The sequence below is a fragment of the Derxia lacustris genome (genome assembly GCF_002105195.1).
Classification (GTDB): domain Bacteria; phylum Pseudomonadota; class Gammaproteobacteria; order Burkholderiales; family Burkholderiaceae_E; genus Derxia; species Derxia lacustris.
Genome location: NZ_MUHU01000025.1, coordinates 55086 through 112212 on the forward strand (window position 1 = coordinate 55086; position 57127 = coordinate 112212).

The window sequence follows — 57127 nt, forward strand, 5'->3', positions numbered from 1 at the left end:
AGCGCGCTGCCGAGCGCGGGCGGCTCGCCGCCGAGGCATTGCGCCTCCTCGCGGTTGAGCAGCATGCCGATCTTGTCGGCCAGCTCGGCCGGCGCGACCCAGGCCGCCTGCACCCGCGCCGCCAGCCAGGGATGAAGCGGCGCCGGGCACCAGCCGGCATCGCCCGGGTCGTGCGCCACCACCTTGCGGCGCCACCAGTCGGCCACGGTTTCGCGCACCGCGCCCGAGATGTCGTCGAGCAGTTCGAGCTGGAAGCGCTGCCGGCCCGAGAAGGCGCGCTCGGCCAGCGCGCGCTGGCAGAAGCCGTGGATCGTGAACACGGCGGCTTCGTCATAGGCGCGCAGCGCGGCGACGAGCTGGCGCCGGGCCTGCGCGGGATCGGCGAGCGCGGCGGTGTAGCGGGCGCAGAAGCCGTCGTCGGTGGGGGCGGGCTGGGCCGTGGTGTCGGCGTCGCCGGCATCAAGGTTGTCGGCGTCGAAGTCGGCGGCGCCGCCCTCCTGCGCCAGCCGCCACTCGACCCAGCGCAGCAGCAGCGCGAGCCGGTCGCGGATGCGCGCGCGCAGTTCGGCGGTGGCGGCCTTGGTGAAGGTGACGACGAGGATGCTGCCGATCTCCAGCCCGCGCTCGACCACCAGCCGCGCGACCAGCCCGGCCAGGGTCCAGGTCTTGCCGGTGCCGGCGCTGGCCTCGATGTAGCGCAGGCCGAGCAGCGGCGCGTCGAAGGCCGGAATGGCAGCGGGGGCGGACAGTTCCGGGCTTTCCGGAAATGTCCCGGCGGCAGGCGCGCGGGTCATTGCAGTTCCTCATGCCAGGCCGCGAGGGTTTCGCGGATGGCCTTCTGGTCGGCGACGATGGCCGCCGCCGCCGCGCCGTAGAGCCGGCGCGCCAGCGTGGGGAAGTCGTCGGGCCAGGGCGTGGCGACGCTGGCCTGGTAGTCGGCCGCGTCGGGGATGTGGTCGGGCGTGCCGCCGAAGATCACGCGCCAGGCGCCGTCCTCGCGCTCGGGGCTGCGCTCGCCGGCCCAGAACTGGGCTTCGGCGGCGGCGCGCGGCGGCGGGCCGTCGGCATCGCGCTGCCAGCGGCCGAGCAGGCCCCAGGCGGTGCGCGCCGGGCACCAGGGCGGCGCGGTCAGGCCGAGCCGGGCGTCGGCCAGCAAGTCGGCCAGCGGCGCCTGCCAGTTCGCGTCGGGCAGCCAGGCCATCAGCGCATCGCCGTCGGCGCAGAGGTGGACGGTCGGGCCGATTTGCCGGCCGGCATGGGCGCAGGCCAGCAGATGCGTGACCCACAGCTCGGCCCGCATGCGCGCCGCGCCGCCGCGCTCGACCAGATTCCAGCCGCCATGCGCATGCAGATGCGGCAGCCGGCCGGCGAGGCGGGCGCCGCCGGCCAGCGTCAGCAGCACATTGCGCGGCGCGGTGCTGGCGGCCAGCAGCGGCGCCACGCGGCGTTGCAGCGCCAGCGCAGTCTCGACCAGCCGCTCGCCGAACAGCGCGCCCGGCACGCCGGACGGAATGCGCGCATCGGCTTCGGCGCGGCCGCGCAGCAGTGCCGGATCGGCGCCGGCGAGCAGGCGGCGCGCAAAGTCGTCGGCCAGGCCGGCGCTGCCGAGCCGGTCGAGCGCGAACGGCTCCTCGGGCTCGGGCGCGGCCTCGTGCCAGGCGGTGTTGAGGCCGAGCCGGCGGCGCAGAAAGAAGCGCGCCGGATGGGCGAAGAAGTCGCGCAGAAATGCCGCATCCACCTCGGCGCCATCGTCGGGCGGCGCCGGCAGCGGCCGTGCCAGGAAGGGCCGGATCGCCAGCGGACTGGCCGGCCGCGCGCTGGCCGGCGTGGCGATGGCGCGCGCCGCCGGCAGCAGCTCGGCGCGAAACGACGGCGCCAGCGCCGGGCCCTGCGCGCCGGCCGCCGGCGGGGCGCCGAAGGCGCGCGGGCTGAAGGCATGCAGCGGATGGTCGGTGACCAGCCGCTGGCGCAGCGGCAGCGGCCGGGCGCCGGGCGCCGCCGCGTCCGCGCTGCCGTCGTGGCGCTCGATCCAGTCGAGCAGCTCGGCCACCACGATGGCCGGCGGCAGCGCCTCGCCGGTCTGCGCATCGAAGCCGCGCCACGACAGATGCACCGCATCGCGCGCCGTCAGCAGCGCGGCGAGAAAGGCGGCGCGGTCGTCATCGCGGCGCGCGCGGTCGCTGGCCTGGGCATGGCCTTGCAGCAGGTCGAATTCCACCCGCTGCGGGCTGCGCGGAATGGCCGCGTCGTCGAGCCCGAGCAGCGCGATCACGCGATAGGGGTGGTGGCGCAGCGCGCCGTAGGTGGTGAAGGTGATCTGGCCCTGCGGCACGGCGCCGGGGGCGCTGGCGTCGAGTTCGCAGGCGAGCCGGTCGCGCAGCAGGGCGAAGTCGACCGCGCCGTCATGGCCGCCGGCGGCCGCGTCGCGCGCGATGCGGCCGAGCGCCTGATTGAGCCGCGCGAGTGCGTCGGGCGCGTCGTCGGGCGGCGCGAGCGTGCGGGCAAACAGCGCGCCGAGCCAGTCGGTCCAGTCGCGCACCGGGCGCGGTTGGTCGAGGCCGGCGCGCAGGTCGGCGATGGCGCGCGCCCAGTCGAGCAGGCCGCCGAGCGCATCGAAGGCCGAATCGTCGAGGCCGGCATGCGGCAGCGTGCCGGCGAACACGTCGTCGCCGGCGCCGCGCTCGCCGAAGGCGATGCCGAGCAGCAGCCGCTCCAGGCCCCAGGCCCAGGTGTGGCGCGGATCGGCCGGCGCGTGATGGCTGGCGCGGTCGGGCGCGTCGAGCGCCCAGCGCACGCCGGCGCCGGCCAGCCAGTCGGGCAGCAGCGCGAGCGCGCTGTCGTCGAGGCCGAAGCGGCGCGCGACCGGCGGCAGCCGCAGCAGGTCGAGCGCCGCATCCACGCCGAGACGCGACGCGGCGAAATCGAGCAGCGCCAGCGCCGCCTGCCCGAGCCCGCCATCGCCCGGCGTGGCCAGCCCCGACACCGCATAGGGAATGCGGCGCTCGCGCGGCTGGGTGCCAAACACCGCGTGGATGGCCGGCGCGGCCACGTCCAGCTCGGGCAGCCAGACCAGGATGTCGCCGGGCTTGATGCGACCGGCCGCGAAGCGCGCCAGCAGCGCGTCATGCAGCGCCTCCAGCTCGCGCACCAGGCCGTGGCAGCGGTGGAAGGCGAGCGAGCTGTCGGCGCCGCGGTCGGGGCGCAGGCGCACCGCGTCGTCGAGGTCGAACACCGAGCGCTGAATCTGCGCGAGCAGGCTGGCGCCGGCCGGCGGCGGCTCGTGCAGATCGATCGGCGCGGCGATCAGCGGCACGTCGCCGTCCGGATCGAGCACGCGGTCCAGGTCGCGCGCCGCGTCGATGGCCTGCCGCCCGAAGGCGGCGAGCAGGCCGTGGCCCACCTCGTAGACGGCGGCCGCGTCGGGCCGATCACGCTCCTGGCGCGCCTTGAACTTTTCGCCCACCAGGTCGGCGATGTAGTGCGGCGACGGCGTCTGCGCATAGACGATCACCGTGGTGTGCCGCGCCAGCGCCGCAAAAGCGCGCCAGTAGATCGGCGCCATCGCCGGCAGCGCAAACAGGTGCAGACGCGGCGGCAGACCGCGCGCGGCCTCGTCGTCGGTCAGGCGGCCGGCGCGCTTCTCGGCATCGCGCCGCTCCATCTCGCGGATCAGCCATTCGAGCGGATGCGCATGGCCTTCGAGGCCGATGGCCGCCACCACGCGGCGCCACAGCGCGGCCTGCCAGGCCTGCGTCCCGGGCCGCGCCGCATCGGGCGCGAGCCGGCCGGCGGCCCAGGTCGCAAGCCATTCCGGCCGGAACGCCAGATAGCGGTCGAACACGCTGGCGAGCCGCTCGGCGAATTGCAGCCGCGCGAGCGGATCGGCGGCGTGCAGATAGGCGTGCAGCGGGGCGAGATCGGGGTTGGCGTCGGGGGCAGCAGCGGCGTTGGCGGTTGCGGCGTTCGCGGCAGCAGCGGCGCCGCGCGCGAAGCCAGCCGCCTCGGCCGGCGCCACGCCCAGTTCCGCCGCGATGGCATCCAGCTCGCGCAGCAGCCGCCACACCAGCACGCCGGGCGCGAACGGCGGATCGGGATCGGTACCGGGCACGCAGTCGACCGCGATCTTCCACAGCTGCTGGCCGGCGTAGTCGATGCCAAGCCGCACGCCGATGCCGCGCTCGTCGGCCATGCGCTGCAACAGCCAGCGCCCGCTGCCCAGGCTGCCGACCACCACGCGTTCGGGCGCGAGCAGCGCCGCCGGACTCTCGGGCGGCTGGCTGTCGAGGATGGCGAGGAAGGCCGCGGCGAGCGGTTCGAGCGACTGGCTGCGAAGGATCTGGAGCATGGCGCGGGAGTATGCCGGGCGGGGGTCGGCGCCCCTCGGGCGGCGCTGACCGTCGGCAATCACCCGGACAGGTCAGCGAGCGTGAACTTGTGCCGGCAGGACAAAACGGCGGCGCCAGCGCAATGGCGCCGCCGTCGGCTTGCGACGGCGCCAATTCATCCGGAGATCCGCCATGCAAAGCTTCGCCCAGTTCACCCGCGCCGCCGCCCTCGCGCTCGGTCTTGCCGCCGTCGCGCCGGTCGCCCTCGCCGCCGATGCGCCCGCCGCCGATACCGGCGCCGCCAAGCCCAGGCCCACCAGCAAGCTCGGCGAATGCAGCCATGCGGCGAAGGAAAAGGGCCTCAAGGGCGAGGAGCGCAAGGCGTCGATCAAGGAATGCCTGGCCGCCGCCAAGGCCAGCAAGACCAGCGCGGCCAAGCCGGCCGCCTGAGCGGCGCGCTCGCGCAAATGGCGGTTACACCTGCAAAGAAGTTGGCGCGGCCAGCTTCGGCTTGGCGCAAGGGAGCGGGTGCTCGAATGCCTGCACGCCGGCCAGTCAGCCGACGCACCGCATCAACAAACAGGAGAACCGCCATGTCCAAGTTCCAGCGCGCCGCGCGCAGCACCGTCGTCGTCCTCGGCCTGTCGTTGGCCGCCATCAGCGCCGCGCATGCGGCCGACGCCGACGACGTCAAGCCGGCCAAGGAGCATTCGCGCCTCTACGAATGCAGCCGCAACGCCGACAAGAAGGGCCTGAAGGACGACGCCCGCAAGACCTACATCAAGGACTGCGTGGCCACCAAGGCCGAGCAGCAGGAGAAGAGCAAGGCGAAGGCGCAGTAAGGCGCCGTCGTCATTCCTGTTCCGGCGCCTGCGGAAACTGGCGCCGGAACTCGTCGCAGAGCTTGCGGAAGGAGCGGCTGCGCCGCTCGGCCAGCTCGATGTCGATGGCGGCAGTGAAGGCCGGCTGATCGGCGACCTCGCCGTAGCCGACGCCGGGCGGCAAGCGGTCGGCGATCCATTTCTTGGCGTTGCGCGGGCCGTCGTCGGCCGGGGCGTCGTGATCGCCGGGCTTCAGGCTCAGGCCGCGCACGCCGGCCAGCGCGGCGGCCGAGGCGATGAACCAGGATTCGAATTCGCGCCTTGCCAGCACCACCGAGATGCGGGCGCCGGGCACGACCACTTCGGCGCGTTGCTTCAACTCGGCGCCGAGCGTGACCGGGCAGTCGTCGTCGGCATCCAGCAGCACGAGGATCCAGCCGTCGGCGCCGGCCTTGGCCGCTGCCAGCAGCAACTGCTTGCGGAAGTCGTCGTCGCTGCGGATGAAGCGGTCGCGATGCACGCGCGCGGGGCGCGGCACTTCCACATAGCCGTCGGGCAGCAGCCGCTTGGCCAGATTTCGCAGCAGCACCGGCAGCGCCGCCTCCTCGCCCTGCCCTTCGACGATTGCGGCGATGCGGCTCATGCGTCGTCGAACAGCCGCACCGCCGGCGCCGGCGCGATCTCGCTGCCTTCAGGGTCGAGCTGGTTGAGCCGCAGCAATTCCCCGACGGTGAACAGCCGATCCTTCAGCACCGAGCGCGCAGCGGCCGACACCGGGCCGATGCGCGTGTCGCTGCCGTCGTTTGTCACCGAAAACACGCTCGCGGCATCGATGCCGTCGTCGTCGAGCAGGTCGGCGCTGTGGCTGGTGACTATGACCTGCACCCGCTCCGAGGCGCGCGCGATGGCTTCGCGCAGCACGGCGGCGGCGCCCGGGTGCAGCGAGGTCTCGGGCTCCTCGATGCCAATGCAGTGCGCCGCGTTGGGCCCAAAAAAATCGAGCGGCGCCAGAAACAATGCCGCGAGGACAGCTGTGGCACGCAAGGTTCCATCGGACATGCCAAGGGCGAGGAATTCGCTCGGTGCCGTTTGGCCTCCAGAGGGACGCTGCGTGAAATTGAGCGTCCAGTAAGACGGACCGAACTTGATTGGCTCTACCTTTTCGACACTTGGGACGATGAGATGCAGATAGCGCTGGAAATGCACGACTGCTTCATCGTCGTTGCCAAGACAGTTTTCGAACAACACGGTGGGTGAGTAGAGCCATTCCGCCAGATTGCCGCCATCCCCCGCCAGCCGCGCCGCGCCGCCGCTCGGCTGCGCCTGCCGCAGCGCCTTCGGATCGAAGTTGAAGCAGCCGATCGCCGCAACCGCGTCATGAACCGCGCGAAAGCCGGCCATGCCGCCCACCGCATGCAGCCCGAGCCGGCCCAATGAAGTCGCCGGCAAGGGAAAGTCGGTCTGCGACTGAACCACGCCGGCCCGCGCGGTAAAGCGGTGTTCCTCGCCCTCCAGGCCAACCGCGCATTCCTCGCGCAATGTGGGCAGCACGCCCATGTGGCGCAGGCCGCCGCCCATCTCATGCTCGAAGGCCAGCGCGTAATGCCCGCGCGCGCCGCCCGGCAACGCAAACTCGATGCGGATGCCGACCGACTCGTCGCCGGCCGCGCCGCGATGCTCGATCACTTCCAGGCCGCCGCGCCGGCGCAGCGCGCCATCCACCGAATCCACCAGCGCATCGCGCACAAAGTGCAGCGCATCGAGAAAATTGCTCTTCCCCGCGCCATTGGCGCCAACCAGCCAGGTCAGCGGCCCGAGCCGCACATCGCAGCTCGCAATGCTCTTGAAGTTGCGGATCGCGACCCGCGTGATGCAGGGCGACGGCCAGCCGGGCCGGGCGGCTTCGCTCATGGCTGCCCTCACCGCACCAACTGATTGATCTCGATGATCGGCAGCAGCACCGCCAGCACGATCACCAGCACCACCGCGCCCATCACCAGGATCAGCACCGGCTCCAGCAGGCTGGTCAGCACCATCGTGCGGCGGGCCAGATCCTCGCCCTGGCCGGTGGCGGCGCGTTCCAGCATGTCGGGCAGGTTGCCGGTGCTTTCGCCCGAGGCGATCAGATGGATCAGCACCGGCGGAAACAGCCCGCGCCGCGTGCCGCCATCGCCCTTGGCGCCAGCCGCCAGCGCGCGCGCCAGCGACGAGCCCTCGCGCACCCGCACGATGGCCGCATCCACATCGCGCCGCATCGCCAGATTGCCGACCGTGCGCCCGCCCGCCTCCAGCGAGCGCAGGATCGGCACGCCGCCGCCGACCAGAATCGCCAGCGTGCTGGCAAAGCGCGCGGTGTTCAGGCTTTGCACCAGCCGGCCCATGATCGGCAGCGTCAGCACCCAGGCGTCGAAGCGCGCGCGAAAGCCGTCGTTGCGCAGCGCCCGGCCAAAGCCCCAGCCGGCCGCGCCGATGCCGAGCGCCAGCAGCCAGCCGCGCGCACGCAGAAAGTCGCTGAGCCAGATCATCACCAGCGTGAGCGTCGGCAGCTTCTGCTTGGTCTGGTCGAACACCGCGACCACCTGCGGCACCACATAAGTGAGCAGGCCCACGACCACCAGCAGCGCCACCGTGCTGACGATGGCCGGGTAGACGAAGGCCATCGTCACCTTGCTGGTCAGCGTGTTGCGCTCTTCCACATAGGTGGCGAGCTTGTCGAGCACGCGGCCCAGGTCGCCCGAGGTTTCGCCGGCGGCGACCAGCGCGCGGTAGATGTCGGGGAAGTCGCGCTGACGCCGTTCGAGCGCGCCGGCCAGCGTCGAGCCGCCGAGCACATCGGTGCGCACGCCGGCGAGCAGGTCGCGCACATGCGGCCGCTCGGCCTGCTCGATGAGTGCCGACAGCGCGCGCTCCAGCGGCAGCCCGGCGCCGAGCAGGCTGGCCAGCTGGCGCGTCAGCAGCGCGAGTTCGGTGGTGCCGAGCTTGCGACCGCGCAGCCGCACCGCACTGCCGGATTGCGCGGTGCCGGCGGCATCGGCCGAAATGGGTTCGACGCTCACGGGCGCCAGCCCGCGCGCCCGCACCAGCGAGCGCGCATGGCGGGCGGACTCGGCCTCGATCACGCCGGAGTCGGTCTTGCCGGCGTCGGTCAGGGCCTCGAAACGGAATGCAGCCATCCCTGTCCTCGAAAAATCGGGTCACACATCATAAGACGCGGGCACAAAGCCCCCGGGCGCGCCGGCGCCGGCCTGCGCAGACTGGTCGCAGGCGCCCGCCGGGCGTCATTCCCACTCTGAAAGCGTTCGATGACTCCTCCGCACACGTCGTCGCTGGAACTCGCCGTCATCGGCAACTCGCGCATCGGCGCGCTGATCGACACCCGCGGCGACGTGGTGTGGATGTGCGTGCCGCGCTTCGATGGCGATCCGGTGTTCTGCGCCTTGCTCGATGGCGTCGAGGCGGCACGCGGCCGCTTTGCCATCGACATCGAAAACTGCGCGGCGGTCGAGCAGGACTATCTGCGCAACACGCCGATCCTGCGCACCGTCAAGCGCGACGGCGCCGGCAATGCGATCGAGATCCTCGACTTCGCGCCGCGCTTCTATCAGTACGGCCGGATCTTTGCGCCCGTGTCGCTGGTGCGCATCGTGCGGCCGCTGACCGGCCGGCCGCGCATCCGGGTGCATTTCGATCCGCGCTGCGATTACGGCGCCGGCCAGCCGCAGATCACCTGGGGCAGCCATCACATCCGGGCCCAGCTGCCCGACTATCCGATGCGCCTGACCACCGACGCCTCGATCAGCGCGGTGGTGGAGCGGCGCTTCTTCATCCTGGAGCGCGAGGCCAGCTTCATCTTCGGGCCCGACGAGACGCTGTCGCAATCGCCGTCCGAGGCCGGCCGCCATCTGCTGGCCGAGACCACCGCCTACTGGCATCGCTGGGTGCGCAACCTGGCCGTGCCCTTCGAATGGCAGGCGGCGGTGATCCGCGCCGCCATCACGCTCAAGCTCAATGCGTTTGAAGACAGCGGCGCCATCATCGCCGCCATGACCACCTCGATCCCCGAGGCGGCCGACACGGTGCGCACCTGGGACTACCGCTATTGCTGGCTGCGCGACGCCTACTTCGTGGTCAATGCGCTCAACCGGCTCGGCGCCACCAGCTCGATGGAGCGCTATCTGCACTACCTCGAGAACATCGTCGCCGAGGCCGGCAGCGAGCAGCTCCAGCCCTGCTACGCCATCAACGGCACGGCGTTTCTTGAGGAGCTGAACATGCCGGGGCTGGCCGGCTATCGCGGCATGGGGCCGGTGCGGCACGGCAATCTGGCCTATCTGCAAACCCAGCACGATGTCTACGGCTCGGTCATCGTCGGCGTCACGCATGCCTTCTTCGACGAGCGCCTGGGCCGCATGGGCGACGAGGCGCTGTTCCGCCAGCTCGAAAAGCTCGGCCATCAGGCCTTTGCCAATCACGACCAGCCCGATGCCGGCATCTGGGAATTCCGTGGCCGGCAGTCGGTGCACACCTTCTCCTCGATGATGTGCTGGGCCGCCTGCGACCGGCTGGCGCGCATCGCGGCCCGGCTGCATCTGCCCGACCGCCAGCATTTCTGGGCCGAGCGCGCGGCGCACATCCATGCGGTGATCTGCGCGCGCGCCTGGAGCGACGCCATCGGCGGCTTCTCGGCGGTGTTCGACGGCGACATCGTCGATGCCAGCCTGCTGCTGATGGGCGAACTCGACTTTCTGCCGCCCGACGATCCGCGCCTGCGCGCCACCATCGAGATGATCGAGCGCCATCTGCGGCGCGGCGACTTTCTGCTGCGCTATGCCGAGCCCGACGACTTCGGCCGGCCCGAGGTGGCCTTTCTGGTGTGCAGCTTCTGGCTGGTGCAGGCGCTGGCACGCATCGGCGAACCGGACCGGGCACGCGCCCACTTCGAGACGCTGCTGGCCTGCCGCAACCGCTTCGGCCTGCTGTCCGAAGACATCGACTTCGACACTCACGAGCTGTGGGGCAACTTTCCGCAGACCTACAGCATGGTCGGCATCGTGATGTGCGCGATGCGCCTGAGCCGGCGCTGGGACGACGCCTTCTGACCTGACATCGGGCCAGCGTGGCGAGGGGCGCATCCTTGCGGGCAGGCCGGCGAGCTTCCGGATAATCTTGTCCCGCCTGGCGCAATTGCCGGTCCCCAAAAGCCCAAACCCAGCGTCGCAACCGGTCCGCAGCCGGTGCGGCCCGACCCGATGCACCGGAACTCCGCCCCTCCCGGTTCTGCCCTGCGCCTGCGCCGGCTGCGCGCCTGCTGCGGGCTGCTGGCCGTGCTGCTCATGGCGGGCGCGCGCGGCGCCGACGATCCGACCGAGCTGAGCCTGGAAGAACTCGCGGTCGAGCCGGTGTTCAGCGGCTCCAAGTTTCCGCAACGCCGCGCCGATGTGCCGGGCGCGGTCAGCATCATCACCGCCGACGACATCCGCGCCAACGGCTGGCGCAGCTTCGACGAGGTGCTCGGCGCGCTGCGCGGCGTGTTCGTCAGCAACGACCACGCCTATCACTATCTGAGCGCGCGCGGCTTCGGCCGGCCCGGCGAGTACAACCCGCGCTTCCTGTTCCTGCTCGACGGCCAGCGGCTCAACGAGGATGTGTTCGGCCAGGCGCCGGTCGGCCGCGACCTGCCGGTGGACGTGGGCCTGATCGAGCGGGTCGAGTTCATCTCCGGGCCGGGCTCGGCATCGTTCGGCAGCGGCGCCTTCATCGGCACGGTCAACATCGTCACGCGCGAGCCGGCCGCCCTGCCCGGCCCGCGCGCGCTGCTCGGCCTGGGCAGCGATGCCACGCGCGAGGCCCGCGCCAGCTGGGGCGGCACGCTGGCCGACGGCGCCGTCAGCCTGATGCTGGCCGCCGGCCAGTACCGCGCCGACGGCACCCCTTACCGCTTCCCCGAGCTGGACGACCGCTTCTCGCCGGGCGGCCGCAGCGCGGCGGCGGCCGATGCCGAGCACGCCGGCAACCTCTATCTCAAGCTGCGCGCCGGCGAAAGCGTGCTGTCGGTCAGCGCCAACCGGCGCGACAAGCGGATCCCCACCGCGCTCTACCGCACCGTGTTCGGCGCGCCCGAGCTGGACAGCCACGACGAGCGGACCCAGATCGGCGCGCACAGCCTCTGGCGCCCGCTGGCCGATCTGCGCATCGGCCTCGACGCCGGCTGGCTCACGCTGCGCGGGCGCGGCGACTATCCCTACGGCTTCGACATCGGCACCGCGCGCCAGGGCTATGCCAACGACCGCGCCACGCTCGAACTGCGCGCCGACTGGAGCGGCTGGGCCGGCCACCGGCTGACCGGCGGCGTCGAGGTGAAGCGCGACTTCACGCGCTCCCAGTCCGCCGGCGGCCAGCACTTCATGCGCAGCCACGACTTTCCCGACACGCTGCTGAGCTTCTATCTCGAAGACCAGTGGCGCCTGACGCCGCACTGGCTGCTCGACTTCGGCGCGCGCCGCGACCATCCGCTCGGCGAGACCGGGCAGCAGCTCAGTCCGCGCGGCGCGCTCATCTGGCAGCCGGGGCCGTCGACCTCGTTCAAGCTGGTCGCCAGCCGCGCCTATCGCTATGCGAGCGAATTCGAGCGCGCCTTCCTGCCCCAGGTGCTCGGCGGGCCGATCCTCGATCTGGCGGCCGAATCGATCCGCAATCTGGAGCTGGTGGCCGAGCACTACATGAGCAACAACTGGCGCGCCCAGGCCAGCCTGTGGCATTACCGCGCCGACCGGCTGATCGGCACCCGCGCGGTCGACCCGTCGCTCACCATCGTGAGCGGCGACGGCAGGCGGCACGGCCACGGCGCCGATGTCGAGACCGAGTTCGCCTTCGACGACGGCGCCCGGATGCGCGCCAGCCTGGCCTGGCAGCAGGTCGACGGCGGCTGGGGCACGCCGCCGCCCGACGCCGCCGCGCTGGCCGACTGGCATCCGCAGACGCCGTTCCCGACCGCCGGCGTTTCGCTGCCGCCGGGCGCGGTGGCCAATGCGCCGCGCTGGACCGGCAGCACCCAGTTCAGCCGGCCGATCGGTTTCGGCGCGGCGCGCGCGGCGCTCGAACTGCGCGCGCTGTCGGCCCGCATGAGCCCGAACGGCGCCACCGCGCCGGGCCGGCTGGTGGTCAGCTGCAACCTGTCCGAGCTGCCGCTGGCGCGCGGCGTCAGCCTCGATCTGGGGGTGTTCAACCTGTTCGACCGGCGCAGCTGGGATGTGGCCAGCGCCGACAATGTCGATGTGCTCGGCCGCCGGCTCGACCGCATTCCGCTCGACGGACGGCTGCTGCGGGCCCAGCTGCGGATGGAGTTCTGATGCCGGCGCGGGCTGCATGGCGGCATCTGCTGCGCGGCTGGCACTGCCTGCCGGCGCTGGCGGCGCTCTGGCTCGGTCTGCCGGCGGTCGGCGCGCATGCCGCCAGCGAGGCCGAGGTGAAGGCCGGCTATCTGGCCAACTTTCTGGCGTTTACCGAATGGCCCGAGGGCGGCGGTCCGCTGCGCCTGTGCCTGCTCGGCGACGCCAGCCTGGCCAGCGCGGTCGACCGGCTCGACGGCCGGCTGGTCAACGGCCGCGCCATCCAGCTGCTGCGGCTCAGCGAGCCGGTCGGGCTCGACCGCTGCAAGGTGGTGTTCATCGGCCAGGGCGCGCGCGCCAGCCTGGGCAATGTGCTCGATGCGCTCGGCGGCCTGCCGATCCTGACCGTGGCCGACAGCGACGGCTTCGCGCGCCGCGGCGTGATGATCAACATGGTGCTGACCGCCGACCGCGTGGCCTTCGAGGTGAACCGCGCGGCGCTCGCGCACAACGGCCTCGCGGTCAGCGCCCGACTGCTCCAGCTGGCACGCGAGGTGTACTGAGATGCCGATCCGCGCCCGCCTGACCGACACCTTTGCCGCCCGCCTGGCGCGCATCAACCGGCGCAGCGCGCTGGTCACCTTCGCGCTCGCGGCGGTGCTGCTGGGCGGCTCCGAAATGGTCTTCGTGCGCGCCGACGCGATCGAGTCGGGCCACCGCATCGCCAGCCTGATGGCGCGCAACAGCGCCGCCGCGCTGGCCTTCGACGACGCGCGCGTGGCCGCCGACGTGCTCGATTCGCTGCGCGACGATCCGCTGGTGCTCGGCGCCGTTGCCGTGCGCCCCGACGGCCAGGTGCTGGCGCGCTATGTCCGGCCCGGCAGCACGCCCGATGCCACGCTGCCCAGCGTCGCCGACGGTGCCGGGCAGCGCCTGGGCCTGCTGCTGCTGCGCTTCGACGCGCCGGTGGAAGTGGCCGGCATGCCGGTCGGCCAGGTGGTGCTCGAAGAAGACATCGCGCCGCTCTACCGCCACATGGCGCTGCGCAGCGGCGCGGCGGCGGCGCTGCTGCTGGTCGCACTGACGGTCTCGGCGCGGCTGCTGGCGCGCCAGCAGGCGGCGGTGGCCGAGCCGCTCGCCGCGCTCACCCGGCTCACCGAGCAGGTCCGCGCCACCGGCAGCTATGCGCATCGCAGCGGCATCGACCGTACCGACGAGATCGGCCGGCTCGCCTCGGCCTTCGACGCCATGCTCGGCCAGATCCAGGACCGCGACCGCCAGCTCGCGGCCCAGCGCGACGGCCTGGAGCAGCAGGTGGCCGAGCGCACCGCCGACCTGCTCGCCGCGATGGACGAGGCGCGCGCCGCGGCCCGCGCCAAGAGCGAATTCCTGGCCGTGATGAGCCATGAGATCCGCACCCCGCTCAACGGCGTGATCGGCATGACCGAGCTGCTCGGCACCACCGCGCTCGACGAGCGCCAGCGCCGCTATGTGACGGCGGCGGCGGCCTCGGGCCGGCATCTGCTCGGGCTGCTCAACGACATCCTCGATTTCTCCAAGGTCGAGGCGAACCGGCTGCTGCTGGCGCCCGAGCCGGTCGATCTGCCCGATCTGCTGGCCGAGGTGAGCAGCGCCGTCGCCCACGATGCCGGCCTGCGCGGCCTCGACCTGCGCTGCGAGATCGCGCCCGGCGTGCCGCAGCGCATCGAGGCCGATCCGCTGCGGCTGCGCCAGGTGCTGATGAATCTGGTCGGCAATGCGGTCAAGTTCACGCCCGCCGGCTGGGTCCGGCTCGCGGTCGAGCTGGCTACGCCCGAGGCGCCCGCCGACCCAACCGCGGTGGAGCTGCGCTTCGAGGTCGCCGACAGCGGCATCGGCATCGCGCCGACGGCGGTGCAGCGCATCTTCGACGCCTTCACCCAGGCCGACAGCTCGACCACGCGGCGCTATGGCGGCACCGGCCTGGGCCTGGCCATCACCGTGCGGCTGGTGCGGCTGATGGGCGGCGAGCTGGCGGTGGACAGCCAGCTCGGCGTCGGCTCCAGCTTCCATTTCTCGGCGCCGTTCGCGCTGCCGGCGGCGCCGGCCGGCAGCGCCGGGGCCGACGCCGCCGGCGCCCCCGGCGCGCGCCGGCTCAGCGTGCTGGTGGCCGAGGACAACCCGGTCAACCAGGAAGTGCTGCGCGCCATGCTCGACTGCTGCGGCGTCGAGATCGCGCTGGCCGCCAACGGCCGCGAGGCGGTGCGCGCGCTGCGCGAGCGGCAGTTCGACCTCGTCTTCATGGACTGCCTGATGCCGGTGCTGGACGGCTACGAAGCCACGCGGCAGATCCGCGCGCTGGAGGCCGGCTGCGAGCGCGCGCCGGCCGTCATCGTGGCGGTGACCGCCAACGACTCCGACGAGGACCGGCGCCGCTGCCTGGCCGCCGGCATGGACGACTTCATCGCCAAGCCGGTCTCGTTCGACCGGCTGCGCGAGGTGCTGGCGCGCCAGCAGCCGGCCTGAGCCGGGCGGATTCGGCGCGGCGCCGGCGGGCGTGCAGCGGCGCTGCCGGGCCGGTGGCATGGCGACGGCGCCGGCACTGGCAGTGCCGCGCGATTGCCGCCGCGCCCATTCCCGCGCGCAATTCGCGCCGACCAATCCCCGCCGCAATTCGCGCCGCAAATCGATTCGCGGCCATTTGAATCTAGCCGCTGGCAATGATTGCCGACTATCGCCGGCAATTCGCCGTGCATTTCGGCGCCGGCACTGGCGATCGCCGTCAATTCATTACGCCGGCGTCAGTTTTGGCTGGCGATCGCCGCCAATTGCAATTGGCCAATTCACCCAGCCGATCCGATGGCAAGCCACCGCCGGCCGGCTGCAACCCGCCGCCGTCCCTGGTGCAGCGCCCCGCGGCGTGCCGTGCTGCGATTCCATCAGCCGGCATGTCGACCATGCTGATTTTCTCGGCCAGCGATAGCCGGCAGCCGATTCAATTCGATTGCTTTAGCCAGCGGATTCGCCGCCATGCACGCCGCAATTGCTGCAATTCGACACTTTTTGAATTGGCAGACAAATTGCAGTTACACGATCGCTTCCATGCATTGCCGGCACCGGCGGGTGACGGCTATTTCCTGGCATTCATCGATCGGAGCAAGGCGGAATGAGAAAAAGACGATATCTGGCGCTGGCGCTGAGCCTGGCCAGCGCGCTGGCCGTGGCGGCCGGCAGCAACGACGGCAAGCCCGACGCGGCGCCCGAAAAAACCGAAGCGCGCCCCAAGCTGTGGTCCTGGCAGCCGGTGCAGCCGCAGGCCACGCCGGCGGTGCAGAACAAGGCCTGGGTGCGCGACCCGCTCGACAGCTTCGTGCTGGCGCGCATCGAGGCCGCCGGCCTCAAGCCCGCAGCCGAGGCCGACCGCGCCACCTTCATCCGCCGCGCCACGCTCGATGCCTGGGGCCTGATCCCCACGCCGGAAGAGATCGCGGCCTTCGTCGGCGACAAGTCGCCCAATGCCTACGAGAAGCTGGTCGACCGGCTGCTCGCCTCGCCGCGCTATGGCGAACGGCAGGCGCGGCGCTGGCTCGATCTGGCGCGCTATGCCGACAGCAGCGGCTTCGACAATGACGAGACCCGGCCCAATCTCTGGCGCTACCGCGATTACGTGATCGCCTCGTTCAACGCCGACAAGCCCTTCACCCGCTTCATCCAGGAGCAGCTGGCCGGCGACGAGCTGTGGCCCGACCGCGAGGAGGCGCTGGTGGCTACCGGCTTCCTGCGCGGCTTTCCGGACAATCCCAACGGCCGCGCGCTGGTGCAGAAGAAGTACCAGCACACGACCGACATGACCGACACCGTCGGCAAGGTCTTCCTGGCGCAGACGGTGGAATGCGCGCGCTGCCACAACCACAAGTTCGACCGCATCTCGCAGAAGGACTATTTCGCGCTGCAAGCCTTCTTCGCCAACACCAGCGCCACCGACGAGATCAAGGCCGCCACCGGCCCGCGCGAACGCGAATACCAGGCCGCGCTGGCCCGGTACCAGGAGGCGATCAAGCCGATCGACGCGGCCAAGAAGGCGCTGATCGACCCGGTGCGCGAGGCCGCCAACCGCTACTACCTCGAACGCTATGACGAGGCTTCGCTGGTCTCGCTGCGCAAGGCGAAGAACGAGTGGAATGCGCACGACCGCTGGGTCAACCATGCCTACGGCACGTACATCGACGACGACCGGCTGTCCAACTACCTGCAGGACACCTCGGTCGACCCGAGCGCGCCCGACTACAACCCCGACAACGCGGCGCGCTGGGAGCAGTACCGCAAGCTGCGCGACCAGGGCCGCAAGATCGCCGAGAAGCTCAAGCCGCAGGGCTCGGACCGCATCTCGGCCATGACCGAGCTGGGCGCGAGCGATGCGCCGGCCACGCATGTGCTGTTCGGCGGCATCCTCGAACGGCCGCTCGAAGAAGTGCAGCCGGCCTTCCCCGAGGCGCTGACCAGCGAGAAGCCGAACATCGTGCCGACCGCCACCTCGTCGGGCCGACGCACGGCGCTGGCCAACTGGATCGCCAGCGAGCGCAATCCGCTGACCGCGCGGGTGTTCGTCAACCGGGTCTGGGAGCAGTACTTCGGCCACGGCATCGTCGAGACGGTGAGCGACTTTGGCCGCGCCGGCAGCAAGCCGAGCCATCCCGAGCTGCTCGACCGACTGGCCGGCGACTTTGCCGCGCGCGGCTGGAGCGTGAAGCAGCTGCATCGCCGCATCCTGCTGTCGGCCGTGTACCGGCAGTCGTCGGTCGAGCGGCCCGAGGTGGCCAAGGTCGATCCCGACAACCGGCTGCTCGCGGTCTTCCCGCGCAAGCGGCTTGAGGCCGAGGAAATCCGCGATTCGCTGCTGGTGGCCTCGGGCAAGCTGGTCGACAAGCAGGGCGGCCCGGGCGTGTTCCCGCCGCTGCCGGCCGGGCTGGTGACGGGCAATTCCAATACCGACGGCCAGCCGCTGTGGAAGGTGTCGACCAAGACCGAGGACCACAACCGCCGCAGCATCTATGTGTTCACGCGGCGCAGCGTGCCCTATCCGCTGCTCGAATCCTTCGACATGGCCAGCCCGCAGGAAGTGCACAGCAAGCGCGACGTGACGACCACGCCGCTCCAGGCGCTGACGCTGTTTCACAGCGAGGTGGTGTTCGGCTGGTCGCAGGCGCTGGCCGGCCGGGTGCTGACCGAGGCCGGCCCGAGCGAGTCGGCGCGGCTCGACCGGCTCTATCAAATCCTGTTCGGTCGCACGCCCTACAAGGCCGAGCGCGAGGCGCTGCATGCCTTCCTCGAAAAGCAGGAACAGGTGGTGCGCGACAAGGCCGCCGAGGGTCGCTTCGGGCTCAACGTGCCCACCGGCCTCAAGGACGCCAGGTCGATCGACCCGGTCAAGGGTTCGGCCTTCGTCGATCTGGTCCACACCGTCGTGAACTCGAACGAGTTCGCCTACCGCTTCTGATCCCCGCCGCAGTTCCCGAGTCCAAGGAGTTCTCCATGAACCATTCATCGCGTCGCGATTTCTTCCTCAAGGCCGGCTACGGCGTGGGCGGACTGGCGCTGTCGGGCCTGCTGCCCGGCGGCGGCAGTCTGGTGGCCCCGGTGCTGGCCGCCGATCTGGTGGCCGATCCGCTGGCGCCCAAGGCGCCGCACCATCCGGCCAAGGTCAAGTCGGTGATCTGGCTGCATCAGAACGGCGCGCCCAGCACGCTCGACCTGTACGACTACAAGCCCGAGCTGATCCGGCTCGCCGGCCAGGAAATCCCCGAGTCCTTCCTCAAGGGGCTCAACGTCGCCATCCGCGGCGGCACCGGCAAGCTCTACGCGTCCAACCGCAGCTGGAAGCAGTACGGCCAGAGCGGCGCCTGGTTCTCAGACCTGCTGCCCAATCTGGCCCAGCGCGCCGACGACATCGCCTTCATCAAGGGCAGCGTCACGGTCGGCGCCACCCACGACATCTCGATCCTCAAGCTCAACACCGGCAACCTCACGCCAGGCCGGCCCACGCTCGGCGCCTGGATTGCCTACGCGCTCGGCTCGGCCAATCCCGATCTGCCGCCCTATGTCGTGCTCTACAACGACAAGAAGGAGCCGCGCGGCGGCTCGGTCAACTGGTCGGCCGGCTTCCTGCCGGCGGTGTATCAGGGCACGGCGTTCCGGCCCGGCGATTCGCCCATCCTGCATCTCGACCGGCCGCAGTTCGTGTCGGCCGACGAGCAGAACGGCGCGCTCGCGCTGCTCACGCGGCTCAACCGCGACGGCGCGGCGCGCTACCCGAGCGACACCGAACTCGCGGCACGCACCCGCTCCTATGAGCAGGCGGCGCGCATGGAGGTGGCCGCGCCCGAGGCGGTCGACATCGGCAAGGAGAGCGAGGCGACGCGCACGCTCTACGGCCTGGACGACGACGTGAGCCGCGGCTACGGCACCAATCTGCTGCGCGCGCGCCGGCTGGTGGAACGCGGCGTGCGCTTCATCCAGGTGGTGTCGGGCGATCTGGACATCGCCGGCGAGAACCGCAGCTGGGATGCGCACAACCGGCTCGACGAGAACCACGGCAAGCATGCCCGCGCGGTCGACCGGCCGATCGCCGGCCTGCTCGCCGACCTGAAGCAGCGCGGCCTGCTCGACAGCACGCTGGTGGTCTGGACCTCGGAATTCGGCCGCACCTCGTATGGCCAGAGCGGCAACGGCCGCGACCACAATCCCTGGGGCTATACGCAATGGCTGGCCGGCGGCGGCGTGGCGGCCGGCACCACCTACGGCCAGACCGATGAGGTCGGCCTGCGCTCGGTCGGCGAGAACGTGGTCGATACCTACGACCTGCATGCGACCGTGCTGCATCTGCTCGGCCTCAACCACCTCAAGACCACCTTCCTGCTCAACGGCCGGTCGGAGCGTCCGACCGTGGTCTATGGCCGCGTGGTGAAGGAACTGATCACCTGAGCCCGGGCCGGCGCCGCCGGCCGCGCGCAAGACAAACGGCCCGCCTTCCTCACGGAGGGCGGGCCGTTGCGCTTGTGCAAGACCGGGATCAGAGCGGCAGGCTGCCGGGCGGCGGCATCTCGATCTTCACTTCGAGGATCTCGTAGTTGTCCTGGCGCTCCAGGTTCACCTTGATGTCGTTCTGGTCGATCTTCACGTACTTGCTGATGACCGCCAGCAGCTCGGCCTGGAGCTGGGGCAGGTAGTCGGGCGCGGCGCCGCGCCCCGAACGCTCATGCGCGAGGATGATTTGCAGCCGCTCCTTGGCGACGCTGGCCGAGCTTTTCTTCTCGCCGAACAGCACTTTGAGCCAGGACATGGCTTACCTCCCGCCAAACAGCCGCTTGAGCAGCCCGGGCTTTTCATAGTCGACGAAGCGCAGCGGCACTTCTTCGCCGAGGTAGCGCGACACCACGTCCTTGTAGGCCTCGGCCACGTCGGCGCCCTTGAGATGGATCGCCGGAATGCCCTGGTTGGACGCATGCAGCACCGATTCCGACTCGGGCACCACGCCGATCAGCTTGATGCGCAGGATGTCCTCCACATCGCCGATCGACAGCATCTCGCCCTCGGTCACGCGCTTGGGGTTGTAGCGGGTGAGCAGCAGGAATTCCTTCACCGGCTCGGCGCTTTCGACCGCGCGCTTGGACTTGCTGGACAGGATGCCGAGGATGCGGTCCGAGTCGCGCACCGAGCTGACTTCGGGATTGGTGACGATCAGCGCGTCGTCGGCAAAGTAGGCCGCCATCAGCGCGCCCGATTCGATGCCGGCCGGCGAGTCGCAGACGATGTACTCGAAGTCCATCGCCTTCAGCTCGTCGATCACGCGGCCGACGCCTTCCTGCGTGAGTGCGTCCTTGTCGCGCGTCTGCGAGGCCGGCAGCACCCAGAGGTTGTCGCAATGCTTGTCGCGGATCAGCGCCTGGTTGAGCGTGGCCTCGCCATGGATCACGTTGATGAGGTCGTACACCACGCGCCGCTCGCAACCCATGATGAGGTCGAGATTGCGCAGGCCGACGTCGAAGTCGATGACGGCCGTCTTGTGGCCGCGCAGTGCAAGGCCCGACGAGAAACTGGCGCTGGTCGTGGTCTTGCCCACGCCGCCCTTGCCTGATGTGACTACCACGATGCGTGTCATCGGCTGCTTTCCTGTTTTGTGTCGACGATCCGGGCCATCTCCCTCGGCCCGCTGCGGATGTCGGTGGTTTTACTGGGCCCGAAGCGGTTCGACGATGAGTTTGTCGCCGTCGAGCCGCACCTGGGCCAGCTGGCCGCGCACTTCGGGCGGCAGCGGCGTGTCGGTGGTGCGGTAGACGCCGGCGATGCCGATCAGCTCGGGGTCGAGATGGGTGCAGAACACGCGCGCCGAGGTATCGCCGCGCGCGCCCGCCATGGCCTTGCCGCGCAGCGGTCCGTAGATGTGGACATTGCCGTCGGCGATCACCTCGGCGCCGTTGCTGACCAGGCCGATGACCACCGCGTCGCCGCCGCGCGCATACACGCGCTGGCCCGAGCGCAGCGGCCGGTCGACGATGAGCGTGGTGGGTACTGGCTCAGCTGCGGCGGCCGGCTCGGCGGGCGGCGCGTCCGGACCGACGGGCGGGGCGGCTGCGGCGCTGTCGGCGGCAGGGGTGGCGACGCCGGCCTCGGGCGCGCCGGCGGGCGCGGAAGCCGGCGGCACCGCGCCAGCGGCGGCCGGTGCTGCGGCCGGCTCGGCGCTGCGCGGCACCGGCGCGCGCAGCGGCAGCGGCGCGATGCCGGCTTCGGCGGCGGCGAGCAGGTTCTCGCCGATGGCCACGGTGCCGATCGGCTGCATGCGGTATTCGCGCAGCAGTTCGATCAGCGCCGGCCAGTCGAGCCGCTCGTCGAGCGACATGACATCGACGACCACCGGATCGTTGTCGAAGAAGGAACCGGCGGCGGCGAGCCGGCGTGCGAGGGCGTCGCGCAGTTCGGTCAGGTCGGCGGTGGCGATGACCACGCGGACCGCGTCGAAACTCGCGCTCTTGATGCTGAAGGGGGCTGTGTCGGACTTGCTCATGACGCTCGGGGCGGATGCGCGCGCGGGTCGGCTCGCATCGGGCGGCAGTGTAAAGGCATTCAACCGGTGCGCCGGGCCAGCACGTCGGCCGGCGCGCCACGGTCGACCAGCCGGCCGCGCTCCAGCACCAGCACTTCGTCGAAGCGGTCGAGCAGATGCAGCCGATGGATCGACGAGATCACGCAGGCATCGCCGAAGCGCTCGAACAGGTTGGCGTAGACGCGCGCCTCGGTCGCCGGATCGAGCGCGGCGGTCGGCTCGTCGAGCAGCACCAGACTGCTGTCGCCGGCGGCCGCCACGCCGCGCGCCAGCCCGATGCGCTGGCGCTGGCCGCCCGACCAGTTGGCGCCGCGCTCGGCCACCGGCGCGTCCAGCCCGGCGCCGGGACTGGCCGCCTCGGCCAGCAGGAAGACGTCGGCGCAGGCCGCCGCCAGCGCTGCCGGCAGGTCGGCGCGCGCGACCGGGCCGGCATGGGTGGCGGCCAGCTCCAGGTTCTCGCCGAGCGTGCCTTCGAACACTTCGGCGTCCTGCGGGATGAGCGTGGCGATCGAGCGCAGCCCGGCGGCCAGCGCGCGCGGCTCGTCGGTCAGGCGGCGGCAGTCGACATGCAGCGCGCCATGCGCCGGCCGGTTCAGCCCGGCCAGCAGCCACAGCAGCGTGCTCTTGCCGGCGCCGCTGCCGCCGATGAGCGCATAGCGCCGGCCGCGCTCCAGCACCAGCCGCTCGATGTCGAGCCCGCCGTCGCCATGCGGATGGCGAAACCGCAGTTCGCGCAGCTCGATGCGCTGCCAGCCCGGCGCCGGCAGCGCGCCGGCCGGCACGGCGGCGAAGCCGGCATCGGCGCGCGCGTCGGCGCCGGTCGCCGGCGCCTCGGCCGCCAGCAGTTCGAGCGCGCGCGCCGCCACTTCTTCCTCCTGCACCGCGCTGCGGATCGGATCGGCGCTGGCGTAGTCGGCGCCGTTGCGCGCAAAGCCCTGGTAATGCGCGGCAATGGACGTGATGACGCCGGCGGCCTGGTTGGCATAGGCAAACACCATCACCACCGAGCCCAGCGCCAGCGCCGGCGTGCCGGCGTCATGCGCCGCCGGCAGCACCTGGGCCGTCGCCATGCCGCGCGCCGCCAGCCAGGCGTACAGCGCCACCAGTCCGCAGGCCAGCGTCTGGCTGAGCAGATCGACGCTGCACCACTTGCCCTCGTTGACCACGATGGACTTGCGCAGCGGCTCGTAGATGGCCAGCAGCCGGCGCTCCAGCAGCGCCGCCACGCCCTGCATCTGGCGCAGCGCCAGCACGCTGGCCAGATTGCCCAGGCTGTCGTTGAGCGCCGACTGATAGCGCCGCTCGGCGCCGTTCTCCTCGCGCGCCAGTTCCATCATCCGGCGGTCGAACAGCACGATCACCGCCCAGATCAGCCCGAAGCCGGCCAGCGCCACCATGCCCACGCTGCGCTCGATGAGCCACAGCGCCACCACCGGCCCGATCACCTGCGCCGCGTTCTGCAACAGGATGAACTGGCTCTGCGCGAAGTTGTAGAGCGCCTCGGTGCTCTGGCGCAGCCGATGCGCCGTCTCGCCCGAGTGATGCTGCACATGCCAGCCGAGCGGCAGCCGGAACAGCGCGCCGACCAGCTCGGCCGCGAGCCGCCGGCGCACCGCCAGCGCCACATTGCGCTCGACGATGCGGCCCGGCCCGTGCAGGCACCAGCCGAGCGCGGTCGCGCCGAGCACCGCCAGCAGCCACAGCGCCGCGTCGTCGAGCCCCGGCAGGCCGCGCGCCTGAAGCGTGTTGATGGCCTGACCCGACAGCCAGGGCACGGACAGCTTGGCGCCCTGCGACAGCAGCAGCAGGGCGAAGGCCAGCAGCACGCGGCCGCGCAGGCCGACGGCCAGCCGCCACAGATCGAAGTAGAGACGTCGCATGCCGGCAGTTGACGCTGGCGCGCGCGCCAGCGTCAACGCGCAGCAGGTACACCGGCGCCACCAGCCGGCTGACGGAGGCTGGCGCGGGACCACCGGACATCCGTGTAATCCCGCGCAGAAAAACACCCGGTCAACTCATATTATGAGCTGACGATAAGATCAAAAGCCTGAAAACAGGCCTCTTCAACCTCATTCGCAAAGGGAAATGCCATGTCGTCTTCTTCTGCCGCCGGCATCACGGTCGGCCTCATCGGTCTCGGCGCCATGGGTGCCGGCATGGCCGCCTCGCTGCGCCGCGCCGGTTTTGCGCTGCGCGTGTTCGACGTGCGGCCCGAGGTGGTGCGCGGCTTCGTCGCCGAGGGCGGCACCGCCTGCACCTCGCCGGCCGAGGTGGCCAGCGGCGCCGACGTGGTCGTGAGCGTGGTGGTCAATGCCGCCCAGACCGAGTCCGTGCTGTTCGGCGAGCACGGCGCCGCCGCCGCGATGGCGCCCGGCAGCGTGTTCGTCATGTGCTCGACGGTCGATCCGGGCTGGTCGGCCGCGCTCGAAGGGCGGCTTGCCGCGCACGGCGTGCTCTACATCGACGGCCCGATCTCGGGCGGCGCCGCGCGCGCCGCCAAGGGCGAAATCACGATGATGACTTCGGGCAGCGCGGCGGCCTACGACCGCGCCGGCAGCGCGCTCGATGCGATGGCGGCCAAGGTCTACAAGCTCGGCGACAAGGCCGGCGCCGGCAGCAAGGTGAAGATCGTCAACCAGCTGCTCGCCGGCGTGCACATCGCGGTCGCCGCCGAGGCGATGGCGCTGGGCATCCGCGAGGGCGTCGATCCGGATGCGCTGTACGAGGTCATCACCCACAGCGCCGGCAACAGCTGGATGTTCGAGAACCGCATGGCGCATGTGCTGGCCGGCGACTACACGCCGCTGTCGGCGGTGGACATCTTCGTGAAGGACCTGGGTCTTGCGCTCGATACCGCGCGCGCCAGCAAGTTCCCGCTGCCGCTCGCCTCGACCGCGCACCAGATGTTCATGCAGGCGTCCACCGCCGGCTTTGCGCGCGAGGACGACAGCGCGGTCATCAAGATTTTCCCGGGCATCGACCTGCCCGCGAAGAAGCAGTGAGCCGCGCCATGACCCGCCCGCTGCTGCTCGGCTGCATTGCCGACGATTTCACCGGCGCCACCGATCTGGCCAACAACCTGGTGCGCGCCGGCATGCGCGTGGTCCAGACCATCGGCGTGCCCGCCGCGCCCTTCGACGGCGGCGCCGACGCGGTGGTGGTGGCGCTCAAGTCGCGCACCATCCCGGCCGAAGCAGCCGTGGCGCAATCGCTGGCCGCGCTGCAATGGCTGCAAGCCGCCGGCGCCGAGCAGATCTACTTCAAGTACTGCTCCACCTTCGACTCGACGCCGGCCGGCAACATCGGCCCGGTGACCGAGGCGCTGATGGATGCGCTGGGCTGCGACTTCACCATCGCGACGCCGGCCTTCCCCGACAACGGCCGCACCGTGTTCAAGGGCCATCTGTTCGTCGGCGACGCGCTGCTCAGCGACAGCGGCATGCGCCATCACCCGCTCACGCCGATGACCGACGCGAACCTGCTGCGCGTGATGCAGGCGCAGTGCAAGCGCCGCGTCGGCCTGCTCGACTTCGCCACCGTGGCGCGCGGGCCGGCGGCGATCCGCGCGCGCATCGCGGCGCTCAAGGCCGAGGGCGTCGGCATCGCCATCGTCGATGCGGTGACCAATGCCGATCTGATGCAGCTGGGCCTGGCGCTCGACGGCATGGCGCTGGTCACGGCGGGCTCGGGCGTCGCCATCGGCCTGCCGCAGAACTGGGGCATCGCGCCCGCCGCCGAAGCCGCTGCGCTGCCGCCGGCGCAAGGGCTTGCAGCCATCGTGTCGGGCAGCTGTTCCACGGCCACCAACGGGCAGGTCACGCACTTCATCAGGCACGGTGGCGCGGCATTCACGCTCGATCCGCTGCGGCTCGCCGCCGGGCAGGACGTGGTGGCCGAGGCGCTGGCCTGGGCCGAGGCGCGGCTGGGGCAGGCGCCGGTGCTCATCTACTCCACCGCCGCGCCGGATGCCGTGGGCGCGACCCAGGCCGCGCTCGGCACGGCGCAGGCCGGCGAGCTGGTCGAGCAGGCGCTGGCGGCGATCGCGCGCGGGCTGGTCGCGCGTGGCGTCGGCAAGCTGGTGGTGGCCGGCGGCGAAACCTCGGGCGCGGTGGTGCAGGCGCTCGGCATCGACAGCTTGCGCATCGGCGGCCAGATCGACCCCGGCGTGCCCTGGTGCGCCGCCACGCTGCCGGGTGGCGGCAGGCTCCACATCACGCTCAAGTCGGGCAACTTCGGCACGCCGGATTTCTTTGCCAAGTCGCTCGCGCTGCTCGACGCGGTGGCCGCGTGAGCACGCCCGACCACGCCGCCGCGCGCGCCGAAATCTGCCGCGTGGGCCGCAGCCTGTTCGAGCGCGGCTATGTCCACGCCACGGCCGGCAACATCAGCGTCAAGTTGCCGGACGGCGGCCATCTCATCACGCCGACCGACGCCTGCCTCGGCTTCCTCGACCCGGCGCGGCTCGCGCATGTGAACGCCGCCGGCGAGCAGCTTTCGGGCGACCGCGCCAGCAAGACGCTGACGCTGCACCGCAGCCTCTATGCCGCGCGGCCCGACATCGGCTGCGTGCTGCACACGCATTCCACGCACCTCGTCGCGCTCACGCTTGCCGGCGTCTGGCGCGACGACGAAGTGCTGCCGCCGATCACGCCTTATTTCGTGATGAAGGTCGGCCGCGTTCCGCTGATTGCCTACCGCCGCCCCGGCGATCCCGAGGTGGCGCAACTGGTCGCCGACGCCATCGCGCGCGCCGGCGTGGCGCCGCCACGAGCGGTGCTGCTCGACCGGCTCGGCCCGCTGGTCTGGGCCGAGACCCCCGCCGCAGCGATGGCGACGCTCGAAGAACTCGAAGAAACCGCCCGTCTGTGGCTCATGACCGCGCCGCGCCCAGCGCCGCTGCCCGAGGAACGCATCCAGGAACTGCTTTCAACTTTCGGCCTGCGTCGCTAGCGCGCCCGGCCATCCCGAGGAGACACATAACCATGAGTACAACCGCCCGCGCGATCGATCTTCCGGTCGCGACCGAAGCCAGCGACCGCGTGTTCCGCAAGGTCAGCTGGCGCATCGTCCCGTTCATCATGCTGTGCTACGTGGTCGCCTATCTCGACCGCGTGAATGTCGGCTTCGCCAAGCTTCAGATGTCGCAGGCGCTTGGCTTCAGCGAGACCATCTTCGGCCTCGGCGCCGGCGTGTTCTTCCTCGGCTATTTCCTGTTCGAGGTGCCGAGCAACCTCATCCTGCATCGGGTCGGCGCCAAGCTCTGGATCGCGCGGATCATGATTACCTGGGGCTTCGTCTCGGCGGCCTTTGCCTTCGTGTCGTCGCCCACGATGTTCTACGTGCTGCGCTTCGTGCTCGGGCTGACCGAGGCCGGCTTCTACCCCGGCATCATCCTGTACCTCACCTACTGGTACCCGTCGCACCGGCGCGCCAAGATCGTCGCGATGTTCATGTCGGCGATCCCGGTGTCGGGCATCTTCGGCAATCCGCTGTCGGGCTGGATCATGGATGCCTTCGGCGGCACGGCCGGCTATGCCGGCTGGCAATGGCTGTTCATCATCGAGGCGATCCCGGCGGTGCTGGTCGGCATTGCGGTGCTGTTCTATCTCGACAATTCGGTGGCCAAGGCCAAGTGGCTGACCGACGACGAGAAGAAAGTGGTGGCGCATGAAGTCGCCGAGGACAGCAGGCACAAGGTCGTCGCCGAGCATTCGCTGTCGGTGCTGCGCGACCCGCGCCTCTGGCACATGAGCCTCATCTACTTCTGCTTCGTGATGGGCCAGTACGGCCTCACCTTCTGGATGCCGACCTTCATCAAGAGCACCGGCGTGCAGGGCAATTTCATGATCGGTCTGGTCAGCGCGATTCCCTTCATCGTGGCGATCTTCGCGATGAACCTGCTCGGCCGCAGCGCCGACAGCCAGCGCGAACGGCGCTGGCATCTGATGGTTCCGGCCACCGTCGCCGCCGCCGGCTTTGCACTCGCCGCCTCGTTCACCGGCAATACCGTGGTGTCGCTGATCGCGCTGTCGATGGCGGCCGGCGGGGCGCTGAGCTGCGCGCCGCTGTTCTGGTCGCTGCCCACCGCCTTTCTGGGTGGCACGGCGGCGGCGGCCGGGATTGCGGCGATCAACTCGGTCGGCAATCTGGCCGGCTTCGTGGCGCCGTTTGCCGTCGGCTATCTCAAGGATCTGACCGGCTCGACCGCCAGCGGCATGTATGTGCTGGCCGGCAGCCTGATCCTCGGCGCGGTGGCGGTCTCGCGCGTGCCGGCCAAGCTAGTCAACCGCTGATTGCAAACCTTTGCAGCCCCGGCCCGCGTTGGCCGGGCGCGCCTCTCCTCATCCCTTTCGCAAGGAGCCGTCCGTGGCCAACTTCGCCGCCAACCTTTCGATGATGTACACCGAGCACGCCTTCCTCGACCGCTTTGCCGCGGCGGCGCGCGACGGCTTTGCCGCCGTGGAATACCTGTTCCCCTACGTGGCGCCGGCCGGCGATCTGGCCGTGCTGCTGCGCGACCACGGCCTGAAGCAGGTGCTGTTCAACGCGCCGCCCGGCGACTGGGATGCCGGCGAGCGCGGCATCGCCAGCCTGCCCGGCCGCGAGGATGAATTCCGCCGCGCCTTCGCCATCGCGCTGGAGTACGCGCTGGTGCTCGACTGCCCGCGCATCCATGTGATGGCCGGCCTGCTGCCCGCCGGCGCCGATGCCGCCGAGCACGCGCGCCGCCGCGCCGTCTACGTGGCCAATCTGGCCTGGGCCGCCGAGCAGGCCGCGACCGTCAGGCGCGATGTGCTGATGGAGCCGATCAACACCCGCGACATCCCCGGCTATTTCATCAACCGCCAGGACGAGGCCCACGCCATCTGCCTGGAGACCGGCGCCGCCAACCTCAAGGTGCAGATGGACCTCTACCACTGCCAGATCGTCGAGGGCGACATCACGGCAAAGCTGCGCGCGCTGCTGCCGACCGGCCGCGTCGCGCACTTGCAGATTGCCGGCGTGCCGGCGCGCAACGAGCCTGACGAGGGCGACCTCAACTATCCGTGGCTGTTCCGCGAGCTGGACCGGCTCGGCTACGACGGCTGGATCGGCTGCGAATACCGCCCGCGCGCCGACACCTCCGAAGGCCTGGGCTGGCTGCGCGCGCTGCGGGCCGAAGGGATCGCGCGATGAACCTCGTCATCACCGGCGGCGCCGGCTTTCTGGGCGCGCGACTGGCGCGGGCGCTGCTCGCGCGCGGCAGCTTTCGCGGTGCCGCCATCGAGCGCATCACGCTCGCCGACCTGCGCGCGCCGACCGATCCGGCGCTGCTCGACGACCACCGCATCGCCATCGACACCGGCGACCTGCCCGACCGGCTGCCGCAACTGCTGGCCGGCCCGGTCGATGCCGTGTTCCATCTGGCGTCGGCGGTGTCGGCCGAATGCGAGGCCGACTTCGAGCTGGGCCTGCACGCCAATCTCGATGCCACGCGCCAGCTGCTCGACGGGCTGCGCGCCGTGGGCCAGCGCGACGGCACGGTGCCGCTGCTGTTCTTCTCCAGCTCGGTCGCGGTGTTCGGCAACGATCCCGGCCTGCCGCTGCCCGCCGTGGTCGACGACCGCACGCTGCCCACGCCGCAGTCGAGCTACGGCATCCACAAGTTCGTCTGCGAGCAGCTGGTGGCCGACTACACGCGCAAGGGCTTCATCGACGGCCGCGCCGCGCGGCTGATGACGGTGGCGATCCGGCCCGGCAAGCCCAATGGCGCCGCCTCGGGCTTTCTGTCGGGGCTGGTGCGCGAGCCGCTCGCCGGGCTCGACAGCGTGTGCCCGGTGCCGCGCGAGACCGCCGTGGCGCTGGCCTCGCCCGACAGCACGCTGGCCGGCATCCTGGCCGTGGCCGAGGCGCCGCGCGAGGCGCTCGGCGGGCGCACCGCGCTCAACCTGCCGGCGCTCACGGTCACGGTCGGTGAAATGCTCGACGCGCTCGCGCACTTCGGCGGCGAGGCGGCGCTGGCGCATGTGAAGCACCAGCGCGATCCGGCCATCGAGCGCATCGTCGGCGGCTGGCCGGCGCGCATCGCCAGCCCGCGCGCGGCGGCGCTGGGCCTGCTGCCCGATGCGAGCTTCGGCGCCATCGTCGGCCAGTACCTGCGCGACCGCGCCGCGGGCTGAGCGCCGGGCCTGGCCGTGGCGGAAGGGATAATCCGGCATGACGACCGGCGGGCTTCCCGCCGCCCGCCCCTTTCCCTTCCGCCCCAAGGCAGTCCCATGTTTGCGCCCGTCCGCAGTGCCGCCAAGCTTTCCGACCAGGTCGCCGAAGTGCTGATCCGCGAGATCACCGAGGGCAATCTCAAGGCCGGCGACAAGCTGCCATCCGAGCCGCATCTGGTCGAGCAGTTCGCCGTCAGCCGCACCGTGCTGCGCGAGGCGATCTCGCGCCTCAAGTCGCTCGGGCTGGTCGAGTCGCGCCAGGGCAGCGGCGTGTTCGTGCTGGCCGCCGACACCATGCCGCTGCGCTTCGATCCCGAGGTGGTGGCGAGCCGCGAAGCCGTGGTGCAGATCGCCGAGGTGCGCCGCGCGCTCGAAGCCGAAGTGGCGGCGCTGGCCGCCGCGCGCCGCGTGCCGGCCGACATCGCGCGGCTGGAGCAGGCGTTTGCCGCCATCGACGCGGCAGTCGCCGCCGGCCATGACGGCGTCGACGAGGACGTGGCCTTTCACCGCGCCATCGCCGACACCGCGCGCAATCCCTTCCTCATCTCCACGCTCCAGTACATGCGCCAGTTTTTGCACGGCGCCACCCGGGTCACGCGCGCCAACGAGGCGCGCCGGCACGACTTCGCGACCGCCGTGCGCAGCGAGCACGAGGCGATCCTGCTCGGCATCGCCGCCGGCGAGCCCGCGCGCGCCCGCGACGCCGCGAGCCGGCACATGAACAACGCCATCCTGCGCATCGAGGCCGCCGATCCGTCGTTCTGGAGCCAGCAGGGCGCGGCGCTGGCGGCGCCGCTCAAGGCCGGGCCGCCGGCCGGCGGCTGAGCGCGGCACGCGCCGTCCCGATGCCCCTGCGGGCGGAGCGGGTTCGCGCTGCTTGCGGGGATGGAGCCACGGTTTTCCCGCGATCGGGCAAAAGCGCCGCCTGCGAGGCTTGCGGTATCCAGCGCCACGGCCGCCTCACGGACACCCCATGCTCAAGAACCTCAAAGTCGGCCACCGCCTCGGCGGGGCCTTCGCACTGCTGCTGGCGATGCTGCTCGGCCTCGCCGCCACCGCCATCGCCCTCACCGGGCGGCTGCACGAGAACACCGAGTACTTCGCCGACAACCTGATCCCGTCGGTCCGCGTCATCGGCGATGCGCTCGAACGCATCCGCGCCGGCCGCACCATTGAAGGCCAGTACCTCATCGTCGAGGGCGACGAGCACGCCCGCCTGCGCAAGAACCTGCTCGAACGCCGCGCCGAGACCGAGTCGCTGCTGGCCGGCTACGAAAAGACCGTCAGCGACGCCGACGACCGCCGGCTCTGGCAGGCGGTGCGCGACGGCGCCAGCGCCTACTGGCCGTTGCAGGACAAGGTGCTGGCGCTGGCCGACGCCGGCGACCTGGCCGGCGCCCGCCAGACCCACCTCTACGACAGCCGCGCGGTGTTCAACAAGCTGCGCGACCACATCGCCGCCTGGAACGCGCACAACCAGAAGATCGGCGAGGAACGGCTGGCGCGTTCGCGCGAGAGCTATGCGCAGATCAAGCTCATGCTCACCGTCGGCACGCTGGCGGCGCTGGCGCTCGGCGTGCTGGCCACCCTCGTCATCACCCGCTCGATCACCGCGCCGCTCGCCGAGGCGGTGGCGGTCGCCGAACGCGTCGCCGGCGGCGATCTGGGCCGCGCGCCGGCCAGCGACCGCAACGACGAACTCGGCCATCTGCTGCGCGCGCTCGGCGGCATGACCGACAAGCTCAGCACCCTGGTGCGCGAGGTGCGCAACGGCACCGACGCCATCGCGCTGGCCTCGTCCGAGATCGCCACCGGCAATGCCGACCTGTCGGCGCGCACCGAATCGCAGGCCGCCAGCCTCGAGCAGACCGCCGCCTCGATGGAAGAGATGACCGGCAGCGTGCGCAGCAGCGCCGACAGCGCGCGTCAGGCCGAGCGGCTGGCCAGCGGCACCTCGGATGCGGCGCTGCGCGGCGGCGATGCGGTGGCGCGCGTGGTCGCCACCATGAACGACATCCAGACCGCCAGCCGGCGCATCGGCGACATCATCGGCGTGATCGACGGCATCGCCTTCCAGACCAACATCCTCGCGCTCAATGCGGCGGTGGAGGCGGCGCGCGCCGGCGACCAGGGCCGCGGCTTTGCCGTGGTGGCCAGCGAGGTCCGGGTGCTGGCCCAGCGCAGCGCCGAGGCGGCGCGCGAGATCAAGTCGCTCATCCTCGACAGCAATGCCCGCGTCGATGCCGGCAATGCCATCGTCGGCGAGGCCGGCGGCACCATCGGCGAGGTGGTGACCCAGGTGCGCCGCGTCAACGATCTGGTGGCCGAGATCAGCAGCGCCATCGGCGAGCAGGACAGCGGCATCGGCCAGATCAACATGGCCGTCAGCCAGCTCGATCAGGCCACGCAGCAGAACGCCGCGCTGGTCGAGCAGACCGCCGCCGCCGCCGAAAGCCTCAAGTTGCAGGCGGCGCGGCTGGCCGAGGCGCTGACGGTGTTCCGGCTCGGCGGCCAGGGCTGAGCGCGCGGCTCAGCAGGCCACCAGATTGCGCGGCCGGCCGGCCTCCCAGGCCTCGATGTTGTCGATGAGCTGATCGGCCAGCCCCTGCATCGCCTCGTCGCTGGCCCAGGCCACATGCGGCGTGATGAGCAGATTGGGCCGGCGCAGCGCCAGCAGCGGCAGATCGGCCGGCGGCGGCTCGGTGCTCACCACATCCAGGCCGGCGCCGCCGAGATGGCCGCTTTCCAGCGCCTCGATCAGCGCGGCTTCATCGACCAGTCCGCCGCGCGCGGTGTTGATGAACAGCGCGCCCGGCTTCATGCGCGCGAACTGCGCCCGGCCCATCAGGCCGCGCGTCTCGGCGGTCTGCATCACATGCAGGCTCACCACGTCGCTGCGCTCCAGCAGCTCGTCGAGCGTGGTGAACTCGATGCCCGGCTCGGGCTTGATGCTGCGGTTGTGCACCAGCACCTTCATGCCGAAGGCCAGCGCCAGATCGGCCACCGCGCGCCCGAGCCCGCCAAAGCCGATCAGCCCGAGCGTCGCGCCGGCCAGATCGTGGATCGGATGGGTGATGGCGCAGAAGCGGTCGCTCTTGGACCAGGTGCCGGCCTCGACCTCGGCGCGATAGGCCAGCAGATTGCGGCGCAGCGCCAGCATCAGCGCGAACACATGCTCGGGCACGGCGGCCAGCGCGTAGTCGCGGATGTTGCTCACCACGATGCCGCGCCGGTTGCATTCGGCCAGATCGACGTTGTCGGTGCCGGTGGCGGCGATGGCGATCATCTTGAGGTCGGGCAGCGCGGCGAGCGCCGCCGCATCGATGCGGACCTTGTTGGTGATGGCGACGGTGGCGCCGCTCAGGCGCTCGGCCACATCGTGCGGCGCGGTGTTGGGATAGTCGCGCCAGTCGTGGGCGAAGGCCGGGCGACGCACCCGGGCCGGCAGGCTGTCGCGGTCGAGAAAGACGATGGAGTTCATGCGGTGTCGCTTGCTTTGGGCGGAGGCGCGACGTTAGCGCGATTGGCGCGCCGGCCGGAACGCTTGCAGGCGGCGCCGGCGCGCCGGCCTCAGCGGCGCGCCTGACTGGCGCCCTCGGCGCTGACGCGCCACACCACATTGCCCACGTCGTCGGCCACCAGCAGCGCGCCGTCGCGCGCGATGGCCACGCCCACCGGCCGGCCTTGCGCATCGCCGTCCTCGTCGACGAAGCCGGTCAGCACATCCAGCGCCGCACCGGCCGGCTGGCCGTCCTTGAACGGCACGAAGATGACCTTGTAGCCCGAGCGCGGCTGGCGGTTCCACGAGCCGTGCTGGCCCACGAACATGCCCTGCGCAAACGCCGGCGGCAGCCGGTTGCCGCCCGACCATGCCAGGCCCAGCGACGCGGTATGCGGCCCGAGCGCGTAGTCGGGCTTGATGGCCTTGGCGACGAGGTCGGGGCGCGGCGGCTGCACCCGGTCGTCCACATGCTGGCCGTAATAGCTGTAGGGCCAGCCGTAGAAGCCGCCGTCCTGCACCGAGGTCATGTAGTCGGGCACCAGATCGCTGCCGAGTTCGTCGCGCTCGTTGACGGCGGTCCAGAGTGCGCCGGTGTCGGGCTGCCAGGCCAGTCCGTTGGGATTGCGCAGGCCCGAGGCGAACACCCGGGTCGCGCCGGTGGCGGCGTCGATCTCCAGGATGGCGGCGCGCTCGCGCTCGGCCTCCATGCCGTTCTCGGCCACGTTGCTGTTGGAGCCGCTGGTCACGTAGAGCTTGCTGCCGTCGCGGCTGGCAATCACGTTCTTGGTCCAGTGATGGTTGATGGGGCCGGCCGGCAGGTCGGCGAGCGTGCGGCCGCTGGCCGGATCGAGGCTCGTCTGCCCCGGCTGGAACGGAAACACCAGCAGCGCATCGCTGGCGGCGACATAGAGCTTGCCGCCCGCCAGCGCCATGCCGAACGGCGAGTTGATGCCCTCGATCAGCGTCTGCTTGACCTCGGCGCGGCCGTCGCCGTCGCCATCGCGCAGCAGCACGATGCGGTTGGGGCTTTGCACGCCGGCGCCGGCGCGCTTCATCACCTGCTTCATGGCCCAGCCGCGCAGGCCCTTGCCGTCCTCGGGCTTGGCCGGGGCGTTGGTCTCGGCCACCAGCACATCGCCGTTGGGCAGCACCAGCAGCCAGCGCGGATGGTCGAGGCCGTCGGCGAAGCGCGTGACCGCCAGCCCGGTCGCGGCCTGCGGCTTGCCATTGGCCGGCCAGCCGCGCGCCGGCGCGATGTTGACGGTGGGGATCAGCGAGCGCACCGGCGCCGGCAGCTGGGGATCGGGCCCCATGCCGGCACTCACCGGCAGACGGGCGGTATCGGCGCCGGCCGGCGCAGCCAGCGCCAGCAGCAGCACGGCAGAAAGGACGGACGGAAGTCGGTTCATGGCGGCAATCGCAAGGGAAGTCGAGCGCGCCAGCCTGCGCGAAAGACGCGGCCGGCGCTGTCGGTGTGGAAGCCATCGCTCTGCCGGACGCAAGCGACTAACGCAAGATGTGCCGCCCATTCGTGTGATGCGCTTGGCAAACTGGCGCAAATGTTCAATTCAAGCCACCTAGGCAAATCGATGCCGCAGGAGAACGCTCGGGCTCCTTTCCTTACCGCGCGGCCCTGCGGGCAACGCCTTTCCCAGGTCATGCCATGAAGCTGCTGCTCAAGTTCAATCTCGTGTTCCTGCTGGTGTTCGCCGCCGGCTTCGCGCTGTCGGCGGTGGTCGCGCGCAATCTGCTGCAGGAAAACGCCAAGGACGAGGTGCTGGATCGCGGCCGCCTCATCATGGAATCGGCGGTGGCGGTGGCCGGCTACACCTCGACGCAGATTGCGCCGCTGCTGGTCGCGCAGATGGAAGACCACTTCCTGCCGCAGTCGGTGCCGTCCTACTCGTCGTTCGAGGTGGTGAATGCGATCGGCAAGCTGCGCCCCGAATACGCCTACAAGCCGGCCACGCTCAATCCGACCAATCCGCGCGATCACGCGCGCGACTGGGAGGCCGACGTGATCCAGCGCTTTCGCCAGGACGATGCGCCCGACGAGGCGGTCGGCGAACGCGGCACGCCGACCGGCCGCTCGCTCTATGTGGCGCGCCCGATCCGCATCACCGACGCGGCCTGTCTGCGCTGCCACAGCACGCCGGCGGCGGCGCCGCGCTCGCTGGTCGAGCAGTACGGCGGCGTGAACGGCTTTGGCTGGCAGTTCAACGAGGTGGTCGGCGCACGCATCGTGTCGGTGCCGATGTCGGTGCCGCTGGCGCGCGCCGATCACGCCTTTCAGGTGGTGCTGGCGCTGCTGGCGGCGATGTTCGTGGCCATCGGCCTCACGCTCAACCTGATGCTGTACTGGATGGTGATCCGGCCGGTGAGCCGGCTGTCGGCGGTGGCCGACCGGGTGAGCATGGGCGAGCTGGACGTGGCCGACTTCGAGTTCCGCGCGCGCGACGAGATCGGCGTGCTGGCGGCCTCGGTGGCGCGCATGCGGCGCAGCCTGGTGCATGCGATGAAGCTGCTGGAACGCTGAGCCGGCCATGAACCTGCCCGCACGACTCGGCAAGTACACCGTCATCGGCCTGATCGGCGAGGGCGCGATGGGCGTGGTGTACCGCGCCGTCGATCCCGACATCGGCCGCACGGTGGCGATCAAGACGCTGCGCGCCAGCGCCCGCACGCCGGGCGCGGCCGAGCGCTTTCTCAACGAGGCGCGCGCCGTCGGCCGGCTGTCGCATCCGGGCATCGTGGCCATCCACGAGTACGGCCAGGACGGCGACCACGCCTTCATCGTGATGGAGCACATCGAGGGCCGCACGCTGGCGCAGATCCTCGACGCCATTCCGGTGCCGGGCGAGCAGGCCACGTTGCGGGTGATGGACCAGCTGCTCGGCGCGCTCGACTGCGCCCATCGCGCGGGCGTGCTGCACCGCGACATCAAGCCCGGCAATCTCATCGACACGCCGCAGCGCCAGATCAAGGTGACCGACTTCGGCATCGCGCGCATCGCCGGCAACGGCGCGCCGACCGCGACCCAGGTGGGCACGCCGGGCTACATGGCGCCCGAGCAGTACTCGGGCGCGCCGGTCGGGCCGGTGACCGACGTGTTCGGCGCCGGCGTGCTGCTGTACCGCATGCTCTGCGGCCGGGCGCCGTTTCGCGGCACGCCGGAAAACATCCTCTACAAGCTGCTCAACGAGACGCCGCCGCCGCCGAGCCGGCTGCTGACGCCGCCCGGCCGCGATGCGCGCTACGACGCGATTGCGCTCAAGGCCATCGCGCGCGATCCGGACCGGCGCTATTCGAGCGCCGCCGCCTTCCGCAGCGCGCTGCGCCAGGCCGCCGATGGCGATGCGGTGATCGTGCCGACGCGCGCGCCGACCACCGGCCCGGCGGCCCAGCCAACCTGGACGCCGGCGAGCGGCGGCCTGAGCGACGACGAACTGGCGCGCGCCGAGCTCGCGCTGACCGAGGCGATCGGCCCGGTCGCGCGCACGCTGGTACGCAATGCGGCGCGCCACAGCGCCGATCTGGCCGAGCTGGCGCGCCAGCTGGCCGGCAGTCTCGACAGTGCCGCGCGGACGGCATTCCTGGCCCGGCTGAGCGGCATGCCGCGCAGCGGCGCCGACTCACGCCGGACCGCGACCGGCACCGGCAGCACCGGCACGGCAGCCGCCACGCCGGCCGACGAGGATGCGATCACGCCCGAGCGGCTCGACCGCCTGCGGCTGGCCATCACTGCGCAGATGGGGCCGGTCGCCGCCATCGTCATCCGGCGGGCCCAGGCCAATGCGCACGGCTGGTCCGATCTGCTGCGCCGCGTGGTCGACGAGGTGGCGACCGGCGCCGACCGCGATGCGCTGATGGCCAGCCTGCGCCGGCTCTAGCGCGCTACAGCGCGCGCCGCGCCGTCACGCTCGACATCACCGCGCCGGCCGGCAGGCCCATGCGCGTGGCCGGCCCCGAACTGCCACCGCCGCGCCCGTTGCGCGCCGCCACCGCCACGGCCGTGGCCACATCGCCGGCCGGAACGACGCGGCGCAGGCTTTCGTGCACCGTGCCGGCTTCGGGCCGCGCGCCGCGCACGCCCTCGATCCACCGCATCATCCGCACGCCGTCCACCAGGTGCAGCTCGCGCTCGCCGATGATGGCGCAGGCCTCGCGCGTGAAGCCGCCGCTGGTCACCAGGAAGGCGCCGCGCGCGCCGGTCGCCTGCATCGCCGCGAACAGGTCGCCGATGGCGCTCGCGCCGACGCGCCGGTCGGCCAGATGGCGCCAGCGCAGCAGATAGAGCTCGCCGTCCGGACGCAGCAGCCGCGCATCGGGCAGATCGATCGGCAGCGCATCGGCCGGCGCCGCCTCGGGCTGGTCGGGCGCCGACATGAAGCCGCGCTGCGCCAGCGCGATCAGCAGCAGCGGCTCGATCACGCTGAAATCGGGCAGACCGCCGTTGCGCGCCGGACTGCGCGCCGGCGCCGGCGCCACCTGGCGCACCGACAGCCCGGCGAGCACGGCGCAGAACAGCGGCAGCAGGTACTGCCCGGCATCGGCCAGCCCGACCACCAGATCGACCGGCAGCGGCCCGACGCCGGTGACCGGCCCGGCGGCGAATTCGTGCAGCAGCCAGCCCAGCGCCAGCCCCAGCACGATGAAAACCCACCAGCGCACCTGGCGCAGCGGAGCGGTACCGGGGCGAGAGGCAGGGGCGCGGCTGGACATGGGCATTTTTTCTAGGATCGATAGGTGGGGCACCGAAGACCTGCGGGATGCCGTACCGATACTTTGCCGCGCCCATACGGCGACGCAGCCTTGCCCTGCACGCGCCGAAATCGAAAGTTTCACAGACCGCGCCAAGCTCCCACGCCTGGGGCAGGCCTCGCTTCCGCGTGACGGGACGGCGCTGCGCCCATCGGACGAAATCGTCTGCATGTAGGCATTCACAAGCGCAACTTCGGCGAAGTGCTGCCAATTGCCACGGAATTCTGCCCAACCACAACCCGGAAAATCTCCGAGCGGCGGCAGGTGAAATGCATCGCCCGATCGGGCGAGCCGCGATTTCAGTCGCGCGTGACCCGCACCACTTCCTCGATCGAGGTGGCGCCGCTGTCGATCCAGCGCTGGCCGTCGTCACGCATGCTGCGCATGCCGCTGCGCAGGCCGAGCCGGCGGATTTCGAGCTCGTTGGCGGCGTTGTGGATCAGGCCGCGCTGCTCCTCGTCGATGACCAGCAGCTCGTAGATGCCCGAGCGGCCGATGTAGCCGCTGCGATGGCAGCGCTCGCAGCCCACGGCGCGCCACACCTGCCGGCCGTCGACGGTCTCGGGCTTCTTGCAGTGCGGGCACAGGCGCCGGATCAGCCGCTGCGCCATCACGCCCAGCACGGTCGAGCTGAGCAGGAAGGGCTCGACGCCCATGTCGGCCAGCCGCGTGATCGCGCTCGCCGAGTCGTTGGTGTGCAGCGTGGCCAGCACCAGATGGCCGGTGAGCGAGGCCTGGACCGCGATCTGCGCCGTCTCCAGATCGCGGATCTCGCCGATCATGATGACGTCCGGGTCCTGCCGCAGGATGGCCCGCAGCGCCTTGCCAAAGCTCATGTCGATGCGCGCATTCACCTGGGTCTGGCCGATGCCGGGCAGGTCGTACTCGATCGGATCCTCGACCGTCATGATGTTGGTGGTGCTCGCATCCAGCCGCTGCATCGCGGCATAGAGCGTGGTGGTCTTGCCCGAGCCGGTCGGGCCGGTCACCAGAATGATTCCGTGCGGCTGCTTCACCAGCCGGTCGAAGGTGGCGAGCGTGTCGGGCGCCATGCCCAGCTTGCCGAGGTCGAGCCGGCCGGCTTCCTTGTCGAGCAGACGCAGCACGGCGCGTTCGCCGTGGCCGGTGGGCAGCGTGCTCACGCGCACGTCCACCGGCTTGCCGGCCACGCGCAGCGTGATGCGGCCGTCCTGCGGCAGGCGTTTTTCGGCGATGTCGAGCTGGGCCATGATCTTGATGCGGCTGATGAGCGCCGCATGCAGCGCCCGCCGTGGCCGCGCGATGTCGCGCAGCGTGCCGTCGATGCGAAAGCGCACCACCGAGTTCTGCTCGAAGGGCTCGATGTGGATGTCGCTCGCGCCGTCGCGCGACGCCTGCGTGAGCAGCGCGTTGATCATGCGGATGATCGGCGCGTCGTCCTCGACCTCCAGCAAATCCTCGACCGCCGGGATGTCCTGCAACAGCCGCGTGATGTCCACATCGGCCTCGGCCTCGTCGACGATGCGCGCGGCCTCGCCGTCGATCTGCGCGTAGGCGGTGCGCAGCGCGGTCTCGACCTCGGGCGCGGTCTTCCAGGCCGTGGGCAGCGCGCCGAGCCGGCGCGTCACCTCGGCGAGCGCATCGGGATCGGTCTCGGCGCAAATCCACAACTCGGTCGGCAAGCCGTCGCGCGCCACCAGCGCCAGCTTCGCGTCGCGCGCGAAGGCATAGGGCAGCTGGCGCGCGTTCTCGGCCGGCGCTGGCGTGGCGGCCGGGCTGTCGCCGGTGGCCAGCGAAGCCAGCGTCGCGGTGCTGGCGGTATCGGCGACGAGGCTGTCGGTGCTGCTCATGGCGTGATTCCCTGGATGCGAGGCGAGGTCCGCGCCGTCATTGCGGCTGGGTCGGCGCGATCTTCTGGCTCGGCTGGCCGGCGGCATTGGCGCCACCGCCCTGCGGCGTGATCGCGCTCTCGGGCGTGCGCGCATCGCCGGGTGCGGGCTGCATCAGCATGGCCGGCGACTTGATCGTGAAGCTGCCGTCGAGCGCCGGCATCTGCATGCCGCGCGTGTCGGGCAGGATGAAGCTCGGCGCCGGCTGCTGCTCGGAGGTGCGCACCCGCATGTAGTCGTAGCGGTCCACCGTCACGCTCTGCGAATCGACGAGGTTGCGGATGATGCGCGGCCGCAGGAACACCATCAGATTGGTCTTCTTGCGCTCGCGGTTGCTGTAGCGGAACAGCGCGCCCAGGTAGGGGATGTCGCCGAGCAGCGGCACCTTGCTCACCGAGTCGGTGATCTCGTCCTGCACCAGGCCGCCCAGCACGATGATCTGGCCATCGTCGACCACCACGCTCGAATCGATCTGGCGCGTGTTGGTGATGATCCCGGCCGCCAGCGAGGTGCTCACCACGTTCGACACTTCCTGGTGAATCTGCATGCGCACGCCGCCGCCCTCGGACACCGCCGGCTTGACATGCAGCGTCAGGCCCACGTCCTTGCGCTCGATGGTCTGGAACGGATTGACCGTGGACGTGCCGCTGCTGGAGCTGGTGCTGCTGGAGTTGCTGTACTGGCCGGTGATGAAGGGCACGTTCTGGCCCACGACGATCTTGGCTTCCTCGTTGTCGAGCGTGAGCAGATTGGGCGTGGACAGCACGTTGGCATTGGTGTTGGTCTCGAGCGCGCGCGCCAGCAGGCCAAAGTTGGTGTACGTGGTGCCGGCGATGGTGATGGTGCCGCGCACGAGGCCCAGGTTCAGCCCCTGGCCCACGCTCGCCACGTTGGCGGCGGCGGTCAGGATGTTGGTGCCGCTGCTGCCGAAGTTGGTGCCGCCGATCACGTTGGTGCCGCTGCCGTTGAGACCCGACAGGTCCTGCCACTGGATGCCGAATTCGGCCGACTTGTCCGCCGACACCTCGACGATCAGCGCCTCGATGTAGACCTGCGCGCGGCGCGCATCGAGCTTCTCGATGATGTCGCGCAGGTTGCGATAGATCGGCTCCGGCGCGGTGATGATGAGCGTGTTGGTCGCCGGATCGGCCTGCACGATGCCGCCCTGCTGGCTGCTGCCCGACGACGACGAGCCAAAGCCCGACGACGAGCTGCTGCTGCCAAAACCGCTGCCGCTGCTGCCGCCCGAACTGCCGCCAAAGCCCGATCCGCTGCTGCCGCCGCTGTTGCCGCCCAGCCCGCCGGTATTGCCGCCGATGCCGCCACTGCCGCCGCTTGCGCTGCCACCGCTGCCACTGCCGCTCGACAGAAAGCTGCTGCCGCTGCTGCCGGTCTGGCCGCCCGCGCTCGAACCGTCGGCGGTGATGATCGAGCGCAGCGTGGCTGCCAGCCGCACCGCATCGGCATTCTTGAGATAGACCACATTGATGTTGCCCTTGCCGGCGCTCGGGATGTCGAGCTTGGCGACCAGGCTGCGCACGCTGTCGGCGCGCGCCTTGCTGCTGGCGCGCAGCAGCAGCGCATTGCTGCGCTGGTCGGCCATGATCGTCACCTTCTGGCCCGGATCGGTCTGACCGCCGCGCTGGCTGTCGTCGAGCATGCGGGTGAGCAGCGCCGCCATGTCGACCGCCAGGCCGTACTTGAGCGGAATCACTTCCAGCTCGGCGGCGGCCGGCACGTCGACGTTGGCGATGATGCGTTCGATGCGGCGGATGTTTTCCGCGTAATCGGTAATCACCAGCGAGTTGTTCGACGGGTAGGCGGTGATGGTGTTGTTGGGGCTGATGAGCGGCCGCAGCACCGGCACCATCGCGCTGGCCGACTCGTAGTTGAGCCGGAAGATCTGCGTCACCACCTGATCGCCGCGATTGCCCGGCGTCAGCCCGGCCACCGGCCCGCTTTGCAGCTTGGCGTCGGCCTCGGGCAGCACCTTGGCATAGGCGCCGTCCTCGACCACTGCAAAGCCTTGCAGCCTCAGCACAGACAGCAGCATGCGATAGGCCTCGGCGCGCGGCACCGGATTGGGCGTCGCCAGCGTCACCTGCCCGCGCACGCGCGGATCGACGATGAAGGTGCGGTTGGTCATCTGGCCGATGGCGCCGACCACGGCATCGAGATCGGCGTTGACGAAGTTGAGCGACACCAGATCGCTCTGCGCCGGCGCGGTGGCGGCCGGCGCGGCCAGTGCCGCCGGCGTGCCGGCCAGCGCCGACGTGGCAAGCGCGGCAGCGGCCACGCCGCGCGCGGCGGCGCGCACCAGCCGGCCGCCGGCGCCCGGCGCGGGCACGGCGCTGACGCCCGATGGCCCGTCGCTGAAGCGCGGGCCGCTGCCGGCACCGGCCGCCAGCGCGGCAAGCGAGACGGCCGGCGCCGCGCCCTCGGCGGGCAGGACGGCATCGGCACGGTGGACGGGATGGGCGGCGGGCTTGGCGGGGGGCGTCTTCGTCACTGTCTTGGCATGAGGTATCCGGGCCGCCGGAGCGGTGCGGACGGATTGCGCGGCTGCGGTCTTGCTGGCGGATGTCTTGCGGGCGGCGGCCGGACGGGCGGTGGCGGGCGCGGTGCGCTGACCGGCCTTGGCCGGACCGGCGGCATGCGACGCCGACGCATGGGTTTCGCGCGCGGCGGCCTCGGGCAGACCGGCGGCAAACGGCGCGACCAGCGCCAGCACCGCAAGGCTGCGCCCGTTGAACGCGGCGGAAATGGCGGCGGCGATCGTGGCGGCGGGATGTCTCATGGGCTTCCGATCCGGAGCGCGACGCCGTCGTTGCTGGACGGGCCGAGCAGGTTCATCAAGGGTTGCAGTTGGGCGCTGCGGTCGGCCGCAGCCGAGGCGCGGCCAGTGAAGCCGAAGCGACCGTTGGGCTGCCAGCGGCCGTTGCCATTGAGGCTGAGCGGGCCTTGCAGCGTGACCAGGGCGAGCGCGAAGCCGCCGTTGCCGTCGGGCCGCGCATCGAGCCGGTAGCTGCCGAGCGGCGCCACCGCCGACACGGCCGAGCGCGCATCGCGCCACTCCAGCCGCAGCGGGCCTTGCGGCAGGCCGCCGGTCCAGCCGAGCGCATCCCAGCCGGCTTCGAGCCGGCCGCCGAGCCGCAGCGTGTTGAACGGCGCGCCGATGCCTTCGAGCACCTCGACCGGCAGCAGCAGTCGGCCGGCCGACAGCGACAGCGGCCCGGCCAGGCCCACTTCGAGCAGCACCGGCGTGGGGAAGACCGCTGCCCCGCTCAACGCCAGCCGCAGCCGCAGCGGCGCCAGCGCCAGCCCGGCAAAGCGCCATTCCACCGCGCCGGGGAAGGCGCGGATGCTTTCCTCGTCGGTCTGGCCGCCGCTGCGCAGCGCCGGACGGCCGCTGCCGTGCCAGACCGTGCCGGCGGTTTCGAGCAGCAGCGCGCGGCCGCCCGAACCCAGTGCCAGCGCCTGCCCGAGCCAGGCCGCCGGCAGCGCCGGCAGCGCACCCGCGAGCAGGCCGAGCAGCCCCGCAAATGCAAAGGCCAGCAGCCGGAGCGCGAGGCGCAGCTTCATGCGCGCACCTGCGCGGCGCGGCGCGGCCGGGCCGGGAAGGCTGTGGGCTGGCGGCGCGGGCAGCTCATCGGCGCAGCGTGAATTCGGCATTCACCTTGCCGCCGGCGCCGGCCTTGCCCTCGACCGCGCTGACCGCCGCGCTCTCGATGGTGGCGCCGTTGTCGCTGGCGATGCGGGCCAGCCAGTCGGCGATGGCCGGATACGGCGTCTCGGTGAACTTGACGACCAGCACGCCGGCCGCGTTCTGCGTGATTTCGGCGCGCAGGCCGCTTTCCTGCACCGCCTGCTCGACCGCCGGACGCAGCGGCCCTTCGGCTTGCAGATTGCGCACGGTCTGCGGCGGATTGGCGGCGATGCCGGCCACCTCGCTGGCCTCGGCCTGCAGGCGCGGCAGATCGCGCAGCGCGCGCGCCCGGCCGGCCAGCGCCGGATCGACCAGCAGCGACCAGAACAGCGCCAGCGCCACCGCGACCGCGCCGAGCGCGACGATGCGGCGCTCGCGCGGCGCCAGCGCGGCCCAGCGCGCATCGAAGTTGGCGCGCGCGGCATCGAGCGCCGCGATCTTGAGTCGAGCGCTCATGACGCCTCCCGCTTGCGCAGCACCAGCTGCTGACCGCCATCGTTCTGCGGCTCGGCCGAGGCGTCGAAGCCGGCCGCGCGCAGCGCCTGCAACATGCCGTCGAGCATGGGCACGGCGGCCGGCGCCAGACTGGCGCGCAGCGTGCCGGCGCTGAAGCTCAGCGTGCGCAAGCTGCCGTTGACGTCGTTGGGCGGCAGCAGCGCGGCCAGCGCGGTGCTCAATTCAAGGTAGCGATCCTGGCCGCGCGTGCTGGCCAGCTGCACCTGCCGGCGCGCCAGCAGCACCGGCTCGGCCACCAGCGGCACCTCGGGGAAGGCAGCGTGAAAGTCGGCTTCCATGCGGTCGGCGATCTGGTGCCTGGCCTGGGTCAGCCGCCACCAGTCGGCATTGAGGCCGGCGGTCCAGACCAGCACGGCGGCGGCGGCCAGGCCGATGGCCCAGCGCCAGGGCCGCAGCGCCGCGCCGGCACCGCGCGTGCCGCCGGCAAACTCGAATTGCAGCAGCGAGGCATCGGCCAGCGCCGGCGCCGCCTCGGACCAGTGCCAGCTCACCGGCGTGAGCGTGATGCCGAGCTGCACCGACCAGCGCGCGCAGGTCTCGGCATCGAGCCCGGCGCAATCGATGCTGCCGACCGCCCCGGCCTGCAGCCGCGCCGCCGCGAGCCGCAGCGCCGGCGGCGGATCGCCGGCCGCATCGAGCGCGAACGGCAGCACGCCGTCGGCATGGCGCAACCAGGCTTCGGCGCCGTCCACCGCCAGGAAGGGCGCGGCCGGCGCGAGCATGGCTTCGGTCACGACGACCACGCGGCGCGCGGCGCGCAGCTGGGCCAGCCGCTGGGCCGCGCGCAGCCAGCGCCGGTCGAGCACCGCGACTTCGCGCAGGCCGTCGGCGCCAATGCCGGGCAGCACGGCGGCAAAGGTGTCGGCCGGGTCGCCGATCACCGAATCCTCGATGAGATTGGGCAGCACGCGGCGCAGCACCGAGGCCTTGACCGGCGGCAGCTTGAGCCGCAGCAGCCGCGCGGCGCGCGCCGGCAGCACGATTTCGAGCGTGTCGGCGAGCGGCAGATCGGCCAGTTCGGCGCGGCCCCGGCGCGTGGCGCCGCCGCGCTCGACGAGCGAAAAGTCGAACGGCGATCGCGGCCGATCGCCCAGTTCCCAGGCTTCGGCCGCTTCGGCTTCGAAGCGCAGACGCAGTAAGGCCATGTGGTTCAGTCCTCGCGGTTCCAGAGCACGCGGGTGCTGCGCGTGGCGCCGCCTTCGCGGAAAACGAGCGCCTCGGTGAGCAGCAGCGCGCGTTCGTATCGGACCCGGCCGGTGACGCGGAAGAAGCTCGATTTCACGTCGAGCGCCACCGCGTTCTCGGGCGCCTTGTCGGCCAGCGTGCACTGGCTGGTCTGCACGAAGGGCGTGCGCTGGCGCAGCGCGACCAGCCGGGCGGCATCCGAAGCCGAGTAGTTGTCGATTGTTGCATGCAGCACTTCGGCACTCGCGGTATTGCAGTTGACCTGGGTGATGGCCGCCGTCATGCGCGGCAGCACGGTGACGAAGGGCCGCAGCTTCTCGATGACGCCGGCATCCACATTGGGCAGCCGGCCCAGATCGTCGACCACCAGCCAGGGCAGCTGGGTGGCGGCACGGGTGTTGCCGTTGCCGTCGATGGCCGGCTGGCTGGCCGACAAGGCACTGGCCACGCTGCTGGCCAGACTGGCCGGCAAACCTTCGAGCGTGAGCAGGCGCTGGAAGCGCGCGATCCAGGCCGCGTCGGGCTGGCCCTTGGTATCGACCAGGTTGAGCAGATTGAACTTGGCCTGCTCGTCGGCGATGGCGCCGGCCAGCCAGGCTTCGCGGTCGCGCGTGCCCTGGGCGTCGGCGATGCGGGTCTCGGCGATGGGCACGGCCCAGACCTCGCCGAGATGGTCGTAGGCGTTCTTGTTGTCTTCCTTGAGCACCAGCCGGGCCCAGTCGATGGCGGCGCGCGCCAGCCAGCGGTCCTGGCCGAGCGCGAGATGGTTCTCGACCATGCGCGCCTGCACCTGCTGGCGCCACATCAGCCCGCTGACGGCGATGGTGGCCAGCGCCACGATGAGCAGCGCGGTGACCACGGCCACGCCGCGCGCCGGCCGGCGGCCGTGGATGCGAAGGCGGCGCGGCGCGCTCATTCGCGCACCATCGCCGCGCGCTCGAAGCGCTCGCCATTGCCCAGCTCGATGCTCAGCCGCACCGCGCTGCCCTGCTGGCTCATCTCGGCCGGCAGCTGCATCGCCAGCGATTGCGCCAGTTGCAGCCGGCGCAGCAGATCGCCGTCGGGCGTGACCCAGAGCGAGGTGTTCCAGACCTGGAAGCCGAGGAAGTTGACCGGCGCCAGCAGCCGCTGACGCTGGGCGTCGGGCCAGTCGGCCACGCTGGCCAGCTGGCGTGCCTCGTCGGGCGTGGCGACGGCGCGGGTCTCGCGCCAGAGCGCATCGTCGGCCAGCCGGTAGCGCACGAACTGCCAGCGCAGCGCGCCGCCACCGGGCGCCGGCGCCTGGCGCAGCACGCGGATCTCGCCGCGCCCGAACAGGATGCCGGGCAGCGCGCTGGCCGTGCCCACCGAGGTGATCGCGCCGCTGTCGCGCGCGGCCAGCCGCAGATCGGTCTCGAACTGGCTGAACACCGCTTCCAGCCCGCGCTGCTGCGCGAGTTCTTCGGTGAGCTGGGTGCGCGCCCGCACCACCGCATCGATGGCGCGCCACGACAGCAGCGAGATGACCGCCAGGATGGCGATCGCGACCAGCATCTCGATGAGGGTGAAGCCGCGCCGGCTCACATGTCGCTCCCGTTGGCCAGCACGGTCGACACGGTGGTGAGCCATTCGCGCCGGCTGGCGTCGGTGTAGACGCTGATCTCGACCCGCCGCATGTAGCGGTTGCCGGTGGTGCGGATGTCCTCGTCGCAGACCAGCGCCAGCCGGCCCTGCGGGCAGGCAAAGCTGCGCTGGCCGAGCTGGGGCGCGACCCGCGCGGCGCGCAGCTCGGCGATGCGGTTGCCGGCGCTCCAGCCGGCATAGAGCTTGGCGCGCAGCACCTCGTTCTGGCGCGCCATGCCGCCGACCGCGCGCAGGCTGGCGCCGAGCGCCACGCCCACGATCACCAGCGCGACCAGCACTTCGACCAGCGTGAAGCCGGTGGTGCGCGGCAGCGGCCGCAGGCGCCGGCTCATCGCGGCGCCTCGTCGACCGCGAAGCCGCCGAGGCCGTCGCCGCGCACCGTCGCGCTGGCGGCGCCGTATTGCAGCGCCACCACCAGCGGCTCGGACAGCGAGGAGCGCGAGAACTCGATGCGCACCGCGCTGTTGCGCGGACCGTTGAATGCCGGGCCGGCGATGCTCACGCGCATCGGCTGAAGCTGCCATTGACGCGGGCGCAGCGCGTTGTCGCGGTCGAGCGGGCGCCAGCGCCGGCCGTCGCGCACCGAGAAGCCATAGCCCTCGGTGCTGGCCTCCCAGAGCACCGGCGCGCCGCGCACCACCGCCTCGTCCTGCGCGATGGTCCAGAGCTGGGCCAGCCGGTCGGCCTCTTCGCGCAGCCGGGCGCGGTCGTCGGGGAAGGCGCCGATGCTGACCATGGCGAGCATGACGCCGGCCAGCACCACCACCAGCATCAGCTCGATCAGCGTGAAACCGCGTGCGCGCGCCCGCCCGACTGCCATGTGCCTGCGCCGCGACCGGGTCGGGCTCAGAGATCCCAGGAGCCGATGTCGGCGTCGATCTCGCTGCCGCCCGGCTTGCCGTCGGCACCGAACGAGAACACGTCGAGTTCGCCGCGCACGCCCGGATTCAGATACTGATAGGGCGTCTTCCACGGATCGACCGGCAGCTTGGACAGATAGCCGCCGCTGCGCCAGTTGGACGGCGCCGGGCCGCTGGTGGGCTTCTGCACCAGCGCCTTGAGGCCCTGCTCCTGGGTGGGATAGCGGCTGTTGTCGAGCTTGTAGAGATTGAGCGCCTGCATCACCTGGGCGATGTCCTGGCGCGCGGCGGTGATGCGCGCATCGTCGGCACGGCCGATGACCTTGGGCACGACCAGCGCCGCGAGAATGCCGAGGATCACGATGACCACCATGATCTCGATGAGCGTGAAACCGCGGCTGCGCGACTGGAAATGTTGGGGCTTCATGATGTTGGCTTGGGCGGCCCGAACCCGGCCGCAATGTGGAAAATCGATGCCGCCGAGGGCTTGAAGCGGCGTGCAATACTCGCACGATCATGCTGACTGCTTTGTTTCGTGGCCTGCTTCATCTGCTGGCCTTTTCCGCGCTCTGCGCCGCCGTCGCGTGGTGGTTCGTGCAACTCCGCGCGCCGCTCGCGCCGATCGTCGCGCTGCCGGCGCCGCCGATCCAGCCCAGCTTCGACAGCGGCGCGCAGCCGCGTCTGTTCGGCGGGCCGGTGCAGGCGACGGCGCTTTCCAATGTGCAGGTCGCCGGCGTCATCGCGCCGCGCGAAGGCGGCTCGGGCGGCATCGCCGCGCTGGTCGTCGACGGCAAGCCGGTGCGGGCCTATCGCGCCGGCCAGTTCGTGGCGCCGGGGCTGATGCTGGTCGAGGTGCATGCCACGCGCGTGGTGTTCGAGCAGAACGGCGCGCGCGCCGAAGTGGCCATCGCCCGCGCGCCGGCTGGCGACAGCGGCGTGCCGTCGGGCGACGGTGGCGGCGTGGCCCGCACCATCTCCGAGCCGCCGACGCCGGTCGGCAGCGACGGCAGCATCACCTTCGAGGGCCGGCCCGGTCCGCAGCAGGCACGCCAGCCCGGCCCCATCGGCGGCGGCGTGCAGCCGATGGAAAACGAATTCAATGGCCTGCCGCCCGATGCCAATCCGGGCCCGCGCAACGGCCCGGGCGGCATGCGTGGCGCCGGCATGCGCGGCGGCAATCCGTCCTACGGTCTGCCGCCGCCCACCGGCGAATGACGCCGGCCGCTCAGTCGCGCACCAGTTCGTAGTACACGGTCGCGCCGTCGCCGGCCAGGTTGTCGAGCAGCAGCGTGCCGTCGGCGCCCACCGGCCGCGCATCGCGCCGGCTGCCATCCAGATTGAGCGCATACAGCTTCCAGCCCGCGCCATCGATGCCGAGCTTGAGCGCGGCAATCCCGCCGCGCAGCCGCATCGGCCAGTGGCCCCAGTTGGTCACGGTCTTGGCGTCCGGGTCGGCGAAGCGCATGTCGGTCGGGCGCGCATCGGTCAGCTGCACCAGCAGCAGCCGCTTCGCCGTCGCCAGCGGCGTGCCGTCGACCGAGAACACGCCGACGGTCTGCTCGGGCGTCGCCTCGGTCACGCGCAGAAACCGGCCGTCGAAGGCCTTGTCGCGGAACATCAGCACCTCCGACCTGGGCGTGACGATGCGCGCGCGATGGCCCGGCAGATCGACCGCGATCTGGCCGGTGTCGCTCTCGATGACGCCGGCCGCCGCATCGGTGAGATTGGCCTTCTCGATCAGCCCGGCCTCGCGCAGCCGCGCGACGCGCTCCAGCCAGGCGCCGTTCTGCGCGCCCTTCATCATGAATTGCGCGCGCGCCGGCGGCGCCATGTCGGCCGCATTGGCGAACGGATCGAGCAGCAGATCGGGCGTCGGCGCCTTGGCCTGGGCGGTCGGCCGGTTGTCGGCGCCGACATTGGCCTCGGGCAGATAGCCGATGCGGCTGATGAAGCCGAGCCGCGCCACCGACAGATCGACATTGCGCACATAGGGCACCCAGCCTTGCAGCGCGCCGGCCTCGCGATAGATCAGCGCCACCGTCTTGCGCGCCGGGCTCACGTCGCCGCGCCGGTACAGCAGCGCATTCATGCGGTCGGCCGCGTCGGCGATCGGATCGCTCCACACATAGCCCGGGTACTGGCTCGAATAGCGGCCGAACTTCTTCTGCATGTCGTAGCGCAGCTGGGTCGCGTTCTCGCCGTACTGGCAGATGCCGTCCCAGCCTTGCAGCGCCGCATAGGCGCCGAACAGCACATTGCCCTCGCGCCGGTTCTTGTTCCAGTACACGTCGCCGAACTCGCTCACGTAGACCGGCTTGCCCCAGATGCGCTGCGGCAGCAGATAGCGGATGAACTGGATGTCGTTGTCGAAGACGCTGGCGTGCTTGACCGTCATCGGCGTGTCGAACGAGCCCTCGGGCAGGTCGTTGTACATGTGCAGATCGACCGCGCTCAGCGCCTGGCGCGACGCCGCCTTCTGCACCGCCGTCTCGTTGTTGATCGAGGTGATGAGCCCCTTGTAGCCCTTGCCTTGCAGATAGGCGCTCATCCAGCCGAAGGTGCCGCGCTCCTGGTCGGTGAGGTAGCGCGCGAAATCCTCGCTGCGCGGATTGACGGTGCGCGCCATGTACTCGGGCAGCTCGACGCTGCCGGCCTTGGGATCCTCGCCGGCCTTGGCCTCGGTCTTCCAGGCCCGGCGCAATCCGTCGGCGTCGCCGTACTTCTTGGCGAGCCACTGGTTGAAGTTGGGCCGCACCAGCTGCGGAAAGCCCTTGCTGAAGATCGAGGTGAAGACCATCCCGCCCTCGTTGACCAGCGCCACCAGCTTGAGATTGGGATCCTCCAGCAGCGAATGGCCCAGATAGGGATTGCGCCGCGCGAACACCTTGTCGACCAGCGTCTGCCAGTGCTGGCGCGCCTCGGGATCGTCGAGATTGAGCCGCAGCTTGAGCTGCTTGCTGCTGCTCCAGCGATTGGGCACGTTGCCGTAGCCGCCCGAATCGAGCGTGAGGATGTCGCTCATCACGCCGATGCCGGCCTTGCCCAGCTCGGCCACCAGCCGGTCGAAATCGTCGAGCCGCTGCGGATCGAAATCGAAATCGGCCGTGGCCTTGCCCATGAGAAAGCCGTCCACCGCGTGGAACCGGACCATGTTGTAGCCCGAGCGCTTGAGCTGGGCGATGTAGGCCGGCAGCTCGGCCTTGGACGGCACGAAGCTGCTCAGCGCGCCCAGCACCGAGGTGGCGCAAAGCTGCCGCTGGTCGGCGCCTACTAGCGTCCCCGAGAAATCGAGCGCGCTGCCGGCGATGATTGCTACCTCGTTGCCGGCCAGTTCGCGCCAGCGGTCGCCGGCGTTGCGGATGGCCGTCGAGTCGGGCGCGCCGGGCTCGGCAGGCGCTGCGTTCGTCGGCTGGCTGATGGCTAGAGCCATGCCGAGGGCGAGAATGAAACCAGTCTTTTTCATGCGAAGAGTGCGCTCCAATGACGGCCTTTGACCGGCCCAAGCTGAATGCATTACGGCTGGTCTGCGCCGACGATAAGCGCGACTTCCCTGCTGCCGGGTATCGATCCGTCTGTCGTCCGACGCCCGGTGCGCCGGTCGCTCCCAGTCCCTGTCACCGCCCTCATGACTGACATCGCGCACGGCATCGTCACGCTCGATACCGGCTATTACCGACCGGCCTTCGATGCCGCCTATCTGGTGGTGGAGCGCGGCCGCGCGGCCTTCGTCGATACCGGCACCACGCATTCGGTGCCGCGCCTGCTGGCCGGGCTGGCCGCCGCCGGGCTCGAGCCGGCCGATGTCGACTGGGTGGTGCTCACGCATGTGCATCTCGACCATGCCGGCGGCGCCGGCGCGCTGATGCAGGCGCTGCCGCAGGCGCGGCTGGCGGTGCATCCGCGCGGCGCGCGCCACATGATCGACCCGGCCCGCCTCGTCGCCGGCGCCATCGAGGTCTATGGCGCGGCCGCCGTCGAGCGCGACTACGGCCGCATCCTGCCGGTGCCGGCCGAGCGCGTGGTCGAGGCGACCGAGGGCACGGTGCTCGAACTGGCCGGCCGGCCGCTGCGCTGCCTCGACACGCCGGGCCATGCGCGCCACCACCTCTGCCTGTTCGACGAAGCCGGTGCCACCGTCTTCACCGGCGACACCTTCGGCGTGTCCTACCGCGAATTCGACGGCCCCAACGGTGCCTGGGCCCTGCCCAGCAGCACCCCGATCCAGTTCGATGCGGCCGAAATGTGCCGCTCAATCGAGCGTCTGGCGGCGCTGCCCGTCACTAGCATCCGGCCCACGCACTACGGCGCGGTGGGCAATGTGCCGGCCGTCGCCGCGCTGCTCGTCGAGCAGGTCGAGGCCATGGCCGCGCTCGCGCGCGAACTGCGCACCGCACCCGACCGCGCGGCCCGCCTGCGCGCCGGTCTGGGCGCGCTCTACGCCGACCGTGCGCTCGCGCACGGCGTGCCGCTCGACCGCGCCGGTGTGCTGGCGCTGCTGGCCAACGACATCGAACTGAACGCCCAGGGCCTCGACGTGTGGCTCGACCAATCCCAAGCCGTCCGCTGAGCCGTCACGCCACCCACGCCCGTGCCCGACATGCCGCCTCCCGTCCCGCCCTCGCCCACCCCGCCGCCCGGCCATGAAGAAGGTCCGCGGCTGCTCTATCTGGTGCCCGACGGCTTTCCGACCCACCGCGCCGACGTCACGGTGCTGTTCGGCCAGGAACTGCCGCGTCACGGCATCGCCACCGATCTGGTGGCGCAGCAATCGCTCAACGCCAGCGCCGATGCGGCCTGGCCGGCCGGCACGCTCAGCGTGGCGCCGCGCGGCGCCAGCCCGGCGCGCAACCAGCTCGGCGCCTTCCTGCACGACCTGCGCCAACTGTGGCGCGCCCGGCCCGACCGCTATGCCGCGCTCCAGGTGCGCGACAAGCCCTTCGCCGGCCTGCTCGGCCTGATCCGCGCCCGGCTGCTCGGCCTGCCGTTCTTCTACTGGGCCTCGTTCCCCATCTGCGAAAGCTATGCCGCGGTCGCGCGCGCCCAGGGCGCCCGGCTCGGTCTGGCGCGCTGGTTCTTCCTGATGCTCAAGGGCCATGTCGGCCAGCGCCTGCTGTACCGCTGGCTCATGCCGCGCTGCGACCACGTCTTCGTGCAGAGCGACCGCATGAAGGAAGAACTGGTGGCACGCGGCATTCCGCCCAACAAGCTCACGCCGGTGCCGATGGGCGTCGACCTCGAACGCGCGACGCGCAAGTGCGAGGTGCGCATCGACGCCGGCGCGCTGGCCGGCAAGCGCGTCATCGGCTATCTCGGCACGCTCGAACGCGCGCGCCGCATCGATTTCCTGTTCGAGGTGGTGGCCAGGCTGCGCCAGGACATCCCCGACATCTGCCTGCTGCTGGTCGGCGACGCCGAGGAAGCCGACGACCGGCGCTTTCTGGCCGAGCGCGCCGCCGAGATCGGCGTGACCGACTGCATCGTGCATACCGGCTGGGTGCCGTCGGCCACCGCCTGGGCCTGGATGCGCAAGGCCGAGCTCGGCCTGTCGCTGTTCCCGCGCGGCGAGCTGCTCGACAGCGCCTCGCCGACCAAGGTGGTCGAGTACCTCGCGCTCGGCATTCCGGTGATCGGCAACGACCAGCCCGACCAGCAGCAGGTGCTGACCGCCAGCGGCGCCGGCATCTCGGTGCCGATGGAAGTCGACGGCTTTGCCGACGCCATCCGCACCGTGCTGCGCGATCCCGAGCTGGCCGCCCGCATGTCGGCCGCCGGCCCGCCCTTCGTGCGCGCCAACCGCACCTATGCCGGCCTCGGCCGCGAACTGGCCCTGGTCTATCACCGGCTGCTCGGCACCAGCGTGAGCCTGCCGGCGCTCGGCGAGGCCGCGAGCGACATCGCCAGCGGCGGCGGCGGCGGCTCGGGCGTGAATGCGCTGTCGGTCGGCGCGGCCACGCTGGCCGGCGCCAGCACCATCGTCGGCGCCGAACTGCGCGCCAGCGTCGAGCTGCCGGTGGCGCGCAGCGGCGGCCCGAACCGGCATTAGCGCACACGCCGTTGCGGTCGAATGCCGATTGCCGCCACTTATCGCCCCGAACGGCGCTCGGGAATCTGGCCGGCAAGTCGCTGGCTAGAATCGACTCAATTCCAAATGACGATGCAGCAATTGCGGTAGACGAAATGGCGTTTCCGTCTTTCGGTCCCCGTGATTTGGTTGCAATTCGTCCTCGATAAGCATTCGATCACTCAAAAGAATGAGGGCGCACGCAGCATGCGCACCTCTCTCCGCCCCTCTACGGAACCCAGATGACCCAGGCCAGCGCAGGCGCTTACTCGACCCAACGGGTCAAACGCAGCCTGTTGCATTTCGCGATCGGCAAATCGGCGACCGCCGTTCTCGGCGCCGCGCTTTTGCTCGTGCTGGTGCGCGCGCTCGACCGCGCCGATTACGGCGTTTACGTGGCATTGCTCGCCGCATTCGAAATGATCGTGATGGCCAGCAATACCGGCGTATTGCCGGCGCTGATGCGCTACACGCCCGAATTGCGCTCGCGCAACCAGGGCCGGGCATTGCGCGCGGCGCTGCACGGCTTCACGGTGTGGCGGCTGGTCACGCTCGGCATCGCCGCCGGGCTGGTGGCGCTGTTCCCGCAGCCGCTGTCCGAGCTGATGGGCGTGTCGGGCCAGGCCGGCGTGGTGGCGCTGTATGCGGTGGTCATCCTGGCCGAGGGCTTTGCGCGCTACACCGACATCATTTTCGAGTCGCTGCTGATGCAGGGCGCGACCCAGATTTCGGTGCTGCTGCGCACCGGCATCCGGCTCGGCGGCGTGGCGCTGCTGTGGCATGCCGCCGCCGACAAGGTGGCGCTGGCCGACTGGGTGCGGGTCGAGATGCTGGCCAGTGCCGCCGGCGCGCTCGCGGCCGCGACGCTGATCGCGCGCCATCTCAACACGCTGGCGCGCACCGAGCCCGGCACCGAGGTGGCGCCGGCGCGCGGCCGGGTGATGCGCTATTCGCTGCCGTTCTGGCTGGCGCAGACCATCTATCAGTTCCAGAGCCCCGACATCGTCAAGCTGCTGCTGGCGCGGCTGGCCGGCGCGGTCGAGACCGGCGCCTTCGGTTTCGCGACCGCCATCGGCGGCATCGTCCAGCGCTATCTGCCGATGGTGCTGCTGATCGGCATGCTGCGGCCGATCTTCGTGGCCCAGCGCACCCGGCATGACGATCCGGCGCGGCTGGTGCAGCTGGCCAATCTGCTTTTCAAGCTCAACGTGTTCGTGATCGCGCCGGCCACCACCTTCTTTGCGATCGGCGGCAACACGGTGGCGTCGGCGCTGTCGGGCGGCAACTTCCCCGAGGCCGGGCCGTATCTGGTGGCCTTCGGCTTTCTGCTGGTGGGCCAGACGCTCAACCTGGTGCTGGGCCTGCTGGCGCTCGCGGCCGAGAACAGCCGCGCCGTGATGATCGGCACCTTCTGGGGCCTGGCCGGCATCGTCGCCGGCGTGCTGGGCTTTCAGGCCGGCGGCCCGCTGGCGCTGTGCGCCGGGCTGGTGGCCAGCGAGCTGCTGCGCGGCTTCGGCTGTTCGCGGGTGCTGCGCGGCAACGGCTATGTGTTCACGGTCGACTGGCTCGGTCACGCAAAACTCTGGGGAATGGCCGCCATTTCGGCGCTTTGCGCGCTGCCGCTCGTGGAAGCATTGCCGGGCAAGCCGGGCGTGCTCGCCGGGCTGGCATTGGCAGCCGTGGTCTATCTGGCCGGCACGCGGATGGCGCGGCCCTTCTCGACCTTCGAGCGCGACACCATCAATCGCGCCCTGCCCAGGCCTCTCTTCGTATGGTGAACACCGCATCGCGCCGCCGGCCGGAGGCCGCATGGCAATGAGCTTCTTCGAGGACCTGAAGGTCTATCGCGAGGGTCTGCTCGCCCAGGGCTTCTGGGCGCTGCAGGTGTATCGCTTCGGCCATCTGCGCTACCGCTTCCAGAGCAAGCTCGTGCGGGTGCCGCTCGGCATCGCCCACGTCATCCTGTCGAAGCTGATCGAGATCGGCACCGGCATCACCATCGGCGTGACGGCCAAGATCGGCAAGCGACTCATCATCGAGCACTGCGGCGCCATCGTCGTCCACGGCTGCACCGAGATGGGCGACGACTGCATCATCCGGCAGGGCGTCACCTTCGGCATCAAGAACATCGACCGGCCGTTCGACGCGCCGGTGCTGGGCAACCGCGTCAATGTCGGCGCGGGTGCCAAGCTGCTCGGCAAGATCCACATCGGCGACGACGTCGACGTGGGCGCCAATGCCGTCGTCGTCACCGACGTACCGGCCAATCACATTGCGGTCGGCATCCCGGCCCGCATCAAGCCGAAGAAACCCACCACTTCAGGACAGCCCACGACATGAAGCTCTATCTCGCCGGCCAGAACAATTTTGGCAACCGCGGTTGCGAGGCGCTGGTGCGCTCGACCACCTGGATGCTGCGCGAACGCATGGGCACGGACGCCTCGGTGATCTGCCCGTCGTTCCGCCCCGACCTCGACGGCGCCCAGTGGCCCGACGCCAAGGCCGCCGGCGTGCAGTTCACGCAGGCGCCGGTGCTGCCCGACGGCCTCGTGTGGTGGTGGCGCGCCGGCAAGCTGCTGCCCTTCCTGCGCAGCAGCAAGCCGCCGCTGTTCGATACCGATGCCAATTCGCGCGCCCGCATCGCCGAGAGCGACGCGGTCATCATGACCGGCGGCGACGTGATCTCGCTCGACTACGGCCTGGTGTCGCTCTACGAATGGAGCGGCTTCATCGAGAACGCCGCCCGCATGGGCAAGAAGACCGTGCTGTGGGCCGCGTCGGTCGGCCCGTTCAAGATTCCGGCGGTTGAAAAGATCATGGTCGATCACCTCAACGCCTACGACGCCATCACCGTGCGCGAAACCGAGACGCTGGCCTATCTGCGCGGCATCGGCGTCAACAAGGCCAAGCTGGTGGCCGACCCGGCCTTCAACCTGCAACCGCAGGCGGTCGAGTTCGAGCAGCACCTGCCGCCGGGCGATCAGCCGATCGTCGGCCTCAACGTCAGCCCGCTGATCCGCAAGTTCCGCGCGACGCCCGAGGCTGTGGAAAGCCTCGATGCCGATGTGACCGCCTTCATCAAGCACCTGGTCAACGAGGGCAAGTACCGCGTGCTGCTGGTGCCCCATGTCGATCCGCTCGACGGCGTGGCCGAGAACTCCGACTCGCACTACATGCTCACGCTTATGTCGCGGCTCGGCGCCGCCTCCGAGAAGGTCGGCATCCTGCCGCCGACCTACAACGCGGCCCAGCTCAAGCATGTGATCTCGAAGCTCAAGTTCTTCATCGGAGCGC

The 57127-nt window shown here is 71.0% G+C and carries 47 protein-coding genes and 1 pseudogene (2 of these 48 only partly in view); 25 read left to right on the forward strand and 23 right to left on the reverse strand.

What is annotated here, in order from left to right; genetic code table 11:
* Window positions 1–794, reverse strand: the 5' end (the start) of a protein-coding gene (locus B9P64_RS16340) for a UvrD-helicase domain-containing protein (RefSeq protein ID WP_085317088.1). 3019 nt of this gene lie to the left of the window's left edge; the window shows 794 of its 3813 coding nt (coding positions 1–794); its start codon is at window positions 792–794; its stop codon lies off the left edge, out of view.
* Window positions 791–4345, reverse strand: a complete 3555-nt coding sequence (locus tag B9P64_RS16345; protein ID WP_085317089.1) for an exodeoxyribonuclease V subunit gamma — start codon at window positions 4343–4345, stop codon at window positions 791–793. Before B9P64_RS16345 ends, B9P64_RS16340 begins: the two co-directional genes overlap by 4 nt.
* Before the next feature lie 172 nt (window positions 4346–4517).
* Between B9P64_RS16345 and B9P64_RS16350 the strand changes: the two genes are divergently transcribed.
* Together B9P64_RS16350 and B9P64_RS16355 are read left to right on the forward strand one after the other, a co-directional pair.
* Window positions 4518–4775 (forward strand): PsiF family protein, encoded by a 258-nt coding sequence (locus tag B9P64_RS16350; protein WP_085317090.1) that lies wholly within the window; start codon window positions 4518–4520, stop codon window positions 4773–4775.
* A 143-nt stretch (window positions 4776–4918) separates the two neighbouring features.
* Entirely contained in the window at window positions 4919–5167 is a 249-nt protein-coding gene (locus tag B9P64_RS16355) for a PsiF family protein (protein WP_085317091.1), read from the forward strand.
* A 10-nt stretch (window positions 5168–5177) separates the two neighbouring features.
* Here the strand turns inward: B9P64_RS16355 and B9P64_RS16360 are convergent, their stop codons facing one another.
* The 3 genes from B9P64_RS16360 to gspF are packed head-to-tail and all read right to left on the reverse strand — an operon-like array spanning window position 5178 to window position 8319.
* On the reverse strand, window positions 5178–5789 hold the full coding sequence (locus tag B9P64_RS16360; RefSeq protein ID WP_085317092.1) for a DUF4276 family protein: 612 nt from the start codon (window positions 5787–5789) through the stop codon (window positions 5178–5180).
* Complete coding sequence (locus B9P64_RS16365; RefSeq protein WP_085317093.1) at window positions 5786–7057, reverse strand: AAA family ATPase; 1272 nt, start codon at window positions 7055–7057, stop codon at window positions 5786–5788. The genes B9P64_RS16360 and B9P64_RS16365 overlap by 4 nt, the downstream gene beginning before the upstream one ends.
* 8 nt (window positions 7058–7065) lie before the next feature.
* The gene (gene gspF / locus B9P64_RS16370; RefSeq protein ID WP_085317094.1) at window positions 7066–8319 is read right to left on the reverse strand and encodes a type II secretion system inner membrane protein GspF; all 1254 of its coding nucleotides are present in this window, start codon (window positions 8317–8319) and stop codon (window positions 7066–7068) included.
* A gap of 129 nt (window positions 8320–8448) precedes the next feature.
* On the opposite strand from gspF, the gene B9P64_RS16375 reads away from it, so the two are divergent.
* From B9P64_RS16375 to B9P64_RS16400, 7 genes are all read left to right on the forward strand, one after another.
* Window positions 8449–10245 (forward strand): glycoside hydrolase family 15 protein, encoded by a 1797-nt coding sequence (locus B9P64_RS16375; protein ID WP_085317095.1) that lies wholly within the window; start codon window positions 8449–8451, stop codon window positions 10243–10245.
* A 150-nt stretch (window positions 10246–10395) separates the two neighbouring features.
* The gene (locus B9P64_RS16380; RefSeq protein WP_085317096.1) at window positions 10396–12495 is read left to right on the forward strand and encodes a TonB-dependent receptor plug domain-containing protein; all 2100 of its coding nucleotides are present in this window, start codon (window positions 10396–10398) and stop codon (window positions 12493–12495) included.
* On the forward strand, window positions 12495–13037 hold the full coding sequence (locus B9P64_RS16385; protein ID WP_085317097.1) for a YfiR family protein: 543 nt from the start codon (window positions 12495–12497) through the stop codon (window positions 13035–13037). Before B9P64_RS16380 ends, B9P64_RS16385 begins: the two co-directional genes overlap by 1 nt.
* A gap of 1 nt (window position 13038) precedes the next feature.
* A complete protein-coding gene (locus B9P64_RS16390; protein WP_085317098.1) occupies window positions 13039–14979 on the forward strand; it encodes an ATP-binding protein in 1941 nt (646 codons plus the stop codon).
* A 194-nt stretch (window positions 14980–15173) separates the two neighbouring features.
* On the forward strand, window positions 15174–15623 hold the full coding sequence (locus B9P64_RS24535) for a hypothetical protein (RefSeq protein WP_139826348.1): 450 nt from the start codon (window positions 15174–15176) through the stop codon (window positions 15621–15623).
* Window positions 15620–17950, forward strand: coding sequence for a DUF1549 and DUF1553 domain-containing protein (locus B9P64_RS16395; RefSeq protein WP_085317099.1), 2331 nt, complete (start codon window positions 15620–15622; stop codon window positions 17948–17950). The genes B9P64_RS24535 and B9P64_RS16395 overlap by 4 nt, the downstream gene beginning before the upstream one ends.
* A gap of 35 nt (window positions 17951–17985) precedes the next feature.
* Window positions 17986–19434 carry a DUF1501 domain-containing protein gene (locus tag B9P64_RS16400; protein ID WP_085317100.1) on the forward strand — a complete coding sequence of 483 codons (1449 nt, stop codon included), beginning with the start codon at window positions 17986–17988 and terminating at the stop codon, window positions 19432–19434.
* Between the two features lie 88 nt (window positions 19435–19522).
* Here B9P64_RS16400 and minE read toward each other — a convergent pair whose 3' ends face one another.
* The 4 genes from minE to B9P64_RS16420 all read right to left on the reverse strand — a co-directional run bounded on the left by minE (window position 19523) and on the right by B9P64_RS16420 (window position 23433).
* Window positions 19523–19792: a cell division topological specificity factor MinE gene (gene minE, locus B9P64_RS16405; protein ID WP_085317101.1), complete on the reverse strand. Its 270-nt coding sequence runs from the start codon at window positions 19790–19792 to the stop codon at window positions 19523–19525.
* Window positions 19793–19795: 3 nt separating this feature from the next.
* Entirely contained in the window at window positions 19796–20611 is an 816-nt protein-coding gene (gene minD, locus B9P64_RS16410) for a septum site-determining protein MinD (RefSeq protein WP_085317102.1), read from the reverse strand.
* 69 nt (window positions 20612–20680) lie between these two features.
* Window positions 20681–21514 (reverse strand): septum site-determining protein MinC, encoded by an 834-nt coding sequence (gene minC / locus B9P64_RS16415; RefSeq protein ID WP_085317103.1) that lies wholly within the window; start codon window positions 21512–21514, stop codon window positions 20681–20683.
* Window positions 21515–21573: 59 nt separating this feature from the next.
* On the reverse strand, window positions 21574–23433 hold the full coding sequence (locus tag B9P64_RS16420; protein WP_085317104.1) for an ATP-binding cassette domain-containing protein: 1860 nt from the start codon (window positions 23431–23433) through the stop codon (window positions 21574–21576).
* A gap of 204 nt (window positions 23434–23637) precedes the next feature.
* Here B9P64_RS16420 and ltnD point away from each other — a divergent pair.
* The 8 genes and pseudogenes from ltnD to B9P64_RS16460 form a co-directional block, all read left to right on the forward strand.
* Window positions 23638–24555 (forward strand): annotated as a pseudogene (ltnD, locus tag B9P64_RS16425) (L-threonate dehydrogenase); the annotation flags it as partial.
* Between the two features lie 8 nt (window positions 24556–24563).
* Window positions 24564–25844, forward strand: coding sequence for a 3-oxo-tetronate kinase (otnK, locus tag B9P64_RS16430; RefSeq protein WP_085317399.1), 1281 nt, complete (start codon window positions 24564–24566; stop codon window positions 25842–25844).
* Complete coding sequence (locus B9P64_RS16435; RefSeq protein ID WP_085317106.1) at window positions 25841–26503, forward strand: class II aldolase/adducin family protein; 663 nt, start codon at window positions 25841–25843, stop codon at window positions 26501–26503. Before otnK ends, B9P64_RS16435 begins: the two co-directional genes overlap by 4 nt.
* A gap of 32 nt (window positions 26504–26535) precedes the next feature.
* Window positions 26536–27846 carry an MFS transporter gene (locus tag B9P64_RS16440; RefSeq protein ID WP_085317107.1) on the forward strand — a complete coding sequence of 437 codons (1311 nt, stop codon included), beginning with the start codon at window positions 26536–26538 and terminating at the stop codon, window positions 27844–27846.
* A gap of 73 nt (window positions 27847–27919) precedes the next feature.
* On the forward strand, window positions 27920–28729 hold the full coding sequence (gene otnI / locus B9P64_RS16445; RefSeq protein ID WP_139826349.1) for a 2-oxo-tetronate isomerase: 810 nt from the start codon (window positions 27920–27922) through the stop codon (window positions 28727–28729).
* Window positions 28726–29712 (forward strand): D-erythronate dehydrogenase, encoded by a 987-nt coding sequence (denD, locus tag B9P64_RS16450; protein WP_085317108.1) that lies wholly within the window; start codon window positions 28726–28728, stop codon window positions 29710–29712. The genes otnI and denD overlap by 4 nt, the downstream gene beginning before the upstream one ends.
* 96 nt (window positions 29713–29808) lie before the next feature.
* Window positions 29809–30576, forward strand: a complete 768-nt coding sequence (locus B9P64_RS16455) for a FadR/GntR family transcriptional regulator (protein WP_085317109.1) — start codon at window positions 29809–29811, stop codon at window positions 30574–30576.
* Between the two features lie 148 nt (window positions 30577–30724).
* The gene (locus B9P64_RS16460; protein ID WP_085317110.1) at window positions 30725–32272 is read left to right on the forward strand and encodes a methyl-accepting chemotaxis protein; all 1548 of its coding nucleotides are present in this window, start codon (window positions 30725–30727) and stop codon (window positions 32270–32272) included.
* Window positions 32273–32281: 9 nt separating this feature from the next.
* On the opposite strand, the gene B9P64_RS16465 is transcribed toward B9P64_RS16460, so the two are convergent.
* Both B9P64_RS16465 and B9P64_RS16470 read right to left on the reverse strand, forming a co-directional pair.
* Window positions 32282–33232 (reverse strand): D-2-hydroxyacid dehydrogenase, encoded by a 951-nt coding sequence (locus tag B9P64_RS16465; RefSeq protein ID WP_085317111.1) that lies wholly within the window; start codon window positions 33230–33232, stop codon window positions 32282–32284.
* Window positions 33233–33321: 89 nt separating this feature from the next.
* On the reverse strand, window positions 33322–34662 hold the full coding sequence (locus B9P64_RS16470) for a PQQ-dependent sugar dehydrogenase (protein WP_085317112.1): 1341 nt from the start codon (window positions 34660–34662) through the stop codon (window positions 33322–33324).
* A 254-nt stretch (window positions 34663–34916) separates the two neighbouring features.
* Here B9P64_RS16470 and B9P64_RS16475 point away from each other — a divergent pair, with 254 nt between their 5' ends.
* Both B9P64_RS16475 and B9P64_RS16480 read left to right on the forward strand, forming a co-directional pair.
* Complete coding sequence (locus B9P64_RS16475) at window positions 34917–35789, forward strand: Tll0287-like domain-containing protein (protein ID WP_085317113.1); 873 nt, start codon at window positions 34917–34919, stop codon at window positions 35787–35789.
* Between the two features lie 7 nt (window positions 35790–35796).
* Complete coding sequence (locus tag B9P64_RS16480) at window positions 35797–37143, forward strand: serine/threonine-protein kinase (RefSeq protein WP_085317114.1); 1347 nt, start codon at window positions 35797–35799, stop codon at window positions 37141–37143.
* 4 nt (window positions 37144–37147) lie between these two features.
* On the opposite strand, the gene B9P64_RS16485 is transcribed toward B9P64_RS16480, so the two are convergent.
* The 11 genes from B9P64_RS16485 to gspG form a co-directional block, all read right to left on the reverse strand.
* Window positions 37148–37975: a restriction endonuclease gene (locus tag B9P64_RS16485; RefSeq protein ID WP_139826350.1), complete on the reverse strand. Its 828-nt coding sequence runs from the start codon at window positions 37973–37975 to the stop codon at window positions 37148–37150.
* A gap of 338 nt (window positions 37976–38313) precedes the next feature.
* A complete protein-coding gene (gene gspE / locus B9P64_RS16490; RefSeq protein WP_085317116.1) occupies window positions 38314–39843 on the reverse strand; it encodes a type II secretion system ATPase GspE in 1530 nt (509 codons plus the stop codon).
* 37 nt (window positions 39844–39880) lie between these two features.
* Window positions 39881–42679 carry a type II secretion system secretin GspD gene (gene gspD / locus B9P64_RS16495; RefSeq protein ID WP_085317117.1) on the reverse strand — a complete coding sequence of 933 codons (2799 nt, stop codon included), beginning with the start codon at window positions 42677–42679 and terminating at the stop codon, window positions 39881–39883.
* Window positions 42676–43464, reverse strand: a complete 789-nt coding sequence (gene gspN, locus B9P64_RS16500) for a type II secretion system protein N (RefSeq protein ID WP_176256858.1) — start codon at window positions 43462–43464, stop codon at window positions 42676–42678. The genes gspD and gspN overlap by 4 nt, the downstream gene beginning before the upstream one ends.
* A 64-nt stretch (window positions 43465–43528) precedes the next feature.
* Entirely contained in the window at window positions 43529–44044 is a 516-nt protein-coding gene (gene gspM / locus B9P64_RS16505) for a type II secretion system protein GspM (RefSeq protein WP_085317119.1), read from the reverse strand.
* Window positions 44041–45249: a type II secretion system protein GspL gene (gene gspL / locus B9P64_RS16510; protein WP_085317120.1), complete on the reverse strand. Its 1209-nt coding sequence runs from the start codon at window positions 45247–45249 to the stop codon at window positions 44041–44043. Before gspL ends, gspM begins: the two co-directional genes overlap by 4 nt.
* Before the next feature lie 5 nt (window positions 45250–45254).
* The gene (gene gspK, locus B9P64_RS16515) at window positions 45255–46205 is read right to left on the reverse strand and encodes a type II secretion system minor pseudopilin GspK (RefSeq protein ID WP_085317121.1); all 951 of its coding nucleotides are present in this window, start codon (window positions 46203–46205) and stop codon (window positions 45255–45257) included.
* Window positions 46202–46852 carry a PulJ/GspJ family protein gene (locus B9P64_RS27035; protein ID WP_235840019.1) on the reverse strand — a complete coding sequence of 217 codons (651 nt, stop codon included), beginning with the start codon at window positions 46850–46852 and terminating at the stop codon, window positions 46202–46204. The genes gspK and B9P64_RS27035 overlap by 4 nt, the downstream gene beginning before the upstream one ends.
* On the reverse strand, window positions 46849–47244 hold the full coding sequence (gene gspI, locus B9P64_RS16525) for a type II secretion system minor pseudopilin GspI (RefSeq protein ID WP_085317123.1): 396 nt from the start codon (window positions 47242–47244) through the stop codon (window positions 46849–46851). The genes B9P64_RS27035 and gspI overlap by 4 nt, the downstream gene beginning before the upstream one ends.
* Window positions 47241–47732 (reverse strand): GspH/FimT family pseudopilin, encoded by a 492-nt coding sequence (locus B9P64_RS16530; protein WP_085317124.1) that lies wholly within the window; start codon window positions 47730–47732, stop codon window positions 47241–47243. Before B9P64_RS16530 ends, gspI begins: the two co-directional genes overlap by 4 nt.
* Before the next feature lie 26 nt (window positions 47733–47758).
* The gene (gene gspG, locus B9P64_RS16535; protein WP_085317125.1) at window positions 47759–48199 is read right to left on the reverse strand and encodes a type II secretion system major pseudopilin GspG; all 441 of its coding nucleotides are present in this window, start codon (window positions 48197–48199) and stop codon (window positions 47759–47761) included.
* 89 nt (window positions 48200–48288) lie between these two features.
* On the opposite strand from gspG, the gene B9P64_RS16540 reads away from it, so the two are divergent.
* Window positions 48289–48987, forward strand: coding sequence for a hypothetical protein (locus B9P64_RS16540; RefSeq protein WP_085317126.1), 699 nt, complete (start codon window positions 48289–48291; stop codon window positions 48985–48987).
* Between the two features lie 10 nt (window positions 48988–48997).
* Here the strand turns inward: B9P64_RS16540 and B9P64_RS16545 are convergent, their stop codons facing one another.
* Window positions 48998–51202, reverse strand: coding sequence for a beta-galactosidase (locus tag B9P64_RS16545; RefSeq protein WP_085317127.1), 2205 nt, complete (start codon window positions 51200–51202; stop codon window positions 48998–49000).
* Window positions 51203–51397: 195 nt separating this feature from the next.
* Between B9P64_RS16545 and B9P64_RS16550 the strand changes: the two genes are divergently transcribed.
* The 5 genes from B9P64_RS16550 to B9P64_RS16570 form a co-directional block, all read left to right on the forward strand.
* Entirely contained in the window at window positions 51398–52339 is a 942-nt protein-coding gene (locus tag B9P64_RS16550) for an MBL fold metallo-hydrolase (protein ID WP_085317128.1), read from the forward strand.
* 30 nt (window positions 52340–52369) lie between these two features.
* Window positions 52370–53815, forward strand: coding sequence for a glycosyltransferase family 4 protein (locus tag B9P64_RS16555; RefSeq protein ID WP_085317129.1), 1446 nt, complete (start codon window positions 52370–52372; stop codon window positions 53813–53815).
* A 260-nt stretch (window positions 53816–54075) separates the two neighbouring features.
* Window positions 54076–55611 carry a lipopolysaccharide biosynthesis protein gene (locus B9P64_RS16560; RefSeq protein ID WP_085317130.1) on the forward strand — a complete coding sequence of 512 codons (1536 nt, stop codon included), beginning with the start codon at window positions 54076–54078 and terminating at the stop codon, window positions 55609–55611.
* A gap of 31 nt (window positions 55612–55642) precedes the next feature.
* Window positions 55643–56173, forward strand: coding sequence for a serine O-acetyltransferase (locus B9P64_RS16565; protein WP_085317131.1), 531 nt, complete (start codon window positions 55643–55645; stop codon window positions 56171–56173).
* Window positions 56170–57127: the 5' portion of a polysaccharide pyruvyl transferase family protein gene (locus B9P64_RS16570; RefSeq protein ID WP_085317132.1), read on the forward strand. Its footprint extends 281 nt past the window's final position; 958 of the gene's 1239 nt are visible here — the first part of the coding sequence; it begins with the start codon at window positions 56170–56172; its stop codon lies beyond the right edge, outside the window. Before B9P64_RS16565 ends, B9P64_RS16570 begins: the two co-directional genes overlap by 4 nt.

Coding starts and splice junctions, on each gene's coding strand:
- B9P64_RS16345 (WP_085317089.1), bottom strand. CDS start 4,345: ATGCTCCAGATCCTTCGCAGCCAGTCGCTCGAACCGCTCGCCGCGGCC.
- B9P64_RS16350 (WP_085317090.1), top strand. CDS start 4,518: ATGCAAAGCTTCGCCCAGTTCACCCGCGCCGCCGCCCTCGCGCTCGGT.
- B9P64_RS16355 (WP_085317091.1), top strand. CDS start 4,919: ATGTCCAAGTTCCAGCGCGCCGCGCGCAGCACCGTCGTCGTCCTCGGC.
- B9P64_RS16360 (WP_085317092.1), bottom strand. CDS start 5,789: ATGAGCCGCATCGCCGCAATCGTCGAAGGGCAGGGCGAGGAGGCGGCG.
- B9P64_RS16365 (WP_085317093.1), bottom strand. CDS start 7,057: ATGAGCGAAGCCGCCCGGCCCGGCTGGCCGTCGCCCTGCATCACGCGG.
- gspF (WP_085317094.1), bottom strand. CDS start 8,319: ATGGCTGCATTCCGTTTCGAGGCCCTGACCGACGCCGGCAAGACCGAC.
- B9P64_RS16375 (WP_085317095.1), top strand. CDS start 8,449: ATGACTCCTCCGCACACGTCGTCGCTGGAACTCGCCGTCATCGGCAAC.
- B9P64_RS16380 (WP_085317096.1), top strand. CDS start 10,396: ATGCACCGGAACTCCGCCCCTCCCGGTTCTGCCCTGCGCCTGCGCCGG.
- B9P64_RS16385 (WP_085317097.1), top strand. CDS start 12,495: ATGCCGGCGCGGGCTGCATGGCGGCATCTGCTGCGCGGCTGGCACTGC.
- B9P64_RS16390 (WP_085317098.1), top strand. CDS start 13,039: ATGCCGATCCGCGCCCGCCTGACCGACACCTTTGCCGCCCGCCTGGCG.
- B9P64_RS24535 (WP_139826348.1), top strand. CDS start 15,174: ATGATTGCCGACTATCGCCGGCAATTCGCCGTGCATTTCGGCGCCGGC.
- B9P64_RS16395 (WP_085317099.1), top strand. CDS start 15,620: ATGAGAAAAAGACGATATCTGGCGCTGGCGCTGAGCCTGGCCAGCGCG.
- B9P64_RS16400 (WP_085317100.1), top strand. CDS start 17,986: ATGAACCATTCATCGCGTCGCGATTTCTTCCTCAAGGCCGGCTACGGC.
- minE (WP_085317101.1), bottom strand. CDS start 19,792: ATGTCCTGGCTCAAAGTGCTGTTCGGCGAGAAGAAAAGCTCGGCCAGC.
- minD (WP_085317102.1), bottom strand. CDS start 20,611: ATGACACGCATCGTGGTAGTCACATCAGGCAAGGGCGGCGTGGGCAAG.
- minC (WP_085317103.1), bottom strand. CDS start 21,514: ATGAGCAAGTCCGACACAGCCCCCTTCAGCATCAAGAGCGCGAGTTTC.
- B9P64_RS16420 (WP_085317104.1), bottom strand. CDS start 23,433: ATGCGACGTCTCTACTTCGATCTGTGGCGGCTGGCCGTCGGCCTGCGC.
- otnK (WP_085317399.1), top strand. CDS start 24,564: ATGACCCGCCCGCTGCTGCTCGGCTGCATTGCCGACGATTTCACCGGC.
- B9P64_RS16440 (WP_085317107.1), top strand. CDS start 26,536: ATGAGTACAACCGCCCGCGCGATCGATCTTCCGGTCGCGACCGAAGCC.
- denD (WP_085317108.1), top strand. CDS start 28,726: ATGAACCTCGTCATCACCGGCGGCGCCGGCTTTCTGGGCGCGCGACTG.
- B9P64_RS16455 (WP_085317109.1), top strand. CDS start 29,809: ATGTTTGCGCCCGTCCGCAGTGCCGCCAAGCTTTCCGACCAGGTCGCC.
- B9P64_RS16460 (WP_085317110.1), top strand. CDS start 30,725: ATGCTCAAGAACCTCAAAGTCGGCCACCGCCTCGGCGGGGCCTTCGCA.
- B9P64_RS16465 (WP_085317111.1), bottom strand. CDS start 33,232: ATGAACTCCATCGTCTTTCTCGACCGCGACAGCCTGCCGGCCCGGGTG.
- B9P64_RS16470 (WP_085317112.1), bottom strand. CDS start 34,662: ATGAACCGACTTCCGTCCGTCCTTTCTGCCGTGCTGCTGCTGGCGCTG.
- B9P64_RS16475 (WP_085317113.1), top strand. CDS start 34,917: ATGAAGCTGCTGCTCAAGTTCAATCTCGTGTTCCTGCTGGTGTTCGCC.
- B9P64_RS16480 (WP_085317114.1), top strand. CDS start 35,797: ATGAACCTGCCCGCACGACTCGGCAAGTACACCGTCATCGGCCTGATC.
- B9P64_RS16485 (WP_139826350.1), bottom strand. CDS start 37,975: ATGTCCAGCCGCGCCCCTGCCTCTCGCCCCGGTACCGCTCCGCTGCGC.
- gspE (WP_085317116.1), bottom strand. CDS start 39,843: ATGAGCAGCACCGACAGCCTCGTCGCCGATACCGCCAGCACCGCGACG.
- gspD (WP_085317117.1), bottom strand. CDS start 42,679: ATGAGACATCCCGCCGCCACGATCGCCGCCGCCATTTCCGCCGCGTTC.
- gspN (WP_176256858.1), bottom strand. CDS start 43,464: ATGAAGCTGCGCCTCGCGCTCCGGCTGCTGGCCTTTGCATTTGCGGGG.
- gspM (WP_085317119.1), bottom strand. CDS start 44,044: ATGAGCGCTCGACTCAAGATCGCGGCGCTCGATGCCGCGCGCGCCAAC.
- gspL (WP_085317120.1), bottom strand. CDS start 45,249: ATGGCCTTACTGCGTCTGCGCTTCGAAGCCGAAGCGGCCGAAGCCTGG.
- gspK (WP_085317121.1), bottom strand. CDS start 46,205: ATGAGCGCGCCGCGCCGCCTTCGCATCCACGGCCGCCGGCCGGCGCGC.
- gspI (WP_085317123.1), bottom strand. CDS start 47,244: ATGAGCCGGCGCCTGCGGCCGCTGCCGCGCACCACCGGCTTCACGCTG.
- B9P64_RS16530 (WP_085317124.1), bottom strand. CDS start 47,732: ATGGCAGTCGGGCGGGCGCGCGCACGCGGTTTCACGCTGATCGAGCTG.
- gspG (WP_085317125.1), bottom strand. CDS start 48,199: ATGAAGCCCCAACATTTCCAGTCGCGCAGCCGCGGTTTCACGCTCATC.
- B9P64_RS16540 (WP_085317126.1), top strand. CDS start 48,289: ATGCTGACTGCTTTGTTTCGTGGCCTGCTTCATCTGCTGGCCTTTTCC.
- B9P64_RS16545 (WP_085317127.1), bottom strand. CDS start 51,202: ATGGCTCTAGCCATCAGCCAGCCGACGAACGCAGCGCCTGCCGAGCCC.
- B9P64_RS16550 (WP_085317128.1), top strand. CDS start 51,398: ATGACTGACATCGCGCACGGCATCGTCACGCTCGATACCGGCTATTAC.
- B9P64_RS16555 (WP_085317129.1), top strand. CDS start 52,370: ATGCCGCCTCCCGTCCCGCCCTCGCCCACCCCGCCGCCCGGCCATGAA.
- B9P64_RS16560 (WP_085317130.1), top strand. CDS start 54,076: ATGACCCAGGCCAGCGCAGGCGCTTACTCGACCCAACGGGTCAAACGC.
- B9P64_RS16565 (WP_085317131.1), top strand. CDS start 55,643: ATGGCAATGAGCTTCTTCGAGGACCTGAAGGTCTATCGCGAGGGTCTG.